The sequence below is a fragment of the Roseovarius atlanticus genome (assembly GCF_001441615.1).
Taxonomy (GTDB): Bacteria; Pseudomonadota; Alphaproteobacteria; order Rhodobacterales; family Rhodobacteraceae; genus Roseovarius; species Roseovarius atlanticus.
Map to the genome: position 1 here is coordinate 54,291 of NZ_LAXJ01000002.1, position 55,865 is coordinate 110,155.

A 55,865-nucleotide genomic window follows, 5' to 3' on the forward strand; every position below is an offset into this window, starting at 1 on the left:
GCAGAAACGGCACCTTCATCGCGTGCGCCTTGGCGTTGTCGGCGATCAGCTCGCCCATGTAACGCGTGCCGATCCGGTAATCGATGGAATAGTGGAACCAATTGCCCGCATCGCGCAGCATGTTGGACAGGTGCGTCTTGCCAAGCCCCGACATGCCGTAGAACAGCACCCGTTTGTGCGGCGCATCCCGCCAGTCCTGCGCGGTTTGGTAGATCATGGTCCGGCCTCTTGCTAACGCCGCTTTGGTAGACAGCGCGGCTTCAGCCGTCAAACCTCAAAGCGGTGCGATCAAAAGAAAAACCCCGCCGGAGTGGACGGCGGGGTTCCTCAGTATTTCACGTGATGCCGGCTTAGAAGTGATAGCCGAACTTCAGGCCCAGGCTGACGGCGGAGTTATTGCTGAAGTTGCCGCGCGCCGTGTCGGGCGTGCCGGTTTCGGGTTGCGCGTCGCCCAACCACGTGTAGCGGATTCCGCCCGAGACATCCATTTTGTCGTTGATCATGTACTTGCCGCCGACAGTGAGCCCGATCTGGCCGTTCGTCGGGGCCAGGGGCGACACCAAGTCGTCACTGCCGCCGTCTTCATAGGAAACGGCCACGCTACCCGAGAACTTTTCGGTAAAGCGCTTACCAACACCGATCTCGTAGGTCACCACGTTGTCCAGCTCGGCCAGATTCGGCACCAGCGGGTTCGGCGGATTCAGCGAGAAGGCTTCCCATTCAGACCAGCGCACCGACCCGAAAATCAGGGTACTCTGGTTAATACCCGACTGAACCGCCAGCTCAACGCTCTGCGGCAGCTCGGTATCGGTGGTCCCGACGGGGGTCCCGATGTTGTCCGTGGTGGTCAACGAGATGTCGATGGGCGAGTGATAGGTCAATGCCGCACGCAACGCTATATCGGGAATTTCATAGGCTGCACCCGCGACATAGCCCGCGCCGGTGGTATCGGAGAATTCCACATTATAGCCGTTGAGCGGACCATAGGCGAGGCCCGACAGGGTGATCCCGCCGCCGGCCACCACGAAACGGGGGCCACCGTAAACAGAAAACCGATCGGTGATCTTGTAGCGCACGATCGTGGTCAGTGCGTGGGTCTCGGCATCCGCACGGGTTCCGCCCAGCAAAGTGGTCGCGGGGTTACCACCATATGCAACCTTCGCGCCATAGGGTTGGTCGTAGATCATCGCCAGCGACAGCTTGTCGTTGAAGTCGATCTTCAGCGCCGCGCCGACTTGACCGTAGTCACCGCCGACATTGCTGATCGGATTGCCCAGCAGGTCCGAGCCGGTCACGTCCGGCATGGTGAAGCCATAGGACAGCTCGGCATAGTTGCCGCGCTCGAACAGCGGATCGATCGGGGTATAGCTACGGTCCAGTCCGCCCGCGTGGGCGGTGCCTGCCGCAAGGCCGAGAGTGGTGGCGGCCAGTGCCAGTTTTTTCATGAGTTCCTCTCCTCCAGAACATTGCAGTCACACTACCGTTACGTGCGAATCGGTCAATTTTTACGCGACGTCATGACCCAATGAGCACGGGGCGGGCGTGCAAGAATGTCACAGCCCAAGAAGGTTCCGAACCGAACGGTTCAGCGCCTGCGTGTCTCGGACCAGAGGTTCAGGTAATTGGCCCCGAAAATCAGGACCGCGCCGACGAAGACAAAGACGCTCACCGCCTCGTCATAGACCAGAAGGCCGACGATGGCGATCACCGGCAGCCGCATGAAATCGATCGGGCTGACCAGAGTGGCGGGCGCCAGCGACAGCGCCGAGGTGATGCAGAAATGCGCCGTCAGCCCGCACATGCCGATGGCCACCAGCCAAGGCAGACTCTGGGCCGAGGGCAGGGCGATGTCGCCGTCGAACCCTGCACAGATCAGGCCGAACACCGCCTGCATCACCGTCATCCAGAACAGGATGCAGGCCAGCGTCTCCGTCCGCGTCAGCCGCTTGGCGAAGATGTATGTCCCGGCAAAACCAATGGCACAGGCCGCCGCCGCCGCAGTGCCTATATTCAGCGTGTCGGGCGTGGGCCGCGCCACGATCAGGATACCGACAAAGCCCAGCACGGCGGCGATCACCCGGATGCGCGTCATCCGCTCGCCCAGCATCAGCGGCGACAGGATCAGCACCCACAGGGGCGTGGTGAATTCCAGCGCAAAGACCTGCGCCAGCGGGATCATCGTGATCGCGAAGAACCACAGATTCTGCCCGGTGAAATGAAAGATGTTGCGCAACAGATGCGTGCCGGTCTTTTGCGTCGGCAACTCGTGCAGGCGCCCCTGCACCAGCACCACGGCCATCACCACGAACAGGCCCACGATGCTGCGAAACATCATGATTTCAAAGGTATCAAGCTCGAAGCTCACCTGCCGCCCGGCCACCGCCATCAGGGTGAAGGACGCCACCGCCCCCAGCATGAACAGCCCCGCGCGCAGGACCTGCGGCGCAGGCTCCGCCGTCTCGGTCATTCCCATTCGATGGTGCCCGGCGGCTTGCTGGTAATGTCATAGGTCACCCGGTTTATGCCCTCGACCTCGTTGATAATCCGCGTCGCGGTCTCACCCAGGAAATCGTGGCTGAACGGGTAGTAATCGGCGGTCATGCCGTCGACGCTCGTGACCGCTCGCAGCGCGCAGGCGTAATCATAGGTCCGCCCGTCACCCATCACGCCCACGGTGCGCACCGGCAGAATCGCAACGAAGGCCTGCCAGATCTCATCGTAAAGCCCGTGCTTGCGGATCTGATCGATATAGACCGCATCCGCCTTGCGCAGGATCTCCAGCTTGTCGCGGGTGATCTCGCCGGGGCAGCGGATGGCCAGGCCGGGGCCGGGGAAGGGGTGGCGCCCGATGAAACTGTCAGGCAGGCCCAGCTCGCGCCCCAATGCGCGCACCTCGTCCTTGAACAATTCGCGCAGCGGCTCGACCAGCTTCAGCCCCATCTTCTCGGGCAGACCGCCGACGTTGTGGTGGCTCTTGATCGTCACGCTGGGGCCGCCGGAAAAGCTGACGGATTCGATCACGTCGGGATAAAGCGTGCCTTGAGCGAGGAAGGTCGCGCCTTCGATCTCGTCGGCGTATTTCTGGAACACGTCGATAAAGAGCTTGCCGATGATCTTGCGCTTGGTCTCGGGGTCCGACACGCCTTCCAGCTCGCCCAGGAACAGCTCCTGCTCCTGCGCATGGATCACCCGCAGGTTCATGTGATCGCGGAACATGCCCACGACCTCCTCGCCCTCATTGAGGCGCAAAAGGCCGTGATCGACGAAGACGCAAGTGAGGTTCTCGCCGATGGCTTCGTGAATGAGGGCCGCGGCCACGGAACTGTCGACGCCGCCCGACAGCGCGCAGATGACTTTCGCATCGCCCACCTGCTCGCGGATCGCCTCGACCATCTCCTCGCGGTAGGCGGCCATGGTCCAGTCGCCCTTGAACCCGGCGCGCTTGACGAAATTCTCGTAAAGCGTGCGGCCGTTGGGCGTGTGATGCACTTCCGGATGGAACTGCACCGCGTAGAAATCCCGCTCAAGGTCGGCGGTGATGGCAAAAGGCGCGTGCGGCGAGGTGCCGTAGACCGCGAACCCGGGGGCCAGCTCGGCCACGTGGTCGCCATGGCTCATCCAGACCTGCTCGCGCTCGCCCAGAAACCAGCCCGCCAGCAGGTCGATCCGCTCTTCCGTGGGCGACACCCAGGCGCGGCCGAACTCCGCCGTGCCGCCGCCGCCCGAGATCTTGCCCCCTTCGACGCGCCCGCCCAGATCCTGCATCATCACCTGCTGTCCATAGCAGATCCCCAGGATCGGAACGCCCAGGTCATAGACCGATTGCGGCGGCCGGGGGGCCCCGTCGCGGGTCACCGTGTCGGGCCCGCCGGAAAAGATCACCGCCTTGGGCGCGAACTCCTTCAGGAAGGCGTCGGTGACGTTCTGGAACGGGTGAATTTCGCAATAGACGCTCAGCTCACGCAGGCGGCGCGCGATCAGCTGCGTCACCTGGCTGCCGAAGTCGATGATAAGAAGGCGGTCATGCTGGATCATGCAAAGCCATTATGAAATGCGCCGGGGCGATGCAACAGGTTTGCGCGTGCCGCCCCCTCCCGTAGGGTGGGCGAGAGCCCACGCGCACCTGCCAATCGCCCCGATCGCCCACGCCGAATGTCGTTATAGACCGTGAAACGGCGCAAATCTCCCCCGACTCGGTCGCATTAGCGGATATTTAAGGCCGCAGTCGCACTCTCATATGGGTGCAAGTCCACGTTGGGGAACCAGATCATGGCCGAAGCAGCAACCCGCAGACGGGCCCGGGGCGGAGGCGGCGCAGCCCGCCGCGCGGAACGTACCGCCGTCAGCGTCGAAACCGCCAAATATATCGAGCGCAACATCCCGAATTACGAGGTCCTCAACGACGAGGCGCTCGAGATGATCGAGCATAATGCCGAAACCGTCCTGGAAGAGATCGGGGTCAACTTCGTAGAAAATCCGCGTGCCCTTCAGATGTGGAAAGACGCCGGCGCCGACGTGCAGGGCGAGCGGGTGCACATCCCCCGCGGCCTCGCGCGCGAACTGATCAAGACCGCGCCGTCGCAGTACACCCAGCACGCTCGCAACCCCGAGCGCAATGTCGTCGTCGGCGGCAACAACCTGGTCTTCGCCCCGGTTTACGGTCCCCCCTTCGTGCGCGACAATGCCGGCGGCCGCCGCTATGCCACGATGGCCGATTTCGAGAAATTCGTGAAGCTGGGCTATATGTCCAAGTGGCTGCACCACTCGGGCGGCACCGTGTGCGAGCCCACCGACATCCCCGTCAACAAGCGTCACCTCGACATGCTGCGCGCCCACATGGTGCTGTCGGACAAGCCCTTCATGGGGTCCGTGACCGAGCCCAGCCGCGCGCAGGACAGCGTGGATATGTGCGGCATCCTCTTCGGCGAGGATTTCGTGCAGCAAAACACGGTGATGACCTCGCTGATCAACATCAACTCGCCGCTCACCTTCGACGAGGTGATGATGGGCGCGATGGAGGTTTACGCCAAGAACAACCAGGCCTGCATCGTCTCGCCCTTCATCGTCGGCGGTGCCATGGCGCCGGTGACCGTCGCGGGCACCCTGACGCAGGTTCTGGCCGAGGCGCTGGCGGGTGTGGCCTTCAACCAGCTCTGCAATCCCGGTGCTCCGGTCATCATGGGGGCCTTCGTCACCTCGATCGACATGAACTCCGGCGCGCCCACCTTCGGCACGCCCGAGGCTGCGCACATCACCTATGGCGCGGGGCAGCTCGCCCGGCGCCTGGGGCTGCCCTACCGCTCGGCGGGGTCGTTCAACGGCTCCAAGCTGCCCGACGCGCAGGCCGCGTACGAGACCGCCAACAGCCTCAACATGGGGCTTCTTTCGGGCGTCAACTTCATGCTGCATTCCTGCGGCTGGCTCGAAGGCGGGCTGGTGTCCTCGTTCGAGAAATTCGTCATGGATGCCGACCAGTTGGGCGTCTACCACCACCTGGCCCAAGGCATCTACACCGACGAGAACGGCCAGGCGATGGACGCCATCCGCGAGGTCGGCCCCGGCGGGCACTACCTGGGCTGCGCCCATACGCAGGCCAACTTCAAATCCGCCTTCTGGCGCTCGGAAATGCTCGACTACAAACCGTTCGAGCAATGGGCCGACGAAGGCGCGCAGGACACGATGACACTCGCCGCCACGCGGGTCGAAAAGCAACTGGCCAACTACCAGCAACCGCCGCTCGATCCCGCCATCCACGAGGCGCTCGACGCCTATGTGGCCGAGAAAAAGGCCTCGATGCCCGACGCGTTTTCCTGAACCGTCACGTCACCGGCACCGGCGCGGGCTGCAAGCCCTGCGCCGGTGCCTGTGGTGCCAGCGCGGCGCGGACCAGCCGCGCCTCTCCCATGATCGCGATCATCACATCCACGTGCCGCGCCACGGCATAGTCCGCGCGCCGGGCGCGCCGGGCCGCGTCAAGCTCCGCCTCGATCTCGATCAACTCGGCCAGCGCCGCCGCGCTGTCGGGAAGGGCGCTCGTGTCCAGGTGCCGCGCCAGATGCAACTCACGGCGGTACTGCCCGACGCCCAGACGGGCGGCGCTGATCAACAGCCGGGGACGCTTGAGCGTGGCGAGAACGGTCAGCAGATCGGTCATGTCAGGTCTCCTTCGTTCGGGACCTCGATGACTGCCACACCCTGTCGGGGCGTTGCGCGACTCGCCGTTCAACCGAACGGACGCGATTCCAATTGTTCACACTTTTGAAACCATTGTTTCCAGACCGTTATCAAATTAACGAACTGGTAACTAAGTCGCCCTTAGGTTGCGTCTGCCTTGTGGATAACTCTGTGGGCAATTTGGGGACAACTGATCCTGTGACAAGAGATCGGGCCAAGGAGGGAAACGGATGAGCGATTGCAATTTGGTGGGGTCACCCGCCTCTCAGACTCTGTCTTGGGTGCCGATGGCAGCCATCACCTATCTCGCCCATACCGAGGGCGGCACGTCGATCCGGGCGCTGGCCCGGCATCTGGGGTGCCATGCCTCGACCGTGTCCCGACAGGTCCGTGCGCTCGAGGCGCTGCGCGACGATCACCTCGTCGACGAGGCCCTGCGCCGTCTTGGTCCACAGATCGCGGGTCAGCCCCAAGCCGGTTCGTGCAGCAAGGAGAGATGCATGACCGCGCCGCTGACACACCCCGAACCCACGAAGACCCTCACCGAATCCCGCCTCAACCGCGAGGCCCTGCGCGTTTTGCGCCGCCTGTGCGAGAAAGGCGCCGTGCTGGCCGTGGCCGCCGAGATGGACAAGGCCGTGGTGGTGCGCGAAACCGAGGCCGGACAGAACCGCACCGCGGTGGTCGATCGCGACATCGCGGAGGCGCTCGCGCTGAAATCGTGGATCAGTTGCGACAGTCCGGGCCGGATCTCGCGCTATGCCATCACCGGGGCAGGGCGCACGGCGCTTGGCCGGCTCATGGCCCAGGCGGAAAACACCGCCCAGGGATTCGAGGAAAGTCAGGCCGCCTTTCTCGGCCAGCCTGATTCCGGCGACGACGAGGACGACGCGCAGGAGCGCCGCCGCGTCCGCTATGGCATCACCGAGTCGCCCCTCATCCTGCTCTCGCGCCGCCGCAATCGTGACGGCAGCCGCTTTCTGCCCGCCGAGCTTGTCCGCGCGGGCGAACGTCTGCGCGAGGATTACGAAATGGCCCGCCTGAACGAGACCCCGCGCGCGGCCTGGCCCGAGATCCTGACCGGCGCCGCGCAGCCTGCCGTTGTGGCAGAGCAGAACGGTTCCGCCCGGGCCGCCCAGGCCCGCGTGCTGGGGGCGTTGCGTGACCTCGGTCCGGGGCTGGCGGATGTAGCGCTGCGGTGCTGCTGCTTCCTCGAAGGCTTGGAAACCACCGAGAAAAAGCTGGGATGGTCCGCCCGCTCGGGAAAGATCGTGCTGCGCATCGCATTGCAACGGCTCAAACGCCATTACACAGAGCTGGGCGACAGCGCGGGCCTGATGGGGTAGAAGGCGCTCAGCCCCCCACCAGCCAACCCACGCCAAAGGCCGCCACGGCACAGATCGTACCCACCAGCAGCGTCTCGCCCACGCAGCGGCCCATCCGCTCGCCGGTGGCGTTCCAGCGCAGAAGGCCAAGCGCGATAAGCGCCATTGCCGTCGCCGCGACCGACAGCAGAAAGGTGGTCTGCGTGGCCTCCAGTATGAAATAGGGCACCAGCGGGATCGCCCCGAACACGATGAACGACCCGAAGGTGAACAGCCCCGACAGCACCGGGCTGTCCTCGTCGGGGTCCTGCATCCCGAATTCGTAGGTCATCATCAGGTCGGCCATGATCTCGGGATGGCGCGACAGGATCGTGGCCGCCGTGTCGGCCTCGCCGGCGGGAAGACCGCGCTGGCGCAGGATCTCGAAAAGCTCCATGCGCTCGTGCTCGGGGTCGGCCGCAATCTCGCGAAGCTCGCTCACGCGGCGCGCGCGGTAAAGGTCGTGCTGCGACCGCAGGGACAGGAACTCTCCCAACCCCATGCTGATCGCGTCGGCAAGAAGGTTGGCCAGCCCGAAGACCAGAACCGCCACGCCGCCGATCTGCGCCACGCCCTCGGCCTGCGCACCCGCGAAGCCCGCCACGATGGCAAAGGTGGTCACGATCCCGTCATTGCCGCCATAGACGATCTGTTTCAGGTACTCCTGCGTCTGGCTCAGCCGATGCGCCTCGCGCCGGTGCCGCTGCCAATCCATCCTGCCCCCGGTGTCTGCCTCGCGCGTCAGCATAAAGCGGGCCACGCCCGGTGCAACTGCCCAGGCTCACCGGCCAGGAGCGCCCACGCGAAACGCGCAGGCGCCTGCCGATCCGGCCTGTGCGGCGGGCGGTGGGCCACTCGTTACGCGCGCATCCGCCACATGCATGACGGGTTTGCATCACTGGAACTTCCCACCACGGTGACTTATAAATAGGATGTCTTACCAAAGGATTTGCGGGGAAAATTTCGTGCGCGATCTCAAGATCCCGGACCAGCGCCACCCTGAAAAGGCGCATCGGCCCGACAACGCCCAACCGAAAAAGCCCGACTGGATTCGCGTCAAGGCGCCCGTCGGCAAGGGCTATCTGGAAACCCACCGGATCATGCGCGAGCACAAGCTGGTCACGGTCTGCGAGGAAGCGGGCTGTCCCAATGCCGGCGAATGCTGGAATCAGGGCCACGCCACCATGATGATCATGGGCGAGGTCTGCACCCGCGCCTGTTCGTTCTGCAACATCGCCACCGGCAAGCCGCCCGAGGATCTGGACCCGTTCGAGCCGGGGCGCGTGGCCGACGCTGTGCAGAAGCTTGGGCTCAATCACGTGGTCATCACCTCGGTGGACCGCGACGATGTCACCGATGGCGGGGCCGAGCATTTCGCCCAGACGATCCGCGCCATCCGCCACCGCTCGCCCGGCACCACGATCGAGATCCTGACACCCGATTTCCTGCATTGCGATCCTGCGGTGCTCGAGGTCGTCGTCGCGGCGCAACCGGACGTCTTCAACCACAACCTTGAAACCGTCCCGGGCCTTTACCCCGAGGTGCGCCCCGGCGCGCGCTATTTCCACAGCCTGCGCCTGCTGCAACGGGTCAAGGAACTGGACCCCGGCATTTTCACCAAGTCCGGCATCATGGTCGGCCTGGGCGAAAACCGGCAGACCGTGCACCAGGTCATGGACGACATGCGCGCCGCCGATATCGACTTCCTGACCATCGGCCAGTACCTGCAACCCACGCCCAAGCACCACGCCGTCGACCGCTTCGTGCATCCCGACGAATTCGCGGCCTACGAAAAGGTCGCCTATGGCAAGGGGTTTCTGATGGTCTCGGCCACGCCGCTGACGCGCTCGTCCTACCATGCCGGTGACGATTTTGCCCGCCTGCGCGACGCGCGCATGGCAAGGCTGGGGTAGGGGACGCCCTCCCGCCCCTCCAGGACAGGAAGAGATCCCGGATCGGGTCCGGGATGACGTCTGCACCAGGATTGTGCCGGACGAAAGCAGCGCCTGACCATCCCGGACCTGATCCGGGATCTCACACGTGAAAACAAAAACACCGACCTCGCAGGGCCGGTGCTTAACAGAAGTATTCGCGTTTTGTCGGGCGGGGTCTTACCGCCCCCAGCTGCGGACCGGGCCGCAATCCATGTGCACGAAGTTTGAGCCGGAGTAGCGCCCGACGCCGCCGCCGCGACAGGCGGAGGCCGCGCGGAACATCTGGTTGACCGAGCGCGAGTGCATCCGCAGGTCCGCCGCCTGGCCGCGCAGGTGCCGCGAGTTCTTCGCCACGCCGCTGGAGCGCGAGCGCAGCATCGCGTTGGTCTTCGGGCTGCGGTAGCCCGAGAGCAGCAGGTAGGGCTCGTTCACATCCATCAGGTTGTGCGCCGCTGCCATGATGTCCATCGTGCGCATGTCGATATTGTGCACATCGTTGGTCCGCCAGTCGCGCATGAAAAGGTTGATCTCGCGGACCGCGTCCTTGATGTATTCGCCTTCAATCCAGTAGATCGTGTCGATCTTCTCGCCGGTGCGGGGCGAGGCCATGGTCAGGCGACGAATATCGCCTGCGCCCCGAAGGAACCCTGCTGCGTTGGAAAATGTTGGTGCCGCGACCACTGTCGTAGCTGCAAATGCACCCAGTAACGCACGCCGCGTTACGCTCGTCGAGCTTTGATCAGTCATGTTGTTAGCGCCTGTCCCGTCGCTTGCCTGTTGCCGCGTTTGTTAGCGGCTCTGTCCATCTCATCCCCAGATGTGTGATTGTTATGGCATATCAGGAATCGGTTACCAAGGGGTGAAAGCCGGAAGGTTCCATAGCACAAGCGATTTCGGCAAGAATTTGCGCAAATTCCGTGCAGACGTGTTTCCGAACCACAGGCCGCTTTGCGTCCTGGCTGCAACATGTGCCGGATTTTACCTTTAAAACCAATTGTGATTGGACAGATCCCGCCGCATTGGGAACTAATGAATTATTGTGCCTGTTGGGCATCAAGGGAAGTTCGTTGTTTTGGAGATCGGCATGAGCAGCGCAGTGCGCACATTGGGGCAGACCAGCATTTTCACCACCATCGCCAGCGGCCTGATGGCCATGGTCTTTTGGATGTCCGCATCCCAACCCGCCGCCGCGCAGGTCACCGCCTTCAAACAGGCCGTCGCCGAGGCCGCCTCGGACGATCGCGATCTCGCCGCCTTCTACCGCAGCACCGGATTTACCGGCATATGGACCGACCAGGAGGCGCACAAGGCGCGGCGTCAGGCGCTTTTCCTGGCGCTGCAAACCGTGTCCGCCCACGGCTTGCCGCAATCGCGCTACGACATCGACGCGCTCGAACAAATGCTGCGCACCGCCCGCACGCCCCGCGATATCGGGTTTGCCGAGGTCGCGCTCAGCAAGGCGTTCCTGAACCTTGCCGACGACATGCGCACCGGCGTGCTCGACCCGCGCCGCGTGGTCCCCGCCATCAAGCGCGAGCTGCGCGACTATGACCGCACCCGCACCCTGACCGCCTTTGCCGCCAGCCGTGAGCCGCGCAAGTTCATCCGGCAACTCGCGCCCTCGACCAACGAGTACAAGCGCCTGATGAAGGAAAAGATGCGGCTCGAGGGCCTCGTCGCCCAGGGCGGCTGGGGACCCACGGTGCCGGGCGGCAAGCTGGAGCCGGGCGCGTCCGGCCCGGCTGTCACGGCCCTGCGCAACCGGCTGATGGCCAAGGGCTATCTCGGGCGCACCGCCACGCAAAGCTATGACGCGACCATCCAGAAGGCCGTGATGGATTTCCAACGCGACCACGGGCTGGAACCCGACGGCGTCGCCGGCGAAAGCACCCTGCGCGAGATCAACGCCACCGCCGAGGATCGGCTGAAATCGGTCATCGTGGCGATGGAACGCGAGCGCTGGCTGAATCTGCCGCAGGGCCGGGGCAAGCGCCATATCCTGGTCAACCTCACCGATTTCTCCGCCCGCATCATGGATGACGACATCGAGACCTTCCGCACCCGGGCCGTCATCGGCGCCAAGGCCGCCGACCGGCAAAGCCCCGAGTTCTCGGACGAGATGGAGCACATGATCATCAACCCGACCTGGCACGTGCCGCGCTCGATCGCGGTCAAGGAATACCTGCCGCAGATGAAGCGCAACCGCAACGCCGCCGGGCACATGCGCATCGTCGACAGCCGCGGCCGCACGGTCAGCCGGTCCAGCATCAATTTCGGCGCCTACAACGCCCGCAATTTCCCGTTTGCGATCAAGCAGCCGCCCTCCAGCCGCAATGCGCTTGGCCTCGTGAAATTCATGTTCCCCAACAAGTACAACATCTACCTGCACGACACCCCGCAGAAGCACCTGTTCGACCATGAGACCCGCGCCTACAGCCACGGCTGCATCCGCCTGCACCAGCCGTTCGATTTCGCCTACGCGCTGCTTGCGGTGCAAGAGGCCGACCCCAAGGGCAAGTTCCACGGCATCCTGAACACGGGCCGTGAAACCAAGGTCGATCTGGAAACCCACGTGCCGGTGCACATCATCTACCGCACCGCCGTGACCTCACCCAAGGGGCACGTGAACTACCGTCCCGACGTCTATGGCCGCGATGCCCGGATCTGGTCCGCGCTGGAACAGGCAGGGGTTTCGCTGCCCGGCGTTCGGGGGTAAACCGGCCCCAAACGCGAGGGGTCGGACATGTCCTATACGATTGAGCAGATCGCACATGCGCTCGGGGCCACAGCCCTGGGTGACGTCGCCGTGACCGTGACCGGCGTGCGCGAACCTGCCGACGCCACCGCAGACGACCTCGCCCTGGCGATGAAGCCCGAGTATGCCCAGAAACTGTCGCAAGGGTCGGCTCGTGCAGCACTCGTCTGGGACGGGGCCGACTGGCAGGCGCTGGGGCTGAAGGCCGCCATCGTCGCACCACGACCCCGCTACGTGATGTCGGGGCTTAGCACCATGTTCGATCCCGGCCAGGGCTGGGACGAGGGCATTCACCCGTCGGCCGTCATCCACGAAACCGCACAGTTGGGCGAGAACGTCTCGGTCGGCCCGCTGGCGGTGATCTGCGCCGGCGCCCGGATCGGCGCGGGCAGCGTCATCGGTCCGCAAAGCTTTGTCGGCACCGACGCGGTTCTGGGCGAACAGGCCTTTCTGCGCGAAGGCGCCCGCATCGGTGCCCGCGTCGTCATCGGCGACCGCTTCATCGCCCAGCCCAACGCCGTTGTGGGCGCGGACGGGTTTTCCTATGTCACGCCGGATGTGTCCGGCGTCGAACGGGCGCGCCAATCGCTGGGCGACCAGGGCGATATCGCATCGCAATCCTATGTCCGCATTCACAGCCTTGGGGCGGTGCGCATCGGCGACGATGTCGAGGTCGGCGCGCATTCCGCCGTCGACCGGGGCACCATCCGCGACACGGTGGTGGGCGACCGCACCAAGATCGACAACCTCGTGCAGGTCGGCCACAACTGCGTCATCGGCACCGATTGCCTGCTTTGCGGCCTTGTCGGTCTGGCCGGATCGGTCAAGGTCGGCAACAACGTCGTGCTGGCGGGGCAGGTGGGTGTGGCCGACAACATCTTCATCGGCGACAACGTCATCGCCGGCGGCGGCACCAAGCTTTTGTCGAACGTGCCCGCGGGCCGGGTCATGCTGGGCTACCCGGCGATGAAAATGGACACCCAGATGGAGGTCTATAAGTACCTGCGCCGGATCAAGCGGCTCTTTGCCGACGTGGCTGACCTCAAGAAAGCTGTTTCAAAACCGGATCAGGTTGACTAAAGCGGTTCGCGAAAGAACGGGGTGCAGCATGGATACCAAGGACAAGGTGATCGAGATCATTGCCGAACAGGCGGTGCTGGAGCCGTCTGACGTCACGATGGACAGCACGCTGGAAGAGCTGGGCATCGACAGCCTCGGCCTTGTCGAAAGCATCTTCGCCATCGAGGAAGCGTTCGACATTTCCGTCCCATTCAACGCCAACGCGCCCGAGGAAAGCGATTTCGACATTTCGTCCGTCGCCTCCATCGTGGCGGGAATCGAGAAGCTGGTGGCGGAACAAAAGGCGTGAAGCGGGTCGTCATAACAGGCGCGGGCACGATCAACGCGCTCGGGGCCAACGTATCAGACACGCTGGAGGCGATGCGCGAGGGCCGCTCCGGCATTTCCGAGCTGGATATCCGCGACGTCGACCGCCTGGCCATCAAGATCGGCGGCCAGGTCAAGGGCTACGAGCCCGAGGAGCGCTTCAACCGCCAGCAACTGGCGCTTTACGACCGGTTCACCCAGTTCACCCTCGTGGCCGCGCGCGAGGCCATCGCGCAATCGGGCCTGAAATTCGAAGGCGAGCTTGCGGCGCGCGCCGGGGTGGTGCTGGGCAACTCGGGCGGCGGCATGACCACGCTCGATGAAAACTACCGCTCGGTCTACGAAGAGGGCAAGAACCGCGTCCACCCCTTCGTCGTGCCCAAGCTGATGAACAACGCCGCGGCCAGCCACGTGTCGATGGAATTCAACCTCAAGGGTCCGTCCTTTACCGTCTCGACCGCCTGTGCATCATCGAACCACGCCATGGCGCAGGCGTTCCAGATGGTGCATGGCGGCCTGACGCCTGTGATGATCGCGGGCGGGTCGGAATCCATGCTCTGCTTCGGCGGCGTCAAGGCGTGGGAAGGCCTGCGCGTCATGTCCAAGGACGGCTGCCGCCCGTTTTCGGCCAACCGCAACGGCATGGTCCAGGGCGAGGGCGCGGGCATCTTCGTTTTCGAGGAACTGGAACATGCCAAGGCGCGCGGCGCCGAAATCCTGGCCGAGGTGGCGGGCTTCGCCATGTCCTCGGACGCCGCCGACATCGTCATGCCCTCCAAGAACGGTGCGTCCCGCGCCATTTCCGGCGCCCTGCGCGACGCCCGCATCAACGCCTCGGACGTGGGCTATATCAACGCCCACGGCACCGGCACCGCCGCAAACGACAAGACCGAAAGCGCCGCCGTCGCGGATGTCTTCGGCGCCCATGCCGACCGCCTGATGATCTCATCGACCAAGTCGATGCACGGCCACCTGATCGGCGGCACCGGCGCGGTCGAACTCTTGGCCTGCATCATGGCCCTGCGCGACGGCATCGTCGCGCCCACCATCAACTACGACGAACCCGACCCCGAATGCGCGCTCGACGTGGTGCCCAACGAGGCGCGCGAGGCAAAGGTCGACGTGGCACTCTCCAATGCCTTCGCCTTCGGCGGCCTCAACGCGGTGCTGGCGCTCAAGCGCTTTGCCTGACGGTCACGGTTGGCGTTCCGCGTCAGCTTTGCGGGACGAAAAAGACGTGTAGGGTGGGGTTTTACCCCACCGCGACGGGAAATGTGGGATAGAACCCCACCCTACGATAGACGTCACATGGAACTCGATTCCGACAGTCGATGCGGGCGTCCGGACAAAAAAGACATTTGACCTACAGCCCCGGCGCGGGATCAGGCCGCAGGCCCCGCGCCATCGACGGGCCGCCCCCACGGCCCGGCGATTGGGTGAGGCTGGGTGCATCGCTCAATTCTTGTTCGGATTTGGCTGGGATTAAGCGCTGCCGAACCATCGTAGGATCGCCGCGCCGCGGCCCGTCAATGGCGCTCGAATCTATGGATCACACGTGTCTCACAAAGGCTCGAACCAAACACTGCGCTCCGCTCTTGTCCATCGTCATCGTCAGGCCACCAGAAGCAGAAACGAAAAACGCCGCCCCAGGTCAGGAGCGGCGCCTCTCAATCTCGTGTGTGACCGGGGGTTTATTCCTCCAGCACCGACACCTCGTTATAGGCCGCGGTGAACCCCGACAGCGAGGCCTCGATCTCGACCACCTGGTCGGGGGCCTGCGCCGGCACCAGCGTCAGGCGGGCGTTGGCCCCGGCCTGGAACGCCGCAATATCCGCCTGAGTAAACCCTATGCGGGCAAAGCAGCCGCCCATCGAGCAGAACGAATAGTTGTAGTTCTTGGCCTTGCCGCCATCGACCGAGATCTTCAGGCCCTGCGGCAGCAACGTGCCCAGCGGCACCGCGATCGTGGCACCCGCCACGGCCTGACCGTCACTGGGCAGTTTAAACAGGCTGAACTCGGCCACCGGGTTGCCGCCATCCTCACGCAGCAGCTGGTACATCTGGCAGGGGTCTTCGCCGGCTTCGCTGCGGAAGCACTGAAGCTGCCAGTCGCCGAAGGTTTCCTTGATATAGGACGGGTCTTCCTGCTCTTCGCGGCCCAAATCCAGCCCGCCGGCCGCGCCGGTCTGTCCATCCGCCTCCGTTGCGGGCTCTTCGGTCTCATCCGCTCCGGCTTGCGCGTCGGTCTCTGTCTCGGTGGTTTCCGTCTCCGTCGCTGCGGCGCCCTCTGCCGCGTCCTGGGTCTCTTCCGTTTCCTGCGCGCTCAGCGCCGAGCCGACGCCCAGCAGAACGAGAAAGGGAAGGGTGTGCAAAAGTCTGGTCATTGGGACCCCGTTATCTTGTCTGAAATCAAGCTGCGTGCGCTCTAACATGGGTGATTGCAAGTGTCAGGATAAAACCGTAACGCCCGTGCCGGCGCAAGGCGGAATTTCGCCGCCGCCGCGCCGGACATTGAGCTTGCTATCCCTTTGAAATGACAGCACAACGCACCCCGTCAAAAAGGAAAAGAGACCCAAAAGGTCTCTTTCCCAATTCTCCCTGCCGGACTGGCCGACTTATCTATTGACCAGACGCTAGGACAGTTCCGACGAGCCGTCAACAGGCAATCATCAAAAAAACTTATCGAGCCATTACAACAGGATACCCGCATCGGTTGTGCCCGCACCAGCCCACCTGACTCTGGCCGCGCAGCCACGGACGAAAAAAGGCCGCACCCGAAGGCGCGGCCAGTCTGACAGGGAGGAAGTCGCCCCGGACCAAGAGGACATGAGGCCCGGGACGAGATAAACACTGGCAGACAATCGTTAATTTTGTATGGTCGCATCGTGAAATAACTTGGGCAAAGGGGCAGGGGCTTGGAAAACAAGGTTTTCTTGGGCGGTGGTGGCGTCGATTACGCCGAGAAACAGGGGCTTGCCCTGAAATACGCCAACCGCCACGGGCTTATCGCCGGGGCCACCGGCACCGGCAAGACCGTCACGCTGCAAATCCTGGCCGAAGGCTTCTCTGCCGCCGGCGTCCCGGTCTTTCTGTCGGACGTGAAGGGCGACCTTTCGGGCCTCGCCGCCGCCGGATCGGCCGATTTCAAGCTGCACGAGGCCTTCACAAGCCGCGCGACGACCATCGGCTTTGACGACTATACCTATGACAGCTTCCCGGTCACCTTCTGGGACCTTTTCGGCGAACAGGGCCATCCCGTCCGCGCCACCGTGGCCGAGATGGGGCCGCTGCTCCTCTCCCGCCTGATGCAACTGACCGAGGCACAGGAAGGTGTGATGAACATCGCCTTCCGCGTGGCCGACGAACAGGGCCTGCCGCTCCTGGATCTCAAGGACCTTCAGGCGCTGCTGGTCTGGGTTGGCGAAAACTCCGGCGATCTCAGCCTGCGCTACGGCAACGTTTCGCGGCAATCCGTCGGCGCCATTCAGCGCTCGCTTCTGGTGCTGGAAAACCAGGGCGGCGCCCAGTTCTTCGCCGAACCCGCGCTGGAACTGTCGGACCTCATGACCTCCGCCGCCGACGGGCGCGGCCAGATCAACATCCTCGCCGCCGACAAGCTGATGGGCGCCCCGCGCCTTTACGCCACCTTCCTTCTGTGGCTTCTGTCTGAACTTTTCGAGACGCTCCCCGAGGTGGGCGACCCCGACAAGCCCAAGCTGGTCTTCTTCTTCGACGAGGCGCACCTGCTGTTCGAGGACGCGCCCAAGGCGCTCATCGACAAGGTCGAGCAGGTCGCGCGCCTGATCCGCTCCAAAGGCGTCGGCGTCTATTTCATCACCCAGAATCCCGATGACGTGCCCGAGGATATCCTGGGCCAGCTGGGCAACCGGGTGCAGCACGCGCTGCGCGCGTTTACCGCCCGCGACCGCAAGGCGCTGGAACGCGCCGCCGAGACCTATCGCCCCAACGACCGCTTCGACACCGCCGACGCCATCCGCGACGTGGGCACCGGCGAGGCGGTGACCTCGATGCTGCAGGACAAGGGCGTGCCCGGCATCGTCGAACGCACGCTGATCCGCCCGCCATCCTCGCGCCTGGGTCCCATCGACGCCGCCGCGCGGGCCGGTGTCATCGCCGCCTCGCCGGTGGCGGGCAAGTATGAAACCGTCCTGGACCGCGACTCCGCCTACGAGATCCTGGCGAAACGCGCCGAGACGGCCGCGCAGGAGGCCGAAGAGGCCGAAACCGCCGCCGAGGAACACTCCGCCGCCGAACGAGAATTCAACGCGGGCCGCCGCTATTCCGGCTCTCGCGTCGATCGATCGTCCTCGCGCAGCCGCAGGAAAAGCGACAGTATCGGCGGTGCCGTAATGAACGCCGTGGTCAAGGAACTGGGCGGCACCACCGGGCGCCGGATCGTGCGCGGTATTCTGGGCGGTCTCTTCAAGGGCCGCTAAGACCCACGGCCGCAAGGGCTCACACGCGGCGCGGCGAAATCCCCTGATGCAATCTGGCAGTCACCTGTTAACCTAGCGTCAACAGGAGAGCCGCCATGCCCCAGTCCGTCTTGTCCCCCAATGCCGATCTCGTCTCGCTTGAAGTTCTCGTCGACGGCGCCACGATCCCCGACAGCGTCGAGGTCCGCAGCTTGCGGACCGACCATGCGGTCGAGACGATTCCGACCGCCACTTTGGTTCTTTCCGATGGGGACCAGGCCGAGGAAACCTTCAGCGTCAGCGAAAGCAGCACGTTCGTGCCCGGCCAGCGGATCGAGCTCAAGGCAGGTTACCATGACGACAACAAGACGATCTTCCAAGGAGTCATCCTGCGCCACGCGATCGGCGTCGATCAGAGCGGCGAGGGCACCCTCACGCTGACCTGTCACGATTCCGCCTTCAAGCTCAGCCGCAGCCGCAGCGGCTCCATGAGCTTTGAGAAGACGGACTCCGACCTGATGCAGGACCTGGCGGCAGCGGCGGGTCACAGCGCCGACATCACCTCGACCACGACCGTCAGGGACTATCACGCCCAGGGTGCTGCCACCGACTGGGACTACCTGCTGCACCTCGCGCGCCGGAACGGGCATATCCTGACCGTAGCGGACGGCACCCTGCGCAGCGCCCCGCCCACGCTTGATGGCGCGGATCTGGAAATCACGTTTGGCGAGTCTCTCTTGGAGGCCGATCTGGCTCTGGACGCCACCGGGCAATGGCCGGGCGTGACCCTTTCTGCCTGGGACCCGGTCAGCGGCACGGTACAGACGGCAACTGCCGATGAGCCTGACGCCAACCAACAAGGCAATATTACCGGGACGAAACTCGCCGATGCGGCCGGTCTGCGGGATTGGACCTTCACCGTTACCGACACCCAAGATCTGGACGCCCGCGCCACCGCCCTGCTGCAACGGATCCGGCTGTCCCGCATCACCGGCGCCATCACCTGTCCGGGAAACGCTGGCCTGCGCCCTGACACCGTGGTCGTGCTGGCCGGTCTCGGGGACCGCTTCAACGGAACGGCTTACGTGTCGCGCGTGGTCCACCATCTTTCCGGTGGCGACTGGACCAGTACCGTCAACATCGGCCTGCCGCCGCTGGCCGACACGACCCAGGCGCATCCCGCATCGCGGCACGGAGTGCATATCGGCAGGGTTCTGGAAACCTATAACGACCCGTCGGGGCCGTTCCACGTGAAGGTGACCCTGCCTCTGGTCCCCGACAGCGCGCACGGCCTTTGGGTTCGTATCGCCCGACCGTCTGCCACACATTCCGAAAGCGGCGGCCTTCTGCCCGAGGAGGGCGACGAAGTGGTGCTGGGGTTCCTCGACGGCGATCCGGGCGCGGTCATCTTGCTTGGCGTCCTACAACCCGGAGGCGCCATCCCCTGACACGACTGAGGTACATCGTACGGTGTCGTCATCCGAGCGTCCGTCCAATGGCACCGACGCGATACCGTAGAAATACCGACGCATTACCGACGTGGTTTTCGCGGTTTCGCCGCCGTTAACCTTCGAGTCGCTCAGCGGCCGATCCGCTCCAGGTCGCCCAGCAGCGCCTCCGACATCTGCCGTGCCCGCCGCACCCGGCTTTGCGGCAAATTCCGCGTCTCGGCCCGCAACAGCGCCTCGACGGCGATAAAAAAGGGCAGGGTGATCTCTCGCTCTTCCGCCGACAGCCGGAAGGCGTCGCAAAAGGCGATGAACCCCTGCCGGTCCACGCCAAGATAGACCTCTCCCGACGGGATCATCGCGCGGCGGCCCATATGCATCAGGAACCGCGCCATATCCTTGTAAATGGGCGCCGGGCGTGACCCGCCGCAATCGATCCCGGTCACCATATTTCCGTTCACGATCAGGTTGTTGGGGTGAAAATCGCCATGCGAGACGGCAAACCGCCACTGGCTGTCGTCCAACAGCGGCACCAGGCGCAGGATCTCTTTCAGGATAGGCTTCTCCACCCGTTTCAACCGGATGAACGCCTGCGTTTTCGCCGCCCGCTCGGCCCGTTTGGCCCATCCCGCGGGCTGGGCAGCGGCCTCGGTTTCGGTGCATTCCGTATAGGCCCGCAACCACCGCGCCGCGGGCTCCAGATACCGCGCCCGCTCGGTCTCGGGCGCGCCGTAGAGCCATTGCAGCAAGGGCGTCCCCTCGACCTCCGCCACCGCCATGACCCCGGCCTCGGGCGCAAATCCCAGCGGCGCGCAGACCCGCAAATCCCCTTCGCGCATCTTGGGCCAAATCCGGCACAGCTCGTTCCAGTCCCGCGTGCAATCCTCGACCCGGTCGAGATAGAGCCGGAAGACCGCCGGCTGCCCCCCGATCTTGCCGCGCAACACGACCCGCTTACCGGCAACCTCCCGGATGAGCTCCGTCACCTGAGCCGTTGAAAACGCGGCATCTTCCGCACCTGCCTCTTCCAGCCGCCGGGCCACGAGGCCGGACAGATCAGGGTCGGCCAGTGCCGGGATGTCGGTCGTGGAAAAGGACGTCATGGGCGGTATTTTTTCCCATGCCCCCCGGGGCGTCAACCGAATTGAAGCCTTGGCCCGGCACCGCTATGGTGCCTGCGGAAAACCCATGCAAGAGGCCGCAGAAATGGACGACGACGCGATCAACACCATGTCTTTCGAACAAGCGATGAAGGCGCTCGAGGACGTCGTCACCCGGCTGGAACGCGGCGACGTTCCGCTGGACGAATCCATTGCCCTCTACGAGCAGGGGGCCAAGCTGAAAAAACGCTGCGAAACCAAGCTGAAAGAGGCCGAAGAGAAAGTCGCCGCCATCACGCTCGACGGTGACGGCACACCCAAGGGCACCACCCCGGTCGAGGGGCTCTGATGCTTCAGTCCGCGCTGGCGGCGGACGCGGCGGCCATACGCACCTGCCTTGAGGCTCAGATCACCGGCGATCTGCGGCTGCACGCCGCCATGCGCCACGCGCTGTTCGGCGGCAAGGCCCTGCGCGGCTTTCTGGTGATGGAAACGGCCCGTTTGCACGATGTTAACCCTTCCCGGGCAGTCTTTCCCGCGTCGGGAATTGAGGCGATGCACGCCTACAGCCTTGTGCATGACGATCTGCCCTGCATGGATGACGACGATCTGCGCCGGGGCCAGCCCACGGTGCACGTCAAATGGGACGAAGGCACCGCCGTTCTGGTGGGTGACGCGCTGCAATCGCTCGCGTTCGAGATGGCCGCGCATCCCGATGGTGCCGCCACGCCCGAGGCGCGTGCCGATCTTGCCCTGACCCTCGCGCGCGCCGCCGGAAAGGACGGCATGGTTCTGGGCCAGGCCCTTGATATCGCGGCAGAAACCGCAGCCGATCCGTTGACGCTCGACCAGATCGTCGCCTTGCAGGACGGCAAGACCGGCGCGCTCTTCGGTTGGGCCGCCAGCGCCGGGGCCGTGATGGCGCGCGCCGATTCCGCGCCGCTTCTGGCCTATGCGCAGGCGCTCGGCCTTGCGTTCCAGATCCAGGATGACGTCATCGACCAGACCGGTGACGTCACCGCCGTGGGCAAGGCCGTGGGCAAGGACGCCGCCGCCGGCAAGGCGACCTTCGTGTCGCTTCTGGGGCTGCAAGAGGCGAAACGCCGCGCGTCCGATCTTGTTGACACCGCCTGTGACAGCTTATCTGGATATGGTAAGCGGGCCGAGCGCTTGCGCGACCTGGCGCGCTTCGTTATCTCGCGGCAAAGCTAGCCGTCAGGCCCGAACCGGGCACGAAAGGCTGCCACATTTGAAGGAGCGGCGACGCGTGACACGCCCCCAGACCCCCTTGCTGGACACCGTTTCCAGCCCCGCCGACCTCAAGCGGTTCTCAGATTCCGAGCTGCGCCAGCTGGCCGACGAGCTGCGCACCGAGACCATTTCTGCGGTCTCGGAAACCGGCGGGCATCTTGGTGCAGGCCTCGGCGTCGTTGAGTTGACCGTGGCGCTGCATCACATCTTCGACGCGCCGCGCGACAAGATCATCTGGGATGTCAGCCACCAGTGCTATCCCCACAAGATCCTGACCGGCCGCCGCGACCGCATCCGCACGATCCGGCAGGAGGGAGGCCTCAGCGGCTTTACCAAGCGGTCCGAGAGCCCCTATGACCCCTTCGGTGCCGCCCACAGCTCCACCTCGATCTCTGCCGCGCTCGGGTTTGCCGCGGCGCGCGACCTCGGCGGTGCCAGCGAGACCGGCCACGGTGACGCCATCGCGGTGATCGGCGACGGCGCGATGTCGGCGGGCATGGCGTTTGAGGCGATGAACCACGCGGGCCACCTGAAAAAGCGCCTGATCGTGATCCTGAACGACAACGAGATGTCCATCGCGCCGCCCGTGGGGGCGCTGTCATCCTACCTGTCGCGCCTTTACGCGGGCGAGCCGTTCCAGGAGTTCAAGGCCGCCGCCAAGGGCGCGGTGTCGCTCTTGCCCGAACCGTTCCAGATGGGTGCCAAACGCGCCAAGGAGGTGCTCAAGGGCATGGCCGTGGGCGGTACATTGTTCGAGCAGCTGGGCTTCAGCTATCTTGGCCCCATCGACGGGCACGACATGGACCAGCTTCTGCCGGTCCTGCGCACGGTCAGGGCGCGCGCCAGCGGGCCGATTCTGATCCACATGATCACCAAGAAGGGCAAGGGCTATGCCCCGGCCGAAAGCCGCCGCGACGGCGGGCACGCTACCGCGAAATTCGACGTCACCACCGGCGAGCAGAAAAAATCGCCCTCGAACGCGCCCAGCTACACCAAGGTGTTTGCCGAGGCGCTGCTGAAACATGCCGCCGAAGATGACCGCATCTGCGGCGTCACCGCCGCCATGCCCGACGGCACCGGGCTGGACCTTCTGGAAAAACGCTATCCCTCGCGCTGCTTCGATGTCGGCATTGCCGAACAGCACGCCGTGACCTTCTCTGCCGGGCTTGCGGCGGGCGGGATGCGGCCCTTCTGCGCGATCTATTCCACCTTCCTGCAACGCGGGTTCGATCAGGTGGTGCACGACGTGGCAATCCAGCGCCTGCCGGTGCGTTTCGCCATCGACCGCGCCGGGCTGGTGGGGGCCGACGGGGCCACCCATGCGGGCAGCTTCGACGTGGCCTATCTGTCGAACCTGCCGGGCTTTACCGTCATGGCCGCCGCGGACGAGGCCGAACTGGTGCACATGGTCTCCACCGCCGCGGCCCATGATAGCGGGCCGATTGCCTTTCGGTATCCGCGGGGCGAGGGCGAGGGGGTCACCATGCCCGAACGCGGCGAGGTGCTGGAGATCGGCAAGGGCCGCATGATCCGCGAAGGTGCGCGTGTGGCCATCCTGTCCTTCGGGACCCGGCTTGGCGAAGTGATGAAGGCCTGCGAGGGCCTGGGCGCACGGGGCATCACGCCGACCGTCGCGGACGCGCGGTTCTCGAAACCTTTGGACACCGACCTGATCGACCGGCTGGTTGCCGATCACGAGGCGCTGATCACCATCGAGGAAGGCGCTATCGGCGGCTTCGGCAGCCATGTGGCGCAACACTTGGCCGAGCAGGGTGTGTTCGACAAAGGTTTCCGGTTCCGCTCGATGGTCTTGCCGGACAGCTTCATCGACCAGGCAAGCCCGGCGGCCATGTACGCCGTGGCCGGGCTCGATGCCGCGCAGATCGAGGCGAAGGTGCTGGATGTGCTGGGGGTGGGGCAGATCGCGGGCAAACGAGCCTGAACCGTCTTTCCGCAACCGGCGTGATCGGATAAGGCCCGCCTCGGCGGGCCTTAGTCAGTTGTCTTCGTTGTATTTGACGGAGATGCCTTGCTCGAGCGCCGAGGCGACGTTGTCGACCCCGTTCTGGGCGGTTTGCAAGGCGCCCAGGCAAAGCCAGGTCACGGCCGCGGCGGTCACGACCCAGTCCACGGTAACGGCGCCGTCTTCGTCGGCGATGAAGTTTTTCAGTGCGGAAAACATGGCAGCGCGTTTCCTTCTTCGTTTCGGGGCCGTCAGGCTTCGCCTGGACGGCTAGGGTTCTCGTTCAGCGGTCGGCCCCCTCGACCGATTTGGATTCGACCGATGTCTTGATCGAGTCGGCCAGACCGAAGGTTCCATCCCGGGCCGTACCGACTGTAAGACATCCAAGGCAGATCACGCTGAATCCCAGCACGATCCAGTCCACGCTCACAACGCCGGAGTCGTCTTTCAGAAAGCGTCCTAGATGGTCGATCATGCGTCCTTCGGCCTTTGATCTCTTCTCGGTCATTTCGTGCTGACGCGCAGCGAAAGCAGCTTCGTCTTGCGTCAACGCGGATAAGGTCGGCCTGAAATGGGGCGGAAATGTGGCAAATGGGGCAAAAGCGGGATGTTAACCTTCTCCGCCGCCGGATTGGCGCCCCTTTTTACAAAACCTGGAATTCAATGAAGCCGGATTTCGGGAACCGTTGAAAAGTATGAAACAATCTGCCGGAGGCGAACAGCCAAAATGCCCCTTGTTTGCCACATTACACGAATCAATTCTATTTAACTCAGCGGTGTCGTCGGGCCGTCTCGTTGCGCGGGATCGGGCACTACGCCCTTTAAAAACAGAGACATCAAGCCGGATCATTTCATTGGCCCGGCAGAACAATATCTTAAAATGAGCAGGAAATTGACGCCCGGCGCCTCATTTTGACCTGCTTTGATGGGACGCCGGACTTGAACGCATCCGGGCGAGGCGTCATCCGATTGTCTCTGCGGCATCTAGGCAATGCGCGCCGTTCGTGGCAGCCTGACCGGGATACCTTCTCGGGATTTGAAGCATGTTCAGACTTTTCGCCGCCCTCCTTTCCTTACTGGCCGTGTCCCTTGCAACTCCTTCGACCGCGCAAGAGCCGCCCGAGTCCATCTTTCGCGATTATGAGCACATGCGCAGCGTCATGGATGACGGAATGATGAACCGAAAGATCGTCATGCTGATGCGCGCCTTCGGTGCGTCGGACGAGATGACGACCGAGGAATTGCAAAGGCTCGAGGCACAGGTGCAGGCGCTCTTTCCCCAGCCGCTGGAGACGGTCGAAATCGTGAAATCCGAAAAGCTGGGCGAGAATTGGACGCGCGAAATGTACGTGTATTACAGCGGCATCGATTACATCTACGCTTTCGCGCTGTTTCACACGCGGCCCGATGCCGTGATCGCGGTCAACTTCAAGTTCAACACCGATCCCATGGCCCTGCTGGCCGAGTTCTGAGGCCGGGGACAAGGCGGTTGCGAACGGGGTCCGCGTTAGACCGACAACCGTGCCGCGTGGCTGCCGCGCTCGCGATAGGGCGTCGTGTCGTAATGCGACCGGTAGCATTTCGAGAAATGCGACGGCGAGGCAAAGCCGCAAGCCAGTGCCACGTTGATCACCGTCATGTCGGTCTGCATCAGCAGGTTGCGGGCCTTTTGCAGGCGCAGTTCCATGTAGTACCGCTTGGGCGACCGGTTGAGATAGCGCCGGAACAGCCGTTCCAGTTGCCGCGTGGACATCGCCACCTCCTTGGCCAGGATCGCGGGGCTGATCGGCTCCTCGATATTGCTTTCCATCATCTGGATGACCTGGCTCAGCTTGGGATGCCGCACGCCGATCCGCGTGGGCACCGACAGGCGCTGCGTGTCCTGGTCGGTGCGGATCGAGGAATAGATCATCTGGTCTGCGACCGCGTTGGCCAATTGCTCGCCGTGGTCGTCGGCGATGAGTTTCAGCATCAGGTCGATCGACGAGGTGCCGCCCGCCGTCGACATGCGGTTGCCATCCACCACGAAGACCGACTTGGTCAGTTCCACCTCGTCGAACTCTTCGATGAAACTGTCGTGGTTTTCCCAGTGAATCGTCGCGCGCTTTCCGTCCAGCAGTCCGGCTTTGGCCATGACGTAGGACGCGGTGCACAGCCCGCCGATCCGCGGCCCCCGGCGCGCCTCGCGGCGCAGCCAGTTCAGCATCTTCTTGGTGGCCGCCTTCTGGATATCGGCCCCGCCGCACAGAAGGACGACATCCTCGCGGCGCAGCTCGTCAAGGTCGATATCCACCTTGAACCGCGAGCCGGCAGAGCACGAAACCGTGCCTTCTGCATCGGCCTCGCCCGACATGACCCATTCATACAGGGTTTCGCCGGACATCCGGTTGGCGATACGCAAGCAGTCCAGCGCCGAGGCAAAGCTCAGCAGCGTGAAATTGTCCAGCAATACGAAAACGAAACGTTTCGGCCCGGATGCGGGGTCGCCGCTCGTTTTTTTCGCTTCCGCGCGCATGTTCGCTACTCCCAGCGCAGTGGCGTATCGGTCAGGTCTTTCACGAAAACCCGGAGATTGGCAAGAGAGCCGCAGTCAATTTCCGACATAATCCGTCGAACCCGTATGGTGTCCGCGGGCTGGCTTTAGTATAGACGGGTCTCGAAATTCGATGAGCGGAGAAGAACGATGAGCACTTGGCAGAAGTCTGACTGGCGCAGCAAGCCGCGGATCCAGATGCCCGACTATACCGATGCAGAGGCCCTGCACGCGGTCGAGTCGAAGCTGTCCAAATATCCGCCGCTGGTGTTTGCAGGAGAAGCCCGGCGCCTGAAGAAACAGCTTGGCGCGGCGTCGCGGGGCGAGGCGTTCCTGTTGCAGGGCGGCGATTGCGCCGAGGCGTTCGACCAGTTCTCGGCCGACGCGATCCGCGACACGTTCAAGGTGATGCTGCAAATGGCGATGGTGCTGACCTATGGCGCCAAGGTGCCGGTGATCAAGGTCGGCCGCATGGCGGGCCAGTTTGCCAAGCCGCGTTCGGCCCCGACCGAGGTCGTGGATGGCATGGAATTGCCCAGCTACCGCGGCGACATCATCAACGAGCTGGCCTTCACCCCCGAAGCGCGCATTCCCGACCCTGCGAAGATGCTTCAGGCCTATACGCAGGCGGCGGCCACGCTCAACCTGATACGAGCCTTTTCGACCGGCGGGTATGCGGATGTGAACCAGGTGCACGCCTGGACGCTGGGTTTCACCGATGGCGAAAAGGCCGAGCGGTATCGCGAAATGGCGTCGCGCATTTCCGACACGCTCGATTTCATGCGTGCGGCGGGCGTGGACAGTGCCAGCGCCCACACGCTGCACACTGTGGAGTTCTACACCTCGCATGAAAGCCTGCTTCTGGAATACGAAGAGGCGCTGGCGCGGGTCGACTCGACCTCGGGCAACTGGCTGGCGGGGTCGGGCCACATGCTGTGGATAGGCGACCGCACGCGGCAGCCGGATGGCGCGCATGTGGAGTTCCTGCGCGGCGTACTGAACCCGATCGGCCTGAAATGCGGCCCGACGATGGAAACCGACGACCTGAAAAAGCTGATGGCGACGCTGAACCCCGACAACGAGGCGGGGCGCCTGACGCTGATCGCGCGGTTCGGCGCGGGCAAGGTGGGCGAACACCTGCCGCGCCTGATCAAGACCGTGCGCGAGGAGGGGACCAACGTCACCTGGGTCTGCGACCCGATGCATGGCAACACGATCAAGTCGGCCTCGGGCTACAAGACGCGGCCCTTCGAGAGCGTGCTGCGCGAGGTGCAGGACTTCTTCGGCGTACACCGCGCCGAGGGCACCACACCGGGCGGCGTGCATTTCGAGATGACCGGCCAGGACGTGACCGAATGCACCGGCGGCGTGCGAGCCGTGACCGAAGAGGACCTGTCGGACCGCTACCACACGGCGTGCGACCCGCGGCTCAATGCGTCACAGGCGCTGGAACTGGCCTTCCTTGTGGCGCAGGAGCTGTCGGACCTGCGCGAAAGCCGGGCGGACCAAAAGGTCGGCTGAAACGCCACCGGCAGGACACATCGAAAAGGCCGGCGCAAATGCGTCGGCCTTTTTGCGTCCGGGATCAAGAAGACGGGTGCAATCCATCGTTCGCCTTCGCAAGCGAAGGCGTTGAACAGTTCGGAATGGCAGGCCTAGCGCCGCCTTAGAACCAGCTTTGCACGCCGCGCGATGCGCCGGAGATGTCCCGGCCCACACCCTCGATCGTGGCACAGCCCGACAGGGCCGCGGCGATCAGCGCGAAAACAGCGATTTTCCTCATGATATCTGCTCGATGTTACTGTCGTTTTTTATTGTTCACTTGCCTCAGACCACCAGACCTCGGGGAGGAACCAGATCCCGTCCCCGTAGACCGGCAGTCGGTCGGCAGGATATTTCAAGTCGCTAAGATGCGCAATCCTGCCGACGGCATAGGCGTGGATCGGAATGACATAGCGACCTGAAATCAACACCCTGTCCAAGGCGCGGACAGCGGCGGTGAAATCTTCGCGGCTGGTGGCGTTCAGCATCGTGTCGATCATCGCCTCGGCGGCCGGGGATTTCATGCCCATCACGTTCCGGCTGCCGGGGATGTCGGCATATTCTGCCCCCCAGTAATAGATCTGCTCGTTCCCGGGGCTGAGCGAGAAAGCGCGGCGGAAGAATGTGAGATCGAAATCGAAATTCTGCTCGCGCTCATTATACTGCGCGGGGTCGGTGGTTTCGATTTTCAGGTCGATCCCCAGGCGCTCCAATGCCTGGGCGTAGATCTCCATGTAGGTCGACGCCTGTTGCAACAGGCCGTCCTGCTGCAAGAGCACCGTCAGGCTGAGCGGCTCGCCCTCGGCATTGCGCAACTCGCCGTTCTCGACCGTCCAGCCGGCCTCGTTCAGCAGGTCCATCGCCTTGCGGATATTGCCGCGATTGCGCTTGGTGCCGTCGCCCTGGGGCACGGTGTAGCCTTCCAGCGCGCCAGGCAGAAGCGTGTCGGCGTAAGGCTCCAGCAACTCGCGCACGCGGCCCGTGGCGGGGCCGTCGCGCATACCCAGTTCCGAGCCAGAGAAATACGAGGTGATGCGCGGCTGCCGCCCGCCGGTCAGCGTGTCGTTGATATACTCGAAATTGAAGGCCAGGATCAGCGCCTCGCGCACGCGCCAGTCGTCCAGCGGCGCGCGCCGGGTGTTGAAGACGAACCCGGTCATGCCCGAGGGCGTGCCCTGCGGGATCTCGGACAGCGTGACCGCACCCGATTGGACCGCCGGAAAGTCGTATTGCGTCGCCCATCTCTCGGCGTTGAGTTCCCGCACGTAAGATATGGCCTGGGCCTTGAACGCCTCTTTCATCACGGCATCGTCGCCGTAGAACTCGATGCGGATCTCATCGAAATTGTTGGTGCCGCGCCGAAAAGGCAGGTCGTTGCCCCAGTAATCGGGATTGCGCCGCAGGGTCACGTGACGCCCGACCTCGTAATTCGCCACCACATAGGGCGCCGAGCCGATGGGCACGTCCGCGAGCGCGGCTTGGGAAAACTCCTTGCCCTCCCACTGGGCCTTTTTCAGGATCGGGCGCAGGCCGGCGATGAGGGCCAGTTCGCGGTCCTCGGTGTTGAAGTTCAGCCGGACGCTGCGGGGGCCTGTGGCCTCGATCTTTTCGACCTTCTGCCAGAAGCCGCGATAGCGGCCGTGCCCCTCTGTGCCGATGGTCTCGTACGACCAGATCACGTCCTCGACCGTGACGGGCGTGCCGTCCGAGAATGTGGCCTCGTCGCGCAGCGTGAATTCGACCCATTTCCGATCCGGGCCGGTCTCGACCGATTCGGCCAGAAGACCATAAAGCGAGAACGGCTCGTCATAAGAGCGGCCCATCAACGCTTCGTGCGTGAGGTAGCGCAACTGCCAGGGCGGCTCGCCTTTCTGGACGAACGGATTGAGACTGTCGAAGCTGCCGACGTTGCCGCTGACCAGCCGGCCGCCCTTGGGCGCGTCAGGGTTGGCATAGGGCAGGGACACGAAATCTGGGGGCAGGGCGGGGTCGCCGTACATAGCTATGCCATGCGACGGCTCGGCCATGGCGGGCGCGGCCACCAGACCGGCGCCGAGAATCGCGATTGCGCGCAGCGCGCGGTGGAAAAAATCTGGTCCCATTTGGGCAACAATCCTGCTCAGGCCTTATTTGTCTGAGCATCGAGGTTAATGGTGGATTTACGTCTTTTCAAACTTTTAGCTTGGATCATCACGGCGAATTGCGTATAAAGGGGGCACTGCTCGATAGGTTTCTTGCCTGTATGAAACCTGCCTCAATAACTTAACGCCGGCCTTGTGCCGGCGTTTTTTTTACGCGAACGGCAGTTTTTTCTCAACATCACGAACATGCGCCCATATGCGCCGAAACCCGTGTATGGCAGGTTTTCAACGACCCGCGAAACACGCTAGGTCTGGCGCGAAAGTTAACGAAAGGGTGCTGCATCATGTCTCTCGCTGGAAAAACCGCCATCGTCACCGGATCGACCTCGGGAATCGGTCTGGGAATCGCCACCTCTTTGGCCGAAGCCGGGGCACGCGTGGTTCTGAACGGACGGATCGCCCGGGATGAATGTGAGGAATGCGCGGAAAGAATTCGTAAAGACACCGGCGCGGAGGTGGTGTTCATCGCCGCCGACATGAGCGACCCCGCCGCCTGTCACCGTCTGATCGACGAGGCGGGCGGCTGCGATATCCTGGTGAACAACGCAGGCGTGCAGCACGTGGCGGGCATCCCGGACTTCCCGGCCGAGAAATGGGACCAGATCATCGCCGTCAACCTGACTTCGGCCTTTCACACCACCGCCGCCGCCCTGCCGGTGATGCGCGAGCGCGGCTGGGGCCGGGTGATCAACATCGCCAGCGCCCATGGCCTGACCGCGAGCCCGTTCAAATCAGCCTACGTGGCGGCCAAGCACGGGCTGGTGGGGCTGACCAAGGTGACGGCGCTGGAGACGGCGGAGGAGCCGATCACCTGCAACGCGATCTGCCCGGGCTACGTGATGACGCCCTTGGTGGAAAAGCAGATCCCGGACACGATGGAGAAATACGGCATGGGCCGCGAGGAGGTGATCCGCGAGGTGATCCTGGAAAGGCAACCGTCCAAGCAGATGGCGACGGTGGAGCAGATGGGCGGCACGACCGTCTTTCTGTGCTCGTCCTCGGCCGAGCAGATCACGGGCACGACGATCAGCGTGGATGGCGGCTGGACGGCTCTGTGACCGGGCCATCCGAGGGGCCAGCCCCTCGGGCTCACCTGGTTTTCCGAGGGGCCAGCCCCTCGGGCTCCCCGGGATATTTTCGGCCAGAGAAAGAGGACGTGACGTGACCGCAAAGCGGATCAATCTGGGATTGCAGGGCGGGGGCGCACACGGGGCCTTTACCTGGGGGGTGCTTGATAGGCTTCTGGAAGAGGAAGACGTTGAAATCGCAGGCATTTCCGGCACCTCTGCCGGCGCGCTGAACGGTGCTGCGCTGAAGGCCGGGTTGTTGGCCGGGGGCCGGGACGGGGCACGCGAGAACCTCGATTGGCTCTGGGCACAGATGGGGGCGGTGGAGGATTTCCGGCTGCCCGCGTGGATGGCGGGCCGGTTGCCCGGGATCGGCACCTTCAGCGACGTTCTGGAACTGTCGCCGGCCTATACTCTGGCCGATGCGGCAAGCCGCGTAATCTCGCCCTATGCCTATGGGCCGTTCTACGCGAACCCGTTGCGGCGGGTGGTGGACCGGTTCGAATACGACAAGGTCTGCAAGATCTGCGAGCCGCAGTTCTTTGTCGGCGCCACCAATGTGCATACCGGCAAAATCAGGGTATTCGAGGGCGACGCGATCACCTCGGACAGCCTTTTGGCCTCGGCGTGCCTGCCGACGCTGTTTCAGGCCGTCGAGATCGACGGGGCGCATTACTGGGACGGCGGATACAGCGGCAACCCGGCGCTTTTTCCGTTGTTCCGCAAGGGGTTGCCCGACGACGTCGTGGTCATCAACATCAACCCGCTGGTGCGGGACGAGGTGCCGAAATCGCCGCAGGAGATCCAGAACCGGATCAACGAAATCAGCTTTAACGCGGCCTTGCTGCGAGAGTTGAGGGCGATCCATTTCGTGCAGAACCTGATCGATACGGGCGTGATCGCGGAGGGCGCGATGAAGCGCGTCCGGGTTCACATGATCGCCGATGACGACCTGATGCGCGAGCTGTCGGTGGCCACGAAACTGGTGCCGAGCCCGCTGGTGCTGGACCGGCTGAAGCGGGCCGGGCGGGCGGCGGCGGAGCGGTTCCTGGAGACGGATTTCGAGCATGTCGGGCAGCGCGACAGCGTGGACCTGGCGGAGATGTTCGGCTGAGCGTGCGAATCTTAGGTTAACATGGTCCGAGGCCGGTAATACGCGTCGGTATCACGTCGGTATTCCTGTCGGTATCGCGTCGGTGCCAGCGACCGGCGGCCAGAATCAACACGCCGTTCGCCGCATTAACCAATCGACATCCTTTTCAGTGTTCCGTGTCGGGCGGGATCGCCTTGCCGTTCTGCCCCGGATAGACGAGGCCTGCGGAGATCACCAGCTTGGCCGCGTCCTCGATCGACATGTCCAGCTCGATCACGTCGGAGCGCGGAAAGAACAGCAGGAAGCCCGAGGTCGGGTTCGGCGTCGTGGGCACGAAGACGCTAAGCAGGTCGCCCGACATCTCGGCCTTGTCGGCGACCTCGCCCTTGGCCTGGGTCGAGATGAAGCCGACGGCCCAGATGCCCTTGCGGGGGTACTGGATCAGGCAGGCTTTCTCGAAACTGCGCTCGGACTGGGCAAAGACCGTCTCGGCGATCTGCTTGACGCCGGAATAGATCGAGCGGACGACAGGCATCCGGTCCACCAGGCTTTCGCCGTAGCGGATCATCGAACGGCCGATCAGGCCCTTGGCGATCCAGCCCACGAAAAGCGTGAACAGAAGGAAGACGATCACGCCCACGCCGCGGATGTTGATGCGCACCCAGTCGGCCTCGTCGGGACGGGTGTTGCCCAGGATGAAGCGGTTGATCAGGTATTCCGGCTGGTAGGTGTCGGGCACGAAGGGCAGCACGACGCCGTCGACCCAGCCCACCAGCGTCCAGATCAGCCAGATGGTCAGACCGATGGGCGCGATGACCACGATGCCGGTCAGGAAACTGGCGCGGAGCCCCGCGAACCGTCCGGGTTTCTTGGGCGGGGGTGCGGGATCGTCGTCGAAAGGGGTGTTCATGAAAGCCTTCGGGGTTCTGGTCAGGCGATATCTAGGCGCTTCACCGAGGCGCTACAACGGATTTCACGGCTTGGCGCCGGTTTGATCCGCATCCCCGAGACAGGTGGCGATTTTCGCGGCAAGCCGGGCATTGTTGACAACCAGCGCGATATTGGCGTCGAGCGATCGGCCTTGGGTGAGGGTGTAGATACGGTCGAGCAGGAAGGGTGTCACGGCCTTGCCGGTGATGCCCTTGGCCGTGGCCTCGCGTGTTGCCTCTTCGATGATGGGGATGATTTCCGCGGCGGGGATCTCAGCCTCGGCCGGAATCGGATTGGCGACAAGCTGTCCCCCCGGCAGGCCAAGGGCCGCGCGGGCGAGATGCGCGCGGGCGATGGATTGCGGATCATCGAGCCGCAGAGGCGCGGGCATTTCCGAGGTGGCGGACCAGAAGGCGGGCAGACTGTCCTGTCCGTAGGCGATGACGGGCACGCCGAGGGTTTCCAGCACTTCCAGCGTCTTGGGCAGATCGAGAATGGCCTTGGCACCGGCGCAAACGACCGTGACGGGGGTTTGCGCCAATTCCTGAAGGTCGGCGGAGATGTCGAAGCTTGTCTCGGCGCCGCGATGCACGCCGCCGATGCCGCCGGTGGCGAAGGTGGCGATGCCGGCGGCGTGGGCCGAGATCATGGTGGCGGCGACCGTGGTGGCGCCGGTGCCGCCGGTGGCGATGCAAACGGCAAGGTCGGCGCGACTGAGCTTGGCGACATTTTGCGCCCGGGCGAGGGCTTCGAGGCGGGCCTCGTCAAGACCGATATGCAGCTGTCCGTCCAGCACGGCGATGGTCGCCGGGATGGCGCCCGCGTCGCGCACCGCATCCTCGACCTGCCATGCGGTTTCCAGGTTCTGCGGATAGGGCATCCCGTGGGTGATGATGGTGCTTTCCAGCGCCACGATGGGGCGGGCCTCGGCGCGGGCGGCGGCAACCTCGGGCGAATAGTGCAGCGGCAGGGTGGTCATGTGGCGATATCCCCGGAAATGTGGGTGGCGGCGGCTTGAAGCGCGCGGTCGAGGGCGGTGGCGCGGTCCGCGCCGCGTGTTTCGGCGGCAATGTGCGCGGCCATGAAGGTGTCGCCCGCGCCGGTGACGCGGGTGACGAGCACGGGCGGCGGCTGGCCGGTCAGAAGGCCGTCCGGCCCGGCGTCGGCGGTGGCCTCGGCCCCGTTGGTGACGATGGCGCGCGCCGCGCCACGGTCACACAGGGCCGAGCCCGCGTCGGCGGCAGAGGCGAAGGGGCGACCGCAGAGGATGCCGGCCTCTTCGAGATTCACATATAGGATGCCGCGCCCGGTTTGCAGGAAGGGCAGCAGACGCTCGGCCTTGCCGGGCGAGGCGGGGGCCACGCGCAGGTCGGCGGCGGAACAGGCGGAGTCGTGGGCAATCTGTGTCAGCAGGGCCGCGGTCAGGTTGCCGTCAAGCGCGATGGGGCCGGTATGGGGAGTGGTGGCACTGCCCAGAGATCCGTCCTGCAAGGGCGCGAGAATCCGGTCGCCTGCCGCCTCCAGCGAATGGGCGTCGGCGATGGCGGCGATCAGGCCGTTCGCGCCTTCGATCGCCATGTATTGATCCGTGGGCAGTTCGGACGAGCGCCAGACATGGGATGTATCGATGCCGCGCGACGCGCAAAGCGCCAGCAATTCCTCGCCCGGCGCGTCGCTTCCCACGGCGCTGAGCAGGGCCGGGCGCAGACCGAAATGCGAGAGGCTGAGCGCGATGTTGAGCGCGACGCCGCCGGGGCCGCGGGTGATGCGGCCGGGCACGTCCGAGCCCTGGCGCATGGCGCTCGCCGAGCGGCCGATGATGTCCCACAGGACCGAGCCGATGCAGAGGATGTCGGGCGCGCGCGTCATGCGGTCATTTGCACCGCCGGGAACGGGGAGAGCAAGCGGTTTGCGGGGCGCGGTGACGCGGCGTAGGGTGCAGGGATGGACGAGACCCGCCGCTTTCGCATTCCGCTGAAACCCGTGCTGGCGCTGCTGGTGGCGGCGGCGGTGGCCGCGAACCTGCCCGACTCGTGGTTTGCCGATGAGACGGCCCGGGACCGGCGGGCGGAGGTGTTTTCCGCCTTCGCCAACCTGAGCGCGGCGCCGGGGGAGGGGGCGTTCGCCTTTCTGGGCACGGTGGCGGACCTGTCGGGGCAGGAGGCGCGGGTGCGCCGGGACCGGCGGGCGCATGTGCTGCCGGGACTGCTTGAAGCCTATGCGGAGCGGATCGACATGCAAGCGGGCTGGTTGCGGGACGCGGTGCTGGACCCTGACTATGCGCATCCGTTCGATATATCGGCCTTCGAGGTGACGGGGCCAGAATTCGGCGGGCATGGTGTAGATGGGCCGTGGCACTGGGGGCTTGCGGCCAGCGGGGCCGGGGACCTGTCGCCCGAGGAAGCGCCGTTCGGATGGTGCGCGCGGTGGCTGGTGGTCTGGGATGACGCGGAGTGGTTCTATGCCCCTTTGGGGACCAAAGCGCTGGACGCCATGCTGGCCGAGGCGGCCCCTGGGCTTGGGGCCGTGGCGCGCGATCTGCCGGGCGGGTGCGACGGGTAGGGAACGTTTTCTTGGAAAGAAAACGGGTCGAAATCTTTGAAAGATTTCGGCCCGCCCGGTGGACAGGCCTGTGCAGATGAGGGCTTGCGCCGCGGGAAATAGCCCGTTATACGCGCGCCATTCAATCCCGCAGGTATGGGCGGGCCTCTCGGGGGAGACATCCCCGAAGGTCCACCGGTTGAAGCATCCGCTTCTCATCCCGTACCGAGGCGCAAACCGGAAAGGAAAACGACCATGGCTCTTCCAGAGTTCTCCATGCGTCAGCTGCTTGAAGCTGGCGTGCACTTCGGCCACCAGACGCAGCGTTGGAACCCCCGTATGGGCGAGTTCATCTATGGCGCGCGCAACGGCATCCACATCATGGACCTGACGCAGACCGTGCCGATGCTGGACGCGGCGCTGAACGTCATCCGCGAGACCGTGGCCAAGAACGGCCGCGTTCTGTTCGTCGGCACCAAGCGGCAGGCCAGCGCACCGATCGCCGAGGCGGCGGAGAAATGCGCGCAGTATTACATGAACCACCGCTGGCTGGGCGGCACGCTGACCAACTGGCAGACCGTGAGCCAGTCGATCAAGCGCCTGAACGAGATCGACGAGATCATGGAAGGCGGCGCCGAGGGCCTGACCAAGAAAGAGCGTCTGGGCCTTGAGCGCGACCAGGAAAAGCTGAACGCGTCTCTGGGCGGTATCCGCCAGATGGGCGGCGTGCCGGACCTGCTGTTCGTGATCGACGTCAAGAAAGAGGCGCTGGCCGTGGCCGAAGCCAACAAGCTGGGCATCCCGGTCGTGGCCGTGGTCGACACCAACTGCTCGCCCGATGGCGTGGATTACATCATCCCGGGCAACGACGACGCGGCGCGTGCGATCTCGCTTTACTGTGACCTGGTGTCCCGCGCGGCGCTGGACGGCATGTCGGCCCAGATGGGCGCGGCAGGCATCGACGTGGGCGCGATGGAAGAGGCCCCGGCGGAAGAGGCCGTGAGCGAAGAGCCCGCGGCGACCCCGGCGGCGGATGCAACCGCCGCGCCGAGCGACGAGGCGAAGCATGACGACGCCATGTCCAAGGACGCGCCGCTGGACATCGAGTCCGCCGAAGAGGTCAAGAAAGAGGCCGCTGACAGCTGAGCCTGTCACGAAACCTATACCTTGTTGATATACCTGGGCGCGGGATCCGGCCGCGCCCATGACAGCCCCAATATTCGAGGAGAGCCAAGATGGCGATCACAGCTGCAAGTGTGAAAGAGCTGCGCGACAAGACCGGCGCGGGCATGATGGACGCGAAGAAAGCGCTGACCGAGACCGATGGCGACATGGACGCCGCCGTTGACTGGCTGCGCACCAAGGGCCTGGCGAAAGCCGCCAAGAAATCGGGCCGCACCGCCGCCGAGGGTCTGGTGGCCGTCAGCGTGACCGGCGGCACGGGCGTCGCCGTCGAGGTGAACGCCGAGACAGACTTTGTCGCCAAGAACGCCGAGTTCCAGAAGATGGTGGGCGACATTGCCGCCGCCGCGGTGGGCGTGGCAAATCTCGACGCGCTGCAAAACGCCGATATCGGTGGCAAGCCCGTCTCTGAGATCATCACCGACAAGATCGCCACGATCGGCGAGAACATGGGCCTGCGCCGCATGGAGAAGATCGAGGGCGACACGGTCGTGAGCTATATCCACAACGCCGCCACCGACGGCATGGGCAAAATCGGCGTGCTGGTCGCCATGAAAGGTGGTGACGAGGCGTTCGGGCGTCAGGTCGCGATGCATATCGCCGCCACCAACCCCGCCGCGCTGAACGAGGCGGAGCTGGACCAGGCCGTGGTCGACAAGGAACGCCAGGTGCAGATCGACATCGCCCGCGAATCCGGCAAGCCCGAGCAGGTGATCGAGAAGATGATCGAGGGCCGCATGAAGAAATACATGTCCGAGATCACATTGGTGAACCAGGCCTTCGTCATCAACCCCGACGTGACCGTTGGCGCCGCCGCCGCAGAGGCCGGTGCCGAGATCACCGGCTTCATCCGTATGGAAGTGGGCGAGGGGATCGAGAAGAAGGAAGAAAACTTCGCCGAGGAAGTTGCCAAGGCGGCGCAGGGCTGAGTTTGCCGTGATCGTGGGCCCGAGGGGCCAGCCCCTCGGGCTACCGGTTCGAAGCGGGGGGCCAGCCCCCCGCACCCCCCGGGATATTTTCGGCCAGAGGAAGTCAGTGCGCGTTCCGAGGAGTCGGGGCGCGCTTTTTTCTTGGAACGGCACTCGGCTTGTTGCTGAGGCTTCTCGCCTTTTACCTGAGCATGAACGTGCGCGCGCCGGACCCCGAGCCTGTCTGCTTCGGGAAATCCGACGTCTACCGGGCCGGGTAGACGGAGCGCAGCGGGATGGACGTGGTCGAGGTTGGGTTGCGCGACGCCCATGCTTATGGCGGTGGATCGCAGTGCTGCACGGAGGATGTGCCTCGGGAAGGCGGCTGCAAGCGCTATATTCCGCATCTGAACGGGGAGGGGGCCTTGACAGCGGGAGCCCAAGAAAAACGGTGCCGCCCGGGCGGACGGCACCGTCATTCCTGCAACCAAACACGGGATGAGACGGCGCAGGCAAGTCCGGCCGGCCAACCGAGCTATAGGCCAACCGACCGGGATCCGGCAGAACCGGCAGGCCGGTCTTCCCTGAAATCGCAGGGGCGTCCGACCCATGTTCCCAGGCTAAAGCCACCACTCACGGAACGAAGATATCATGCGACGTAACGTTAACTTGCGAAAGTAGGGGATTCCTTACCAAGCGGTAAAATCTTTCAAATTTTTGTAGGAATTAGTAACTTTTTTAGGCAAGGGCCCTTTTACATGGCCTTTGCGTGCGCAGCCGTCAGGTATCCAGAACGAAAATCTGATTCTGAAACGCGGCCTTGAGCACCGCCTGGGCCGTAGTCTCGACGCTGAGGGCCTCGCGCGCAAGGCGCAGGTGCTTTTCCACCGTGGCCGGGGTCAGTTCCATCAACAGCGCGATATCCTGGATCGTCTTGCCGTCGCCGACCCAGCCCAGCACCTCTTTCTGACGTTTGGTGAGCGAGCGGCCCGGCGCCTCGTAAGGCAGGGTCAGGATACGCAGGTGGACGATGTTGTTGAGCAGGGTGATATCGTCGCCATGCTCTTCCCACAGCGCGTCACAGGCGGCCTGGTCGTGGCCCGCGTGGGCGGTCAGCGCGATGGCGCCCTTGGTGCGCGGCGACATGGATTTGAAGCTGATCGAGTAGCCGCAGGTGACGCCCATGGAGGCATTGAACTCGACCACTTTGCGTTCCTGTGCGGTCAGGGTTTCGGTGGCCAGCATCTCGGCCATGACGCGCCAGGAACAGGCGCCTTCGTTGTCGAGCGCCCAGCGGACCATCGGCGCGTGATGGTAAAGGCCGTCGCCGATGAAGACGTTCATGTAGTCCGGCGAGTGGTTGCTGAGCAGCACGAAATCGTCCGGATCGCCCAGGGATGTGGAGGTGCGGTAGCGGGTGAAGCCGTAGATCAGCCGGTCGAACCCATAGTCGGCCATCTGCGCCACGTGCATCTCCCACAGCTCTTCGATGCTGGGCGCGTTCAGAAGCGTGTTGAGGTGCGCGGTCGAGATCATGTCGCCGCCTTCAGGTGTCGGGCCATGGCGTGGAGCGCCAGCGTGTAGCCGTGGGCGCCGAAGCCGCAGATCACGCCGACCGCGACCCTGGCGATATAGGAAGTGTGGCGAAAATCCTCGCGGGCGTGGATGTTGCTGAGATGCAGCTCGATTGTGGGAATTTCAGTGCTCGAGATCGCGTCCATCAGCGCGATGGATGTGTGGGTATAGGCACCGGCGTTGAGGATGAGCCCGTCATGGGTGCCGCGGGCGTCGTGGATCCTGTCGACAAGCGCGCCCTCGGCGTTGGATTGCGCGAAGCTCAGGCCGATGCCCAATTCCGCAGCCACAGCGTTGCACTGCGCCTCGATGTCGCTCAGCGTCGTGGAGCCATAGACCTCGGGCTGGCGCGTGCCCAGCAAGTTGAGGTTCGGTCCGTTGAGGATAAGAATGGAAGTCATGCGGCGCGGCGTCCTTTCCGCTACGTCATAGACCGTGACATACGGCGGTGTCGAGTGAGAGTTGCGGGGTGTGGCACTCTGTACAAGACTGTGGCATCGAGGATGACAGGCGCGGCACGCGGGTGAGGATATTTGGGCAAGAGCCGGACGCACAAGGGTTTTACGGTGCCGAGCGTGCTGATTGAGATATGAATTTATTTAACATAATACTGATTATGCGCTAATTGGGTGCGAGCGCCGTGGCCCGGGCTGAAACTTGGCGTACACAGCTTGCGTGACTTCAGGACGAACCACCGCGGAGCCTCGACGCCCCCTGCCTATGGAGACTTCATGACCGACCCGATGCGCCATGGTGCCACGACGCAAGCGAACTGGACCCTGCGGATCGGGCGCGCGCTGATCGCTGTGCTGTTTCTGGCTGGCTCGGTGCAGAAAGCGGTCGCGCCGGAGCAAGGCATGGCTTTGCTGGGCAATCTGGGGCTGCCCGGCGCGCTGATCTGGCCGGCGCTGGCGTTCAACGCGGTTGCGGGACTGGCGCTGTTGCTGGGCTGGGCCACGCGCTGGGTCGCGCTGGCGCTGGCGGCGTATTGCATGGCCACCAGCATTTTCCACTTCCAGCCCGAGGATGGCTGGCAAATGTCGATCTTCGTCAAGAACTGGGCGATTGCCGGCGGGCTGCTGGTCCTGAGCGAACACGCGCGGCGATCCGCGCGGGACGGGCAATAGAGCAGGGCAGCCCCCTGCCCTGCAAGTCATTGGCGCGGCTTCAGAAAAACGCCTGAAGCCCGGTTTGTGCGCGTCCGAGGATAAGCGCGTGCACGTCGTGCGTGCCTTCGTAGGTGTTGACCGTTTCCAGGTTCATCATGTGGCGGATGACGTGGAATTCCTCGGAAATGCCGTTGCCGCCATGCATGTCGCGGGCCATGCGCGCGATATCCAGCGCCTTGCCGCAATTGTTGCGCTTGATGAGGCTGATCATCTCGGGCGCGGCTTGGGCGGCGTCCATCAGCCGACCCACGCGAAGGGCTGCCTGAAGGCCAAGGGTGATCTCGGTCTGCATGTCGGCGAGTTTCTTCTGGAAAAGCTGGGTCTGGGCCAGCGGGCGCTTGAACTGCTTGCGGTCAAGGCCGTACTGGCGCGCGGCGTGCCAGCAGAACTCGGCCGCGCCCATTACGCCCCAGGCGATGCCGTAGCGCGCGCGGTTGAGACATCCAAAGGGGCCTTTAAGCCCTTGAACATTCGGCAAAAGCGCGTCTTCGCCCACCTCAACGCCGTCCATGACGATCTCGCCGGTGATCGAGGCGCGCAAGCTTTGCTTGCCGCCGATCTTGGGCGCGGAAAGCCCTTTCATGCCCTTGTCGAGCACGAAGCCGCGGATCTTGCCGTCATGGCCGTCGGACTTGGCCCAGACGACGAAGACATCGGCGATGGGCGCGTTCGAAATCCACATCTTGGAGCCAGAGATCTTGTAGCCTGCGTCGGTCTTTTCGGCGCGGGTCTTCATGCCGGCGGGGTCGGATCCTGCGTCGGGTTCGGTCAGGCCGAAACAGCCGATCAGCTCGCCCGAGGCCAGGCCCGGCAGGTATTTCTGGCGCTGGTCCTCGCTGCCATAGGCGTAGATGGGATACATCACCAGGCTGGATTGCACGGACATCATGGAGCGATAGCCCGAGTCGACGCGCTCGATCTCGCGCGCGACGAGGCCGTAGGTGGTGTAGTTGGCGCCAAGACCGCCGTATTCCTCGGGGATGGTGGTGCCCAGAAGGCCCATCTGCCCCATCTCGCGAAAGATGCCGGGATCGGAGGTTTCCGACGCATAGGCGTCCTTGACCTTGGGTTGCAGGGTTTCCTGCGCGAAGGTCCGGGCGCTGTCGGCGATCATGCGCTCGTCTTCTTCCAGCTGGGCATTCAGCAGAAAGGGATCGGCCCAGTCGAACCCGGCGAGGTCGGGCTTGTCCTTGTCGCGAAGTTTGGGGGCATCGAGGCTCATGGCGGTCTCCTTTGGCAAGGGAAATTCGGTTTGGGTTGAATTTATCCTGAGATAAGCGCAATAAAAAGCGGCAATTCGGCATATATTCATGAGGAAGCTGCATAGATGTCCCTGCCCCGCCGCTTTCTGCCCTCCCTCGGCGCGCTGCGCGCGCTGGAGGCGCTGGACCGGCTGGGCAGCCTGACGGCGGTGGCCGAAGAGCTGAACCTGAGCCAGAGCGCGGTGAGCCGGCAATTGCAGACGCTGGAAAGCCAGCTGGGCGTGCCGCTGTTTGTGCGCGAAGGGCGGCGCGTGCGGCTGACGCCGGAAACACGGGGCTATGCCGGCGAGACGCGTGCGGCGCTGAACCGGATCAGCCAGGCCTCGCTGAAGCTGGCGCTGAACCCCGGGGGCGGTAGTTTGAACCTGGCGATTTTGCCGACCTTCGGGATGCGCTGGCTGGTGCCGCGCCTGCCGGAGTTCGCCGCGGCGCATCCGGAAGTGACGCTGAACCTGTCGACGCGGCTGAAGCCGTTCAACTTTGGCGCGGAACCCTTTGATGCAGCTATTCTTTTCGGAAGCGGAGCCTGGCCCGGCACGCAATCGCTGCGGCTGAAGAACGAGGCGGTGGTGGCGGTGGCTGCCCCCGCGCTGTTGGAGCGGGCGGCGGTGCTAAAGGCCAAGGATGTGCTGTCCCTGCCCTTGCTGCATATCGAGACGCGGCCCGAGGCGTGGCGCGCGTGGTTCGCCGCGCACGGGGTCGAGACGGGCACGGTGGCGGGTACGATATACGACCAGTTCTCGACCATCACGCAGGCGGCTTTGCATGGCCTCGGCGTGGCGCTGTTGCCGGATTACCTGGCCGAGCAGGATTTGGCGACCGGCAAGCTGGTGACGGTCTGGGGCGGGCGCACGGACAGCCCCGGCGCCTATCACCTGGTCTGGCCCGAGGAAAAGGCGCAGGACAGCGCGGTGGTGAAGTTTCGCGACTGGCTGGCGCCGCAGGCCGAGGAGGAAGACCCCCTGCCCCGGTGACCCGTCCGAGATCAGATGCCGTAGGGAACGCCGCCCGAGACCGGCAGCGTGATTCCGGTGACATAGCGCGCCTGCGGGCCGGCCAGATAGGCCACGGCATCGGCCACGTCGGCGGGTCGGCCCGCGTCGCGCAGCGCCACGCTGGCGTAGCGCTGCGCCTTGACCTCCTCCACGCTCAGCCCGCGTTCGCCGGCGATCCGCGTGTTGGCGGCCATGTGCATGTCGGTGGCGATGTAGCCGGGACAGACGATATTGCACAGGATACCGTCGGGGCCGAACTCGGCGGCGATCGTCTTGGTCAGGCCAACCAGCCCGTGTTTCATCGCCGTGTACGCGCCGAACCCGGGTTCGGCTCCCAGGCTGCCGGTGGAGCCGATATTGATGATCCGGCCACCCCCGGCGGCCTGCATCGCCGGGATCACGGCGCGCGTCAGCATCATTGGGGCAAGGAGGTTGACGTTAAAACTGTTCGTCCACTGGGCGGGCGTGGTGGACATGAAATTGTCCGCGCCCGCGAGGCTGCCGGCGTTGTTGACCAGGATGTCGACGCGCCCGAGCCTGCGTTGCACCTGCGCCACGACCGCGTCGATCTGCGCGGCATCGGTGACGTCCAGTTCGAGCGCCGTGCCCGTGGGATCGAGGTCGGCGGCGAGCGTTTCCAGCAGCGAGAGGCGCGGGGTGGCGACGCCGTCGACCTCGATGGAGCCGCCGAGATCGGTGACGACCACATGCGCGCCGTCCTCTGCCAGCCTGCGGGCGATGGCCTGTCCGATTCCGTTGGGGGCGGAGGTGCCTGTGACGAGCGCGACCTTGTCGTGAAGTGGGGGCATGATCTGCGTCCTTTGCGGTCCGGTCTACTGCGACAGTAGTAGACGGGCCCGGCCGGAGCGCAACCGACCAAATTGAGTGGCTGCGCCACGCTTTGTTTGTTTGGATTGAGTATTTGGAGAACAGTGAAAGGCGGGCGCGGCGCGATCAGCCCAGCGAGTACCCTGCCCCGCGCACTGTGCGCAGCGGGTCGGCGCCGCCATGCTGGCAGAGCGCCTTGCGCAGCCGGCCGATATGCACGTCGACGGTGCGGGTATCGACATAGATGTCGCGGCCCCAGACGCGGTCGAGAAGCTGTTCGCGGCTCCAGACGCGGCCCGGCTTTTCCATGAAGGTCGACAGCAGGCGGAATTCGGTCGGCCCGAGTTTCAGACCCTCGCCCTTGCGGGTGACGCGGTGGGTCTCGGAATCGAGGATGATATCCTCGTATTCCAGCCGTTCGCCCACGGTCGAGGGCCGTGTGCGGCGCAGTTGGGCGCGGACGCGGGCCATGAGCTCGATCACCGAGTAGGGCTTGATGACGTAGTCGTCGGCGCCGGTTTCCAGCCCGCGCACGCGGTCCACCTCCTCGGAGCGGGCCGAGAGCATGATGATCGGCACGTTGCGCGTCTCGGAGCGGGTCTTGAGCTGGCGGCAGACCTCGATCCCTGAGACGTTGGGCAGCATCCAGTCCAGCAGGATGAGGTCTGGCGCGGCCTCTTCGACCAGCATCAGGGCCTCTTCGCCGTTTTCGGCGCGGGTGACGGCAAAGCCGTCGGCCTCGAGATTGTAGGCCAGCACTTCGCGCTGGGCCGGTTCATCCTCGACCAGAAGAACGCTGGGCTGTTCGCTTGCCATGACGTCTTGTGTCCTTCGCTATGCGCCGACCTGGGGCGAGACTTTGGGATCGAGCGAGGTCTTGTCGCTTTTGGGGCGGTTGTCTTCGGGCATGGTGCCGGTGACCAGATAAACCACCTGTTCGGCGATGTTGGTGACGTGATCGCCCATGCGCTCGGTGTTCTTGGCGATGAAGTGCAGGTGCATACAGGGCGTGATGTTGCGCGGGTCTTCCATCATGAAGGTCAGGAATTCGCGGAAAAGCGCGTTGTACATCTGGTCCACGTCGTGGTCGCGCTGAATGACCTCGCGGGCCAGTGCCGCGTCACGCTGGATATAGGCGTCCAGAACGTCGCGCAGCATCCGCTCGGTTTCGCGCGCCATGCGGCGCAGCGAGGACGTGGCGCCGGTGATCGGCGTCATCTGCGCAAGCACGGTGGTGCGCTTGGCCATGTTCTTGGCATAGTCGCCGATGCGTTCGAGGTTGGAGGCGATTTTCATCACCGTCAGGATCACGCGCAGGTCGATGGCGGTGGGCGCGCGCAGGGCGATGGTGCGCGCGGTTTCCTGGTCGATCTGCTCTTCCAGGTCGTCGATCACGCGGTCGCCGGCACGGACCTTTTCGGCCAGTTCCTCGTCACGGGTGTCGAGCGAAATGGCGGCGTTCATGATCGCCTCTTCCACCAGGCCGCCCATCTTCATGATCAGCGCCTGGACGGTTTCGAGGTCACGGTCGAAGGCCGATGAGATGTGTTCGTCGTTCATAGCGTGCGCTCCTTAGCCGATCCGGCCGGTGATGTAGCTTTCGGTGCGGGGATCTTCGGGGTTGGTGAAGATCTTGCCGGTTTCGCCGAATTCCACCAGGTTGCCCAGGTGGAAGAAGGCGGTCTTCTGGCTGACGCGGGCGGCCTGCTGCATCGAGTGGGTCACGATCACGACCGAGTATTCGGTGCGCAGCTCGTCGATCAGCTCCTCAACCTGGGCGGTGGCGATGGGGTCGAGCGCCGAACACGGCTCGTCCATCAGGAGCACCTCGGGTTCGGTCGCCACGGCGCGGGCGATGCAGAGACGCTGTTGCTGGCCGCCCGAGAGGCCCGTGCCGGAGGCTTGCAGGCGATCCTTGACCTCGTCCCAGATGGCGCCGCGGCGCAGGGCGCGCTCGACGATCTCGTCGAGGTCGGCCTTGGACTTGGCCATGCCGTGGATGCGGGGGCCGTAGGCGATGTTGTCGTAGATCGACTTGGGGAACGGGTTGGGTTTCTGGAACACCATGCCGACCTTGGCGCGCAGTTGCACCGGGTCGACTTTCTTGTCGTAGATATCCTCGCCATCGAGCAGGATGTCGCCCTCGACCCGGCAGATGTCGATCGTGTCGTTCATCCGGTTGAGACAGCGCAGGAAGGTGGACTTGCCACAGCCCGAGGGGCCGATGAAGGCGGTCACGGTCTTGTCTTCCAGCGCGACGTCCACGTCCTTGATGGCATGGGTGTCGCCGTAATAGACCTGAACGCCCTTGGCCGAGAATTTGATGTCTTTCTGATCCACGGCTCTCTCCGTATTTGGCGTATCGTACATGGGGAGGTCCCTTTCTACCAGCGGCGCTCGAAGCGGCGGCGCAGGATGATGGCGATGATGTTCATGGTCAGCAGGAAGACCAGAAGGATGATGATCCCGCCCCAGGCTTTTTCGTAAAAGCTGGCGTCGGCGCGGGCAGCCCAAGTGTAGATCTGGGCGGGCATGGCCGAGTTGGGCTCGGTGAAGCCGGCGACGAAGCCGTCAGGGTAGCCGCGGGCGACGAAGCCGACCATGCCGATCAGGAGAAGCGGCGCGGTTTCGCCCAGGGCTTGCGCGAGGCCGATGATGGTGCCGGTCAGGATGCCGGGCATGGCGAGCGGCAGCACGTGGTGGAAGACCGCCTGCATTTTCGAGGCGCCGACGCCGAGGGCCGCGTCGCGGATCGACGGCGGGACCGCCTTGAGCGAGGCGCGGGTGGAGATGATGATCGTCGGCAGGGTCATCAGCGTCAGCACCAGCCCGCCCACCAGCGGGGCGGATTGCGGCAGGTGCATGAACTGGATGAAGACGGCGAGGCCGAGGATACCGAAGACGATGGACGGCACGGCGGCGAGGTTCGAGATGTTCACCTCGATCAGGTCGGTGAACCGGTTCTGCGGCGCGAATTCTTCGAGATAGATCGAGGCGGCGACGCCGATGGGCAGCGACAGGACCAGCACCACCAGCATCATGAAGAACGAGCCGATGACCGAGGCGCCGATCCCGGCCCCGCCGGGGTTGTCGACGCCGGAATCCGCGCCGGTGATGAAGTTCCAGTTGAATTCGGACTTGATGATGCCCGCATTGCGCAGCGCATCGACCAGATCGAGGTCCGAGGCCATGAGGAAGCGGCTGTCCTGCATACTTTCGCGGGTGACACGGCCGTTGAAATAGCCGTCGACGCGCGACGAGGCGGAGAGCGAGAACTCGACCGGCTCGCCCAGACGGTTCTGGTTGCCGGCGTAGTATTCGCGCAGGTTGCCGCCGACCTTGCCCAGCAGGCGCTCGATGGCGGCCTCGTCGAACTCGACCTCCATCCCGCGTTCCTGAAGCTGCTGCTGAAGCTGGGCGATGAAGAGGTTGGAATAGGCCTTGGTCTTGAAGAGCTGGTCTTCGGCCTCTTCGTATTGTGCCTGGCTCAGGGTGAACTCCATCTCGACCACGGTGTGGGTGAAGGCCGGAAGGCCCGAACGGATGATCGAGAAGAAGAGCACCACGAGGAAGAACAGGCCGATGATGATCGCCGTCAGCCCGTAGGCGCGAAAGCGTTTCTCGGCGGCGTTGCGGCGCTTGGTGTTGGCGTCGGCCGTGCTGAGCGAGGAGCGGCCGCGACCGCCGCCGCTGGTGCCGTTGAACGTTGCGTCGGTCATTCGTACTGCTCCCGGTATTTGCGCACGATGTAGAGGGCGAAGACGTTGAGGCAGAGCGTGATGACGAAGAGCGTCATGCCCAATGCGAAGGCCACCAGCGCCTCGGGCGAGGCGAAATCGGCGTCACCCGTGAGCTGGCTGACGATCTTGGCGGTCACGGTGGTCATGGCCTCGAACGGGTTGAGGCTGAGCCGTGCGGCGGCCCCTGCCCCCAGCACCACGATCATCGTCTCGCCGATGGCGCGGCTGGCGGCCAGAAGGATCGCGCCGACGATGCCCGGCAGCGCGGCGGGCAGCACCACCTGGCGGATGGTTTCCGATTGTGTCGCGCCGAGGCCGTAGGAGCCGTCGCGCATCGCCTGGGGCACCGCGTTGATGATGTCGTCCGAAAGCGAACTGACGAAGGGGATGAGCATGATGCCCATCACGAGGCCGGCGGTCATGACGGCGGTGCCGGCCTGCATGATGCCAAGCCCGTCGTCGCCGAAGACCTTCAGCAGCAGAGGACCGACCGTCAGCAGGGCGAAGAGGCCGTAGACGATTGTGGGGATGCCGGCCAGCACCTCGAGCAGCGGCTTGGCGACCGAGCGGACCTTGGGCGAGGCGTATTCCGAAAGGTAGATCGCGGCGAAGAGGCCGATGGGCACGGCCACGGCCAGCGCCACGATCGAAATGTAGAAAGTGCCCCAGAGGAGCGGGATGACACCGAGGTCGGAACTGCCGCCCCGGCCCGAGAAGCTGGGCGCCCAGTTGGTGCCGAAGAAGAAATCGGAGGCCGGATAAAGCCGGAAGAACTCGATCGTGTTGAACACGAGCGACAGGATGATGCCGACCGTGGTCAGGATGGCGATGGAGGCGGCGCCGATCAAGAGCGCGCGGATGCTTTGCTCGACCGTGTTGCGGGCGCGGAAATCGCCTTGGGATTCGCGCAGGCCCCAGAGCGCGCCGAGCACGGCCAGCACCAGCACGGCGACGGTCATCATCAGGTTGCCGGTGGCGTTCATGACCCGGTAGCGCTGCGCGGCGTTCAGGATGGGCTGGGTCACCTCGGATGTGACGATCTGGCCCGCATCCTTGAGCCGCTGGGTGACGTCGGCGAGGTCGGCGCGGGCACTGTTGACGAAGTCTTCGTCCATCAGGCCTTGCGCCACGGCATTGTCGAGGCCTTCGGCGGTGCGGCGCACCTCGGCCATCACCAGGCCCAGCGAGCCGGTGTTGTCGACCGAGCGGTCGGGGATCATGCCCGAAATCGTGTTGCTGACCACGATCGGCTGGATCAGCAGCCAGGCGATCATCAGCAGGAAGGCGGGAACGACCACTTTGATCAGGACGTTCGCGCCGTAATAGGACGGCAGGGAGTGGAGCTTGCGGTTGTCGCCCCCCACGCTTTGAAGCGCCCGCCCGCGACCGAGCACGTAGCCCACCGCCGCGATGCCAAGCACGATCAGAAATAGCCAGAGTGTCGGCATGAGCCCCCCATCCGTCTGTCTGGAAAAATTACCTAAAAGGGGTTGGGGGCGGCGGAATGTGCCGCCCCCGGTGGTCAGAGGCTTAGGAGCCGCTGCCCATGGTTTCTTCGGCTTCGACCATCGATTGGGTGTCTGCCAGTTCCGGGTCGGCGACCAGGCCGTAGTTCGACAGCGGGCCGCCGGGGCCTGCGATCTCGTCTGCGACGAAGAACTGTGCGTACTCTTTCAGGCCGGGGATCACGCCGATATGCGCTTTCTTGACGTAGAAGAACAGCGGACGCGACACCGGGTATTCACCCGAAGCGATGGTCTCGGTCGAGGGCGCGACGCCGCCCATGGTGGCCACCTTCAGCTTGTCGGTGTTGTTCTCGTAGAACGCCAGGCCGAACACGCCGATGCCGTTGGTGTTGGCGTCGATGCGCGCAAGGGTCTCGGTGTAGTCGCCGTCGATGTCCACGGACTTGCCGTCCTGACGCACGTCAAGGCAGGCGTCTTCGGCTTCATCTTCGCTCATGCCGCTGTCCAGCATGGCCTGCATCGCGCCGGTTTCCTCGCAGCCGACCAGCAGAACCTTCTCTTCGAAGACTTCGCGGGTGCCGTGCTTGGTGCCGGGGATGAACATCGCGATTTCGGCGTCGGGCAGCTCGGAGTTGAACTCGGCCCAGCTTTCGTGGGTGTTCTCGACCAGCTCGCCGTCTTTCAGCACGGTGGCGCCGATGGCGTTGAAGATGTCGGTGGGCTCGAACGCGGTGAACTCGGGACCGGACTGTTGCGAGGCGAAGACGATGCCGTCATAGCCGATGCGCACTTCGATAATGTCGGTCACGCCGTTGTCGGCGCAGGCCTGGATCTCTTTTTCGCGAATCGCGCGCGAGGCGTTCGCCACGTCGATGGTGTTTTCGCCAACGCCTTCGCAGAAGCGTTTCAGGCCAGCCGACGAGCCGCCCGATTCCACGACCGGGGTCGGGAAGTCGGTGTTTTCGCCGAAGAGCTCGGCCACGATCGACGCGTAGGGCAGAACGGTCGAGGAACCGGCAACCTGGACGTTGTCACGTGCAGCGGCAGCGGTGGCCGAAACGGCCGCGATCGCCAGGGTAGAGGCGGTCATTTTCATGAAGGACATTTATAGCTCCTGATATCCATGTATCCCGGTCACCTTGCAGCGGGCGACCTTGGCGCCCTGCTACGCCTCGGGCACGACGCTTTTGTTAAAGTTTTGTAACGGTTTTATGACAGGCCGGTTTTTGTGAAGGCTGACGGCGAATTAATTCGGGTTGACCTTGCGGCGCAAAACCGGGGTGAGCGTCAGGCCTGCGGCGGGGCGGCGCGCGAGGGCAGAATCACGTCGAAGCGGGTGCCCTGCCCCAGTTCCGATTCGACCTTCAGCCGGCCACGGTGGCGGTTGACGATATGCTTGACGATGGCCAGCCCAAGCCCGGTGCCGCCCATCTCGCGCGAGCGGTGGCTGTCGACACGGTAGAAGCGTTCGGTCAGGCGGGGGATGTGCACCTCTTCGATGCCGGGGCCCTGGTCGATCACGGAAATCACCGCCGAGGGGCCGCGCAGCGCGGGGTGATCGGAATGCGCCGCCAGCTTGACGGTGACGGTCTTGCCGGGGCCGCCATACTTGACCGCGTTCTCTATCAGGTTGGTCAGGATCTGGTGCAGCTGGTCGGCATCGCCGGGCACGTGGATCTCTTGCACCTCGGTCTCGAAGACGATGGTCACGTCCGCCTCCTCGGCGATGGGACGGGTGGCGTGGATCACGGCATGGATCAGCCGGATCAGGTCGACCCGGTCGGTGGGGCGCACGCGTTCCTGCGCCTCGACCCGGCTGAGCGACAACAAGTCCTTCACAAGGCGCTCCATCCGGCTGGCCTCGACCTGCATGGTGCCCAGGAACCGCTCGGTCGCCACGGGATCGTTGCGCGCCGGGCCGCGCAGGGTTTCGATAAAGCCCAGGAGCGCGGTCAGCGGCGTGCGCAATTCATGGCTGACATTGGCCACGAAATCGCGGCGCATCTGGCCCACCTGTTCCAGATGCGTGACATCCTCAAAGCACAACAGAACGCCCGAGCCCGCCTCGGTTTCGACCGGGCTGCATGTGACGGCGAAAGCGGTGTCCTGCGCGCCGGCGCTGGAAAGATAGCGCGTCTGGCGCGTTTCGCGGTCGCGCAAGGACGCCTCGACCGCGTCGAGCACGGTGGGCTGGCGAATGGCGGTGATGAAATGCCGCCCGGTCAGCCCCGGCCCCAGCAGCGCCACGGCGCGGTCGTTGGCGCCAAGAATGCGCTCGCCCCGGCCGATCAGCAGCGACGCCAAGGGAATCGCCTGCAAGAGCGTGGCGATATTGCCCTGGTTCATGTGTTGTCGATGCGGCGCAGTCCCGCCCGATAGCGCGCGGCGTTCTTCTGGTAGTGCAGCGCGGTGGCGGTGAAGGCGGCGATGGCCTTGTCGTCCAGCTCGCGCACGATCTTGCCTGGCGCGCCCATCACCAGACTGCCATCGGGGATCTCCTTGCCCTCGGTGATCAGCGCGCAGGCCCCGATCAGGCAGTTCTTGCCGATTTTCGCGCCATTCAGCACGGTCGCGCCCATGCCGATCAGCGTGTTTTCCCCCAGCGTGCAGCCATGCAGCATCGCCTTGTGCCCGATGGTGCAGCCGCGCCCGATGGTCAGGGGAAAGCCGGGGTCGGTGTGCATGACGGTGTTTTCCTGCACGTTGCTGCCCTGGCCCACGACGATACGCTCGTTGTCGCCGCGCAGGGTGCAGCCGAACCAGACCGAGGCGTTTTCTTCCAGCACGACCTTGCCGATGATGTTGGCGTCAGGCGCGACCCAGGCGCCCTCTTCCAGTTGCGGAATTACGTCGTCAAGCGCGTAGATGGGCATTCATCTCTCCTCGAATTCGGCCTGAAGGCGTTGCACATGGGCATTCAGGTCAGGCTGTTGCAGGCGGCGCAGGCGCGCGGCCGAGACGATGGTCTTCAGCGCTGTGTCCGTGGTCTCGAGGTCGTCATTGACCAGCACGTAGTCATATTCACCCCAGTGGCTGATCTCGTCCCAGCTTTTCTGCATCCGCTTGGCGATGGTCTCGGGGCTGTCCTGGCCGCGGGTTTCCAGCCGGCGGTGCAACTCGGTGATCGAGGGCGGCAGGATGAAGATCGACAGGGTATGCGGGCCGAGAACCGAGTTCTGGATCTGCTGCGCACCCTGCCAGTCGATGTCGAACAGAACGTCGCGGCCTTTGTCGATGGCCGCCTGGACGGGGCCGCGGGGCGAGCCGTAGAAATTGCCGAAGACATGGGCGTGTTCCAGCATCTCGCCAGCCGCGACCTGCCGACGGAAGGTGCTGTCATCGAGAAAGTGGTAATCCTGCCCGTCCACTTCGCCGGCGCGCGGCGGGCGCGTGGTGGCCGAGACGGAAAACGAGATCGTCTGATCCCAGTCGCGCAGGCGGCGCGACAGGGTGGATTTGCCCGCGCCCGAGGGCGAGGACAGGATGATCAGAAGGCCGCGGCGGTGTTTCATTGGGCCTCCGGTGCGAGTAGATTCCCGAGTTGCGATGCCAAAGGCGGCGCAAAATCTTTGGCCGGGAGGTCCCGGGTCAGGCCCGGGACGGGGTGGCGCGAGGTGGCAAGGGGATCCCCCCGGGTCAAGCCCGGGGCAGGCAGGATCAAGTCCGGGATGACCTGCAAAACAGGGTTTTGCAGGTCACTCCACATTCTGCACCTGTTCGCGCATCTGTTCGATCACGCTTTTCAGCTCCAGCCCGACGCTGGTCAGGGCGCTGCTTTGTGCCTTGGAACACAGCGTGTTGGCCTCGCGGTTGAACTCCTGCGCGAGAAAATCGAGCTTGCGGCCCGCGGGACTGCCCCCGGCGATCAGGTCGCGGGCGGCGGCCACGTGGCTGCGCAGGCGGTCGATTTCCTCGGTGACGTCGGATTTTACGGCCAGCACAGCCAGTTCCTGGGCGATGCGGGATTCCTCGACGGTATCGGTATTGTCCATGACGCGCTGAAGCGCGGCGCGGAAATTCGCCTCGGTCTCGGGGCGGCGAGCCTCGGCGGCGGTGGCGGCGGCGTCGGTCAACTCGGCGATACGGTCAAGCTGGCCGGTCAGCACCTCGGCCAATGCGGCCCCTTCGCGGCGGCGCATCGACTGGAAACTGCTCAGCACAGCCTCGAAATCGGCGGCCAGCGCCTTGCCCAGGTCGGCGGTGTCCTCGTCCTGCGCGCCCGGCTCGAACACGCCGCGCAACGCCAGCACGTCGGCGGCGTTGGCCGGCGCCAGCGACAGGCCAAGCGCCATCGCGCGCGACTCGATTTCCGTCATCGCCGCCAGCACGCGGTCGAGCTGATCGGTGTCCAGCTGCGCCGCCGCGCCGCCATCCTGCGCCTGCACCTTCAGCGACACCGTCACATTGCCGCGCCCCAGCGCCTTGGTCAGGCGCGCGCGCAAGGCGGGCTCGAGCCCCTCAATCCAGTCGGGCACGCGCAGGCGCAGGTCGAGCCCGCGCCCGTTGACCGCGCGCAAATCCCATGTCCAGCCGTACCGGCCATGGGCCCCCTGCCCCGAGGCATACCCGGTCATGGAATTCAGCGGCGAGGGCGATTGGGTCACGGGCATTTGATCCTATGCGGGGCGGGCCGCGAAAAGCCCGATCTTGCTGGGGTTTCCTAGTGCGTTGACGTCAGTTTCGCAAGCGCAACGCGCCGCCGGGCGTTAACCAATCGGAAAGAAAACTGAACAAAATCGGGCGGAATTATGGCACAGTTGTTTCAAGTCGAATTGCATCTGATTCAAGTTGATCGGACTGCAAGGCGGTTCCAAGGGCCGGACCGGGGAAGTTGGCCGGCCGATCCGGGCGGGCGGGTCCCGTGACCGGAGCCGAAAAATAGAGTGGTGAGACCGGCCCTGCGCCGGATGGGGAAAGACCGATGAAGGATGACTCTGGAAGTTCGTTCCTGGGCAAGATCGCCGATCTGCGCCCCGCAGGCGACAAGGCGCACACGGCGCGCGTCGAGGCCGATCTGCAAAAATTCGTCAGCTACTGGTCGGGGATGCGCCGGGGCGGCGACGTGCCGCTGCGCACCGAGATCGACCCGCGCGGCATCGAAAGCCTGCTGAGCAACGCGTTCATCGCCGAAAAGGTCGCCCCCGGCATCGCCCGGCTGCGGATCGCCGGCACGCACCTGTCGGACGTGATGGGCATGGAAGTACGCGGGATGCCGCTGTCGGCGCTGATCGCGCCCGAGGACCGCGGACAGCTGGCCGACGCGTTGGTCGACCTGTTCGAGCGGCCCGCGACGCTGCGGCTGGACCTGACCGCGCCCGGCGGCATCCGCCGCGCGGCCATGGCGGCGACGCTGGTCGTGCTGCCGCTGCGCAGCGATCTGGGCGATATCTCTCGCGCGCTGGGCTGTTTCGTGACCTCGGGGCCGATCGGCAGCACGCCGCGCCGGTTCAAGGTCGTCGCGTGCAAGGTGACGCCGCTGGACCTGACCGACGCGACGGCCACCGGGTTCCGCGAAGAGCAGGCACGGCTGGCGCCCCCTGCCCCAAAAGCCCGGCATGAGCGGCCCGCTCCGCTGTCACATCCCAGCGAACGGCCTTACCTGCGGCTGGTTCACAGCGACTGAGCCGCGTCCAGCCGGGTCTTGAGCGCCGCGTTCTCTGCGCGCAGGTCGGCCAGTTCCTGCTGGAACGGCGCAAGGATGGGCTCCAGTTCCTCCATCGTCAGGCGCACGGGGATGTGCTGCGGGCAGTTCCAGTCGAAGCCTTCGACGGTGATGACAACGGCCCGTTCGGGGCGGGCCTTGTAGCCCGCGTCCATCAGCCGGGTGATCAGCTCGGGGTCGTCCGAAATGGCCACGCGCCCCAGGATCTTGAGCCGGGCGCTGTTGGGGTAATCCATCAGAATGAGCGAGATACGGTCATTGTCCGCAAGGTTGCCGGCAGAGATATACTGGCGGTTGCCGCGATAATCGGCATAGCCCAGCGTCTTGTCGTCCAGCACCTTGAGAAACCCGCGCGGACCGCCGCGAAACTGCACGTAAGGCCAGCCAGTGGCGCTGACCGTGGCCTGGTAGAAGCCGTCGCGCAGGGCGATGAACTGTGCCTCGTTGGGGCCAAGACGGTCGTCGGCGGGGGCGTCGGGCGCAAGGCTGCGCGCGTACATGGCCGCCGAGCCCTGTTGTTCCTGCATGGCGCGGACGGCGTCGGTGAAAGCGAGTTCGTGGAAGGTCTTGGCCATGTCTTGCGTCCTTTCGGGTAGCTGAGACAGCTAGATCGGCATAGAGCGGGGTTTTCGCAAATCACGAGGCCGCGAGGCACGGTGTGCTCAGAGCCCGTCGAACTGCGATTTCTGCGTGTCGTTCCAGCGCACGGTCAGGCTGTAGCCATCCTCGTCTTGCACTTCGTCCTCGACAAGCCCCTTCTCGAACAGCCAGGCGCGCTTGCGGCCCGCTTCAAAGCCCAGCGAGACGGTTTCGACACGGGTGGCGCCCGCCAGGCGGGCGATGATGGTGTCGCTGAGCACGGCCATGCCTTCGCCGGTGATGGCCGACAGAAGCTGCACGTTCTCGAGGCGCGCGGCGCGGTTCTCGGCCAGGGTGCGGTCCTCTGGCGTCAGACGGTCGATCTTGTTCCAGACCTCGATCTGGGGCGTGGTGTCCAGAACGCCGAGGCTGGTCAGGATCTCGTGCACGTCACGCGCCTGTTCCTCGGTCTCTGGGTGCGAGATGTCGCGCACATGCACGATCAGGTCAGCGGCCAGCACTTCCTCGAGCGTGGCGCGGAAGGCAGCCACCAGTTCGGTGGGCAGGTCCGAGATGAAGCCCACCGTGTCGGACAGGATCACCTCGGGGCCGCCGCCCGGCAGAGCGATCTTGCGCATGGTGGGATCGAGCGTGGCAAAGAGCATGTCCTTGGCCATCACCTCGGCCCCCGTGAGGTGGTTGAACAGCGTGGACTTGCCGGCGTTGGTGTAGCCAACGAGGGCCACGATGGGAAACGGCACCTTGGCGCGGGCGGCGCGGTGCAGCGTGCGGGTCTTGACGACCTTGTCCAGCTGACGGCGCAGGCGCACGAGCTGTTCGT

At 64.5% G+C, this 55,865-nt stretch carries 55 protein-coding genes (2 of these 55 cut by a window edge); 22 read left to right on the forward strand and 33 right to left on the reverse strand.

Annotation, left to right across the window (positions count from 1 at the left end; all coding sequences use genetic code 11):
* From XM53_RS00525 to guaA, 4 genes are all read right to left on the reverse strand, one after another.
* Positions 1-217 carry the beginning of a hypothetical protein gene (locus XM53_RS00525; protein WP_057789231.1) on the reverse strand. Its footprint begins 644 nt before the window's first position, so only the first 217 of its 861 coding nucleotides appear in the window; its start codon is at positions 215-217; its stop codon lies beyond the left edge, outside the window.
* A gap of 133 nt (positions 218-350) precedes the next feature.
* Positions 351-1,445, reverse strand: coding sequence for an OmpP1/FadL family transporter (locus XM53_RS00530; protein WP_057789233.1), 1,095 nt, complete (start codon positions 1,443-1,445; stop codon positions 351-353).
* A 140-nt stretch (positions 1,446-1,585) separates the two neighbouring features.
* Positions 1,586-2,467, reverse strand: a complete 882-nt coding sequence (locus XM53_RS00535) for a DMT family transporter (RefSeq protein ID WP_236544388.1) — start codon at positions 2,465-2,467, stop codon at positions 1,586-1,588.
* Positions 2,464-4,035 carry a glutamine-hydrolyzing GMP synthase gene (guaA, locus tag XM53_RS00540; protein WP_057789237.1) on the reverse strand — a complete coding sequence of 524 codons (1,572 nt, stop codon included), beginning with the start codon at positions 4,033-4,035 and terminating at the stop codon, positions 2,464-2,466. Before guaA ends, XM53_RS00535 begins: the two co-directional genes overlap by 4 nt.
* A 234-nt stretch (positions 4,036-4,269) precedes the next feature.
* Here guaA and XM53_RS00545 point away from each other — a divergent pair, with 234 nt between their 5' ends.
* Entirely contained in the window at positions 4,270-5,814 is a 1,545-nt protein-coding gene (locus XM53_RS00545; protein WP_057789239.1) for a trimethylamine methyltransferase family protein, read from the forward strand.
* 4 nt (positions 5,815-5,818) lie between these two features.
* Here the strand turns inward: XM53_RS00545 and XM53_RS00550 are convergent, their stop codons facing one another.
* On the reverse strand, positions 5,819-6,154 hold the full coding sequence (locus tag XM53_RS00550) for a DUF6477 family protein (protein WP_057789241.1): 336 nt from the start codon (positions 6,152-6,154) through the stop codon (positions 5,819-5,821).
* Between the two features lie 250 nt (positions 6,155-6,404).
* Between XM53_RS00550 and XM53_RS00555 the strand changes: the two genes are divergently transcribed.
* Positions 6,405-7,520 carry a DUF6456 domain-containing protein gene (locus tag XM53_RS00555; RefSeq protein WP_057789243.1) on the forward strand — a complete coding sequence of 372 codons (1,116 nt, stop codon included), beginning with the start codon at positions 6,405-6,407 and terminating at the stop codon, positions 7,518-7,520.
* A gap of 7 nt (positions 7,521-7,527) precedes the next feature.
* Here the strand turns inward: XM53_RS00555 and XM53_RS00560 are convergent, their stop codons facing one another.
* On the reverse strand, positions 7,528-8,253 hold the full coding sequence (locus XM53_RS00560) for a VIT1/CCC1 transporter family protein (RefSeq protein ID WP_057790261.1): 726 nt from the start codon (positions 8,251-8,253) through the stop codon (positions 7,528-7,530).
* Positions 8,254-8,503: 250 nt separating this feature from the next.
* Here XM53_RS00560 and lipA point away from each other — a divergent pair, with 250 nt between their 5' ends.
* Complete coding sequence (lipA, locus tag XM53_RS00565) at positions 8,504-9,451, forward strand: lipoyl synthase (RefSeq protein ID WP_057789245.1); 948 nt, start codon at positions 8,504-8,506, stop codon at positions 9,449-9,451.
* 198 nt (positions 9,452-9,649) lie between these two features.
* On the opposite strand, the gene XM53_RS00570 is transcribed toward lipA, so the two are convergent.
* Positions 9,650-10,219, reverse strand: coding sequence for a YcbK family protein (locus XM53_RS00570; protein ID WP_057789247.1), 570 nt, complete (start codon positions 10,217-10,219; stop codon positions 9,650-9,652).
* 337 nt (positions 10,220-10,556) lie between these two features.
* On the opposite strand from XM53_RS00570, the gene XM53_RS00575 reads away from it, so the two are divergent.
* From XM53_RS00575 to XM53_RS00590, 4 genes are read left to right on the forward strand one after another with little or no spacing between them, the layout of a single operon-like run.
* Positions 10,557-12,188, forward strand: a complete 1,632-nt coding sequence (locus tag XM53_RS00575; RefSeq protein WP_057790263.1) for a L,D-transpeptidase family protein — start codon at positions 10,557-10,559, stop codon at positions 12,186-12,188.
* Between the two features lie 27 nt (positions 12,189-12,215).
* Positions 12,216-13,307, forward strand: coding sequence for a UDP-3-O-(3-hydroxymyristoyl)glucosamine N-acyltransferase (lpxD, locus tag XM53_RS00580; protein WP_057789248.1), 1,092 nt, complete (start codon positions 12,216-12,218; stop codon positions 13,305-13,307).
* 28 nt (positions 13,308-13,335) lie between these two features.
* Positions 13,336-13,596: an acyl carrier protein gene (locus tag XM53_RS00585; protein ID WP_057789250.1), complete on the forward strand. Its 261-nt coding sequence runs from the start codon at positions 13,336-13,338 to the stop codon at positions 13,594-13,596.
* Complete coding sequence (locus tag XM53_RS00590; protein WP_057789252.1) at positions 13,593-14,804, forward strand: beta-ketoacyl-[acyl-carrier-protein] synthase family protein; 1,212 nt, start codon at positions 13,593-13,595, stop codon at positions 14,802-14,804. The genes XM53_RS00585 and XM53_RS00590 overlap by 4 nt, the downstream gene beginning before the upstream one ends.
* Before the next feature lie 500 nt (positions 14,805-15,304).
* On the opposite strand, the gene XM53_RS00595 is transcribed toward XM53_RS00590, so the two are convergent.
* Positions 15,305-15,997: an invasion associated locus B family protein gene (locus tag XM53_RS00595; protein WP_236544389.1), complete on the reverse strand. Its 693-nt coding sequence runs from the start codon at positions 15,995-15,997 to the stop codon at positions 15,305-15,307.
* A 531-nt stretch (positions 15,998-16,528) separates the two neighbouring features.
* Here XM53_RS00595 and XM53_RS00600 point away from each other — a divergent pair.
* Both XM53_RS00600 and XM53_RS00605 read left to right on the forward strand, forming a co-directional pair.
* Positions 16,529-18,070, forward strand: coding sequence for a helicase HerA-like domain-containing protein (locus XM53_RS00600; protein ID WP_057789255.1), 1,542 nt, complete (start codon positions 16,529-16,531; stop codon positions 18,068-18,070).
* A gap of 95 nt (positions 18,071-18,165) precedes the next feature.
* The gene (locus tag XM53_RS00605) at positions 18,166-19,497 is read left to right on the forward strand and encodes a phage baseplate assembly protein V (RefSeq protein ID WP_057789257.1); all 1,332 of its coding nucleotides are present in this window, start codon (positions 18,166-18,168) and stop codon (positions 19,495-19,497) included.
* A 131-nt stretch (positions 19,498-19,628) separates the two neighbouring features.
* Here XM53_RS00605 and XM53_RS00610 read toward each other — a convergent pair whose 3' ends face one another.
* Positions 19,629-20,600, reverse strand: coding sequence for a phosphotransferase (locus tag XM53_RS00610; RefSeq protein ID WP_057789258.1), 972 nt, complete (start codon positions 20,598-20,600; stop codon positions 19,629-19,631).
* Positions 20,601-20,685: 85 nt separating this feature from the next.
* On the opposite strand from XM53_RS00610, the gene XM53_RS00615 reads away from it, so the two are divergent.
* From XM53_RS00615 to dxs, 3 genes are read left to right on the forward strand one after another with little or no spacing between them, the layout of a single operon-like run.
* On the forward strand, positions 20,686-20,946 hold the full coding sequence (locus tag XM53_RS00615; RefSeq protein ID WP_236544390.1) for an exodeoxyribonuclease VII small subunit: 261 nt from the start codon (positions 20,686-20,688) through the stop codon (positions 20,944-20,946).
* Positions 20,946-21,809, forward strand: coding sequence for a polyprenyl synthetase family protein (locus tag XM53_RS00620; RefSeq protein ID WP_057789260.1), 864 nt, complete (start codon positions 20,946-20,948; stop codon positions 21,807-21,809). Before XM53_RS00615 ends, XM53_RS00620 begins: the two co-directional genes overlap by 1 nt.
* 55 nt (positions 21,810-21,864) lie before the next feature.
* A complete protein-coding gene (gene dxs, locus XM53_RS00625; protein WP_057789263.1) occupies positions 21,865-23,790 on the forward strand; it encodes a 1-deoxy-D-xylulose-5-phosphate synthase in 1,926 nt (641 codons plus the stop codon).
* A gap of 54 nt (positions 23,791-23,844) precedes the next feature.
* On the opposite strand, the gene XM53_RS00630 is transcribed toward dxs, so the two are convergent.
* Positions 23,845-24,030: a Flp family type IVb pilin gene (locus XM53_RS00630; protein WP_057789265.1), complete on the reverse strand. Its 186-nt coding sequence runs from the start codon at positions 24,028-24,030 to the stop codon at positions 23,845-23,847.
* A gap of 64 nt (positions 24,031-24,094) precedes the next feature.
* The gene (locus XM53_RS00635) at positions 24,095-24,286 is read right to left on the reverse strand and encodes a hypothetical protein (RefSeq protein ID WP_236544391.1); all 192 of its coding nucleotides are present in this window, start codon (positions 24,284-24,286) and stop codon (positions 24,095-24,097) included.
* Positions 24,287-24,854: 568 nt separating this feature from the next.
* On the opposite strand from XM53_RS00635, the gene XM53_RS00640 reads away from it, so the two are divergent.
* Positions 24,855-25,283, forward strand: a complete 429-nt coding sequence (locus XM53_RS00640) for a hypothetical protein (protein WP_144435402.1) — start codon at positions 24,855-24,857, stop codon at positions 25,281-25,283.
* A gap of 35 nt (positions 25,284-25,318) precedes the next feature.
* Here XM53_RS00640 and XM53_RS00645 read toward each other — a convergent pair whose 3' ends face one another.
* A complete protein-coding gene (locus XM53_RS00645) occupies positions 25,319-26,326 on the reverse strand; it encodes a GlxA family transcriptional regulator (RefSeq protein WP_057789270.1) in 1,008 nt (335 codons plus the stop codon).
* A gap of 168 nt (positions 26,327-26,494) precedes the next feature.
* Between XM53_RS00645 and XM53_RS00650 the strand changes: the two genes are divergently transcribed.
* Positions 26,495-27,865, forward strand: a complete 1,371-nt coding sequence (locus XM53_RS00650) for a class II 3-deoxy-7-phosphoheptulonate synthase (RefSeq protein ID WP_057789272.1) — start codon at positions 26,495-26,497, stop codon at positions 27,863-27,865.
* A gap of 145 nt (positions 27,866-28,010) precedes the next feature.
* Here the strand turns inward: XM53_RS00650 and XM53_RS00655 are convergent, their stop codons facing one another.
* On the reverse strand, positions 28,011-28,127 hold the full coding sequence (locus XM53_RS00655) for a lipoprotein (RefSeq protein WP_057789274.1): 117 nt from the start codon (positions 28,125-28,127) through the stop codon (positions 28,011-28,013).
* 28 nt (positions 28,128-28,155) lie between these two features.
* Positions 28,156-29,988, reverse strand: coding sequence for an extracellular solute-binding protein (locus tag XM53_RS00660; protein ID WP_057789276.1), 1,833 nt, complete (start codon positions 29,986-29,988; stop codon positions 28,156-28,158).
* Positions 29,989-30,311: 323 nt separating this feature from the next.
* Here XM53_RS00660 and XM53_RS00665 point away from each other — a divergent pair, with 323 nt between their 5' ends.
* Both XM53_RS00665 and XM53_RS00670 read left to right on the forward strand, forming a co-directional pair.
* The gene (locus XM53_RS00665) at positions 30,312-31,085 is read left to right on the forward strand and encodes a 3-hydroxybutyrate dehydrogenase (protein ID WP_057789278.1); all 774 of its coding nucleotides are present in this window, start codon (positions 30,312-30,314) and stop codon (positions 31,083-31,085) included.
* A 103-nt stretch (positions 31,086-31,188) separates the two neighbouring features.
* On the forward strand, positions 31,189-32,208 hold the full coding sequence (locus XM53_RS00670) for a patatin-like phospholipase family protein (protein ID WP_057789281.1): 1,020 nt from the start codon (positions 31,189-31,191) through the stop codon (positions 32,206-32,208).
* Between the two features lie 145 nt (positions 32,209-32,353).
* Here XM53_RS00670 and XM53_RS00675 read toward each other — a convergent pair whose 3' ends face one another.
* The 3 genes from XM53_RS00675 to XM53_RS00685 all read right to left on the reverse strand — a co-directional run bounded on the left by XM53_RS00675 (position 32,354) and on the right by XM53_RS00685 (position 34,986).
* Positions 32,354-33,097: a DUF502 domain-containing protein gene (locus tag XM53_RS00675; RefSeq protein WP_057789283.1), complete on the reverse strand. Its 744-nt coding sequence runs from the start codon at positions 33,095-33,097 to the stop codon at positions 32,354-32,356.
* A gap of 63 nt (positions 33,098-33,160) precedes the next feature.
* Positions 33,161-34,096, reverse strand: coding sequence for a pseudouridine-5'-phosphate glycosidase (locus tag XM53_RS00680; RefSeq protein ID WP_057789285.1), 936 nt, complete (start codon positions 34,094-34,096; stop codon positions 33,161-33,163).
* Positions 34,093-34,986 (reverse strand): PfkB family carbohydrate kinase, encoded by an 894-nt coding sequence (locus tag XM53_RS00685; RefSeq protein WP_057789287.1) that lies wholly within the window; start codon positions 34,984-34,986, stop codon positions 34,093-34,095. The genes XM53_RS00680 and XM53_RS00685 overlap by 4 nt, the downstream gene beginning before the upstream one ends.
* 75 nt (positions 34,987-35,061) lie before the next feature.
* Here XM53_RS00685 and XM53_RS00690 point away from each other — a divergent pair, with 75 nt between their 5' ends.
* From XM53_RS00690 to tsf, 3 genes are all read left to right on the forward strand, one after another.
* Complete coding sequence (locus XM53_RS00690; protein WP_057789289.1) at positions 35,062-35,679, forward strand: hypothetical protein; 618 nt, start codon at positions 35,062-35,064, stop codon at positions 35,677-35,679.
* Between the two features lie 234 nt (positions 35,680-35,913).
* Positions 35,914-36,804 (forward strand): 30S ribosomal protein S2, encoded by an 891-nt coding sequence (rpsB, locus tag XM53_RS00695; protein ID WP_057789291.1) that lies wholly within the window; start codon positions 35,914-35,916, stop codon positions 36,802-36,804.
* 89 nt (positions 36,805-36,893) lie between these two features.
* Positions 36,894-37,769 (forward strand): translation elongation factor Ts, encoded by an 876-nt coding sequence (gene tsf / locus XM53_RS00700; protein ID WP_057789292.1) that lies wholly within the window; start codon positions 36,894-36,896, stop codon positions 37,767-37,769.
* 759 nt (positions 37,770-38,528) lie between these two features.
* Here the strand turns inward: tsf and XM53_RS00705 are convergent.
* Entirely contained in the window at positions 38,529-39,284 is a 756-nt protein-coding gene (locus XM53_RS00705; RefSeq protein ID WP_057789294.1) for a LuxR family transcriptional regulator, read from the reverse strand.
* Positions 39,281-39,724: a type II 3-dehydroquinate dehydratase gene (gene aroQ / locus XM53_RS00710; RefSeq protein WP_057789296.1), complete on the reverse strand. Its 444-nt coding sequence runs from the start codon at positions 39,722-39,724 to the stop codon at positions 39,281-39,283. The genes XM53_RS00705 and aroQ overlap by 4 nt, the downstream gene beginning before the upstream one ends.
* 330 nt (positions 39,725-40,054) lie before the next feature.
* On the opposite strand from aroQ, the gene XM53_RS00715 reads away from it, so the two are divergent.
* Positions 40,055-40,450, forward strand: a complete 396-nt coding sequence (locus tag XM53_RS00715; RefSeq protein WP_236544392.1) for a DoxX family protein — start codon at positions 40,055-40,057, stop codon at positions 40,448-40,450.
* A 40-nt stretch (positions 40,451-40,490) separates the two neighbouring features.
* Here the strand turns inward: XM53_RS00715 and XM53_RS00720 are convergent, their stop codons facing one another.
* Entirely contained in the window at positions 40,491-41,714 is a 1,224-nt protein-coding gene (locus XM53_RS00720; protein ID WP_057789298.1) for an acyl-CoA dehydrogenase, read from the reverse strand.
* 105 nt (positions 41,715-41,819) lie between these two features.
* Here XM53_RS00720 and XM53_RS00725 point away from each other — a divergent pair, with 105 nt between their 5' ends.
* Positions 41,820-42,728, forward strand: a complete 909-nt coding sequence (locus XM53_RS00725; protein ID WP_057789300.1) for a LysR substrate-binding domain-containing protein — start codon at positions 41,820-41,822, stop codon at positions 42,726-42,728.
* An 11-nt stretch (positions 42,729-42,739) separates the two neighbouring features.
* Here the strand turns inward: XM53_RS00725 and XM53_RS00730 are convergent, their stop codons facing one another.
* The 11 genes from XM53_RS00730 to XM53_RS00785 form a co-directional block, all read right to left on the reverse strand.
* On the reverse strand, positions 42,740-43,558 hold the full coding sequence (locus tag XM53_RS00730; protein WP_057789302.1) for an SDR family NAD(P)-dependent oxidoreductase: 819 nt from the start codon (positions 43,556-43,558) through the stop codon (positions 42,740-42,742).
* A gap of 145 nt (positions 43,559-43,703) precedes the next feature.
* Entirely contained in the window at positions 43,704-44,393 is a 690-nt protein-coding gene (gene phoB, locus XM53_RS00735; RefSeq protein WP_057789308.1) for a phosphate regulon transcriptional regulator PhoB, read from the reverse strand.
* Positions 44,394-44,411: 18 nt separating this feature from the next.
* Complete coding sequence (gene phoU, locus XM53_RS00740) at positions 44,412-45,137, reverse strand: phosphate signaling complex protein PhoU (RefSeq protein ID WP_057789312.1); 726 nt, start codon at positions 45,135-45,137, stop codon at positions 44,412-44,414.
* Between the two features lie 12 nt (positions 45,138-45,149).
* Positions 45,150-45,947: a phosphate ABC transporter ATP-binding protein PstB gene (gene pstB / locus XM53_RS00745; protein ID WP_057789315.1), complete on the reverse strand. Its 798-nt coding sequence runs from the start codon at positions 45,945-45,947 to the stop codon at positions 45,150-45,152.
* A gap of 14 nt (positions 45,948-45,961) precedes the next feature.
* Positions 45,962-47,296 (reverse strand): phosphate ABC transporter permease PstA, encoded by a 1,335-nt coding sequence (pstA, locus tag XM53_RS00750; protein WP_057789319.1) that lies wholly within the window; start codon positions 47,294-47,296, stop codon positions 45,962-45,964.
* Entirely contained in the window at positions 47,293-48,765 is a 1,473-nt protein-coding gene (gene pstC, locus XM53_RS00755) for a phosphate ABC transporter permease subunit PstC (protein ID WP_057789321.1), read from the reverse strand. Before pstC ends, pstA begins: the two co-directional genes overlap by 4 nt.
* 82 nt (positions 48,766-48,847) lie before the next feature.
* Complete coding sequence (locus tag XM53_RS00760) at positions 48,848-49,888, reverse strand: substrate-binding domain-containing protein (RefSeq protein ID WP_057789323.1); 1,041 nt, start codon at positions 49,886-49,888, stop codon at positions 48,848-48,850.
* A 182-nt stretch (positions 49,889-50,070) separates the two neighbouring features.
* A complete protein-coding gene (locus XM53_RS00765) occupies positions 50,071-51,129 on the reverse strand; it encodes an ATP-binding protein (RefSeq protein WP_057789325.1) in 1,059 nt (352 codons plus the stop codon).
* The gene (locus XM53_RS00770) at positions 51,126-51,656 is read right to left on the reverse strand and encodes a gamma carbonic anhydrase family protein (protein WP_057789327.1); all 531 of its coding nucleotides are present in this window, start codon (positions 51,654-51,656) and stop codon (positions 51,126-51,128) included. Before XM53_RS00770 ends, XM53_RS00765 begins: the two co-directional genes overlap by 4 nt.
* Entirely contained in the window at positions 51,657-52,295 is a 639-nt protein-coding gene (gmk, locus tag XM53_RS00775; RefSeq protein ID WP_057789329.1) for a guanylate kinase, read from the reverse strand.
* 183 nt (positions 52,296-52,478) lie between these two features.
* On the reverse strand, positions 52,479-53,387 hold the full coding sequence (locus XM53_RS00785; RefSeq protein WP_328586657.1) for a YicC/YloC family endoribonuclease: 909 nt from the start codon (positions 53,385-53,387) through the stop codon (positions 52,479-52,481).
* 317 nt (positions 53,388-53,704) lie between these two features.
* Between XM53_RS00785 and XM53_RS00790 the strand changes: the two genes are divergently transcribed.
* Entirely contained in the window at positions 53,705-54,406 is a 702-nt protein-coding gene (locus XM53_RS00790; RefSeq protein ID WP_057789331.1) for a PAS domain-containing protein, read from the forward strand.
* Here XM53_RS00790 and XM53_RS00795 read toward each other — a convergent pair.
* Positions 54,394-55,020 carry a pyridoxamine 5'-phosphate oxidase family protein gene (locus XM53_RS00795; RefSeq protein ID WP_057789332.1) on the reverse strand — a complete coding sequence of 209 codons (627 nt, stop codon included), beginning with the start codon at positions 55,018-55,020 and terminating at the stop codon, positions 54,394-54,396. The two genes, XM53_RS00790 and XM53_RS00795, sit on opposite strands and share 13 nt — an antisense overlap.
* Before the next feature lie 87 nt (positions 55,021-55,107).
* Positions 55,108-55,865, reverse strand: the 3' portion of a protein-coding gene (hflX, locus tag XM53_RS00800) for a GTPase HflX (RefSeq protein ID WP_057789334.1). 520 nt of this gene lie beyond the right edge of the window; only the last 758 of its 1,278 coding nucleotides appear in the window; its start codon lies beyond the right edge, outside the window — the gene reads right to left on this strand; the stop codon is at positions 55,108-55,110.

Bases quoted from the DNA above. Each gene is read 5' to 3' on its own strand.
- XM53_RS00530 (WP_057789233.1), bottom strand. From the start codon at position 1,445: ATGAAAAAACTGGCACTGGCCGCCACCACTCTCGGCCTTGCGGCAGGC.
- XM53_RS00535 (WP_236544388.1), bottom strand. From the start codon at position 2,467: ATGACCGAGACGGCGGAGCCTGCGCCGCAGGTCCTGCGCGCGGGGCTG.
- guaA (WP_057789237.1), bottom strand. From the start codon at position 4,035: ATGATCCAGCATGACCGCCTTCTTATCATCGACTTCGGCAGCCAGGTG.
- XM53_RS00545 (WP_057789239.1), top strand. From the start codon at position 4,270: ATGGCCGAAGCAGCAACCCGCAGACGGGCCCGGGGCGGAGGCGGCGCA.
- XM53_RS00550 (WP_057789241.1), bottom strand. From the start codon at position 6,154: ATGACCGATCTGCTGACCGTTCTCGCCACGCTCAAGCGTCCCCGGCTG.
- XM53_RS00555 (WP_057789243.1), top strand. From the start codon at position 6,405: ATGAGCGATTGCAATTTGGTGGGGTCACCCGCCTCTCAGACTCTGTCT.
- XM53_RS00560 (WP_057790261.1), bottom strand. From the start codon at position 8,253: ATGGATTGGCAGCGGCACCGGCGCGAGGCGCATCGGCTGAGCCAGACG.
- XM53_RS00570 (WP_057789247.1), bottom strand. From the start codon at position 10,219: ATGACTGATCAAAGCTCGACGAGCGTAACGCGGCGTGCGTTACTGGGT.
- XM53_RS00575 (WP_057790263.1), top strand. From the start codon at position 10,557: ATGAGCAGCGCAGTGCGCACATTGGGGCAGACCAGCATTTTCACCACC.
- lpxD (WP_057789248.1), top strand. From the start codon at position 12,216: ATGTCCTATACGATTGAGCAGATCGCACATGCGCTCGGGGCCACAGCC.
- XM53_RS00585 (WP_057789250.1), top strand. From the start codon at position 13,336: ATGGATACCAAGGACAAGGTGATCGAGATCATTGCCGAACAGGCGGTG.
- XM53_RS00595 (WP_236544389.1), bottom strand. From the start codon at position 15,997: ATGACCAGACTTTTGCACACCCTTCCCTTTCTCGTTCTGCTGGGCGTC.
- XM53_RS00605 (WP_057789257.1), top strand. From the start codon at position 18,166: ATGCCCCAGTCCGTCTTGTCCCCCAATGCCGATCTCGTCTCGCTTGAA.
- XM53_RS00610 (WP_057789258.1), bottom strand. From the start codon at position 20,600: ATGACGTCCTTTTCCACGACCGACATCCCGGCACTGGCCGACCCTGAT.
- XM53_RS00615 (WP_236544390.1), top strand. From the start codon at position 20,686: ATGCAAGAGGCCGCAGAAATGGACGACGACGCGATCAACACCATGTCT.
- XM53_RS00620 (WP_057789260.1), top strand. From the start codon at position 20,946: ATGCTTCAGTCCGCGCTGGCGGCGGACGCGGCGGCCATACGCACCTGC.
- XM53_RS00630 (WP_057789265.1), bottom strand. From the start codon at position 24,030: ATGTTTTCCGCACTGAAAAACTTCATCGCCGACGAAGACGGCGCCGTT.
- XM53_RS00635 (WP_236544391.1), bottom strand. From the start codon at position 24,286: ATGATCGACCATCTAGGACGCTTTCTGAAAGACGACTCCGGCGTTGTG.
- XM53_RS00640 (WP_144435402.1), top strand. From the start codon at position 24,855: ATGTTCAGACTTTTCGCCGCCCTCCTTTCCTTACTGGCCGTGTCCCTT.
- XM53_RS00645 (WP_057789270.1), bottom strand. From the start codon at position 26,326: ATGCGCGCGGAAGCGAAAAAAACGAGCGGCGACCCCGCATCCGGGCCG.
- XM53_RS00650 (WP_057789272.1), top strand. From the start codon at position 26,495: ATGAGCACTTGGCAGAAGTCTGACTGGCGCAGCAAGCCGCGGATCCAG.
- XM53_RS00655 (WP_057789274.1), bottom strand. From the start codon at position 28,127: ATGAGGAAAATCGCTGTTTTCGCGCTGATCGCCGCGGCCCTGTCGGGC.
- XM53_RS00660 (WP_057789276.1), bottom strand. From the start codon at position 29,988: ATGGGACCAGATTTTTTCCACCGCGCGCTGCGCGCAATCGCGATTCTC.
- XM53_RS00665 (WP_057789278.1), top strand. From the start codon at position 30,312: ATGTCTCTCGCTGGAAAAACCGCCATCGTCACCGGATCGACCTCGGGA.
- XM53_RS00675 (WP_057789283.1), bottom strand. From the start codon at position 33,097: ATGAACACCCCTTTCGACGACGATCCCGCACCCCCGCCCAAGAAACCC.
- XM53_RS00680 (WP_057789285.1), bottom strand. From the start codon at position 34,096: ATGACCACCCTGCCGCTGCACTATTCGCCCGAGGTTGCCGCCGCCCGC.
- XM53_RS00685 (WP_057789287.1), bottom strand. From the start codon at position 34,986: ATGACGCGCGCGCCCGACATCCTCTGCATCGGCTCGGTCCTGTGGGAC.
- XM53_RS00690 (WP_057789289.1), top strand. From the start codon at position 35,062: ATGGACGAGACCCGCCGCTTTCGCATTCCGCTGAAACCCGTGCTGGCG.
- rpsB (WP_057789291.1), top strand. From the start codon at position 35,914: ATGGCTCTTCCAGAGTTCTCCATGCGTCAGCTGCTTGAAGCTGGCGTG.
- tsf (WP_057789292.1), top strand. From the start codon at position 36,894: ATGGCGATCACAGCTGCAAGTGTGAAAGAGCTGCGCGACAAGACCGGC.
- XM53_RS00705 (WP_057789294.1), bottom strand. From the start codon at position 39,284: ATGATCTCGACCGCGCACCTCAACACGCTTCTGAACGCGCCCAGCATC.
- aroQ (WP_057789296.1), bottom strand. From the start codon at position 39,724: ATGACTTCCATTCTTATCCTCAACGGACCGAACCTCAACTTGCTGGGC.
- XM53_RS00715 (WP_236544392.1), top strand. From the start codon at position 40,055: ATGACCGACCCGATGCGCCATGGTGCCACGACGCAAGCGAACTGGACC.
- XM53_RS00720 (WP_057789298.1), bottom strand. From the start codon at position 41,714: ATGAGCCTCGATGCCCCCAAACTTCGCGACAAGGACAAGCCCGACCTC.
- XM53_RS00725 (WP_057789300.1), top strand. From the start codon at position 41,820: ATGTCCCTGCCCCGCCGCTTTCTGCCCTCCCTCGGCGCGCTGCGCGCG.
- XM53_RS00730 (WP_057789302.1), bottom strand. From the start codon at position 43,558: ATGCCCCCACTTCACGACAAGGTCGCGCTCGTCACAGGCACCTCCGCC.
- phoB (WP_057789308.1), bottom strand. From the start codon at position 44,393: ATGGCAAGCGAACAGCCCAGCGTTCTTCTGGTCGAGGATGAACCGGCC.
- phoU (WP_057789312.1), bottom strand. From the start codon at position 45,137: ATGAACGACGAACACATCTCATCGGCCTTCGACCGTGACCTCGAAACC.
- pstB (WP_057789315.1), bottom strand. From the start codon at position 45,947: ATGTACGATACGCCAAATACGGAGAGAGCCGTGGATCAGAAAGACATC.
- pstA (WP_057789319.1), bottom strand. From the start codon at position 47,296: ATGACCGACGCAACGTTCAACGGCACCAGCGGCGGCGGTCGCGGCCGC.
- pstC (WP_057789321.1), bottom strand. From the start codon at position 48,765: ATGCCGACACTCTGGCTATTTCTGATCGTGCTTGGCATCGCGGCGGTG.
- XM53_RS00760 (WP_057789323.1), bottom strand. From the start codon at position 49,888: ATGTCCTTCATGAAAATGACCGCCTCTACCCTGGCGATCGCGGCCGTT.
- XM53_RS00765 (WP_057789325.1), bottom strand. From the start codon at position 51,129: ATGAACCAGGGCAATATCGCCACGCTCTTGCAGGCGATTCCCTTGGCG.
- XM53_RS00770 (WP_057789327.1), bottom strand. From the start codon at position 51,656: ATGCCCATCTACGCGCTTGACGACGTAATTCCGCAACTGGAAGAGGGC.
- gmk (WP_057789329.1), bottom strand. From the start codon at position 52,295: ATGAAACACCGCCGCGGCCTTCTGATCATCCTGTCCTCGCCCTCGGGC.
- XM53_RS00790 (WP_057789331.1), top strand. From the start codon at position 53,705: ATGAAGGATGACTCTGGAAGTTCGTTCCTGGGCAAGATCGCCGATCTG.
- XM53_RS00795 (WP_057789332.1), bottom strand. From the start codon at position 55,020: ATGGCCAAGACCTTCCACGAACTCGCTTTCACCGACGCCGTCCGCGCC.